This is a genomic window from Candidatus Culexmicrobium sp. (assembly GCF_058356305.1).
Genome location: NZ_JBTVBB010000016.1, coordinates 1 through 43,767, shown reverse-complemented (window position 1 = coordinate 43,767; position 43,767 = coordinate 1). Strand labels below are relative to the sequence as shown.

The following is a 43,767-nucleotide window of genomic DNA, read 5'->3' as shown; positions in this document are numbered from 1 at the left end:
GCTGATGATTTATTTGGTGTTGTTATGATTAGAATTGTTGAGGCTGTTTATGAGAATGGTGTTTTGAAGCTTTTAGAGAAGCTTGGTCTTAGGGAGGGTCAGAGGGTTAGGGTGAGGATTGAGGAGAGTATTGTTGATATTATACGTCGTTATCGTGATGAGTGTGGAGTGAAATTGTCCACAGAGGATATTGAATCATACTTGGCTGAGAGACGGTAGGCCTCATGATTGTAATTGACGTCTCCTTAAGGTTTGATTGGTAGGAGAAACGGGTTGAAATTGAAGTTGTTGTGGAACGTTTAAGTATTCTGTTTTATAGAGAGCTTTTTGATCTGTTATGAGGGTTGGGTTTGGAATGGTTTTGTGGGAATTTTTAAATATGTGGGAAATTTATTTTTAGTGGGTGTTTTTAATGGTGATAGTTAGAGTTGATGAGAAGGGTCGTATTCTTATTCCTAAAAAGATTAGAGAGATGGTTAATGTTAGAGAAGGGGATTATGTTTCTATTAGGGTTGAGGGGAGAAGTGTGATTATTCAACCCATAGAGTCTCTTGCTGAAAAATTTTTTGGAGCCTTTAAGATTGCTAGGTGGCCGGAGGATTTAGATGAATTTATGGTTAGGGTGATTAGGGAGTGGTGGATGTCAAAAGATATGTAGATGTCAATGTTTTTATTTACTGGTTAGGCAATCATCCAATCTATGGTGAAACAGCTTATAGGTGGATAAGTTTAATTGAAAGGAGTTCTCGAGGGAAATATGTAACTTCAAGTCTAACTCTATATGAGTTACTTGTAATCATGGCGGGTTTAACAGGTAGAAACTTAAGAGATGAAAAGTTTATTGAAAGTATTGTTGATGCAGTAACACATCTTAAGGGCTTAGTAATTGTTAAGCTGGAGGCTGAGGATTATCTTCGAGCTATTGAGTTGATGAAGAAATTTAATCTTGATTATGAAGACTCATTACATCTTTCAGTAGCTCTGAAGATTAATGCCAAGGAAGTAATAACAAATGACACTGACTTCGATAATACTCCTCTAAAGAGAGTCTTTGATAAGCCTTGACTTCCCTAATAACTCCATTACAAAAGCAACGCCATAAAGCTCCCTACTTTAGTGGGTAGTGTCAATGGTGCAATTATAGGTTTTCTTCTCCTTTATTTTCTAATTGTAGTTGTATTTCCATAGATGCGTATAATAGGGCTTTGGAGGAAGCTGAGTTAATAGTGAAGAGAAGAGATGAAATATAGGTTTATTATTAACTCCTCTCAATACTTTGAACTAGGTAGCATATGTGTTTTCTATTTGGATATACTTGATGTGTTCTAGTTTTCTTTAAAAATTTCCAGTCCATATTTTATTAGTCTTTGATAATGCTTTTTGTTTTTAGTCCATAGTGGCGCTTTTCTTGTAATGGCTGTGGCTGCTATTATTAGGTCTCTTGCTTCTATGGTTTTTCCTTTTCTCATTAGATCGGCTTCTATTTCTGCTGATTTATCAGCTATTTCTTTGGTTATTGGAATTACTTCTATGTATTCATCAATTAGGGTTTTTAATTCTATTCTTCCAATTCTATAGACTCCAACCATGAATTCGAAGTAGACGATGGCTGAGATTTTTAAGTCATGTTGCTCTAGGATTTCTATTATCTTGTTTATTGATTTCTTTTCTATTAAGTCGATGAGTGTATCGGTGTCTAAGTGAACTTCGCCCATTTTAGTTTTCTTACCTCCTCTATTTTTTCTCTCAACTCTTCAAATCCTCCTTTTCTTCGTATTTCCTTGATTTTTTCTGCGAAATCTAGAGCTTTCATTTTTCTATAGTGAAGTATGAGTTTGCTTATTGTTTCTCCTAGACCTTTAGCTTTAAGTTCTCTTTTTATTTTTTCAAGTTCTTCAACAATATTTTTACGTAGAGTTATTGTAGTGTATTTACTCATATAACAATTTATAAATTTATAAATATATAAATTTTAATTACTTCTAAAGTCTATTCGCTATATATTCATCTCAATCACCATATGTTAATTGTTAGGTTTTAATTTACATATAAGATGGCGAGGAGGGGAGGTGAAATATAGGATTATAATTTCAAGAACTTATGAGGGAGTTGAAGTGGGAATTTTTATTGATGATATTTAAAGTTTTGAGTTGGGTGGTGGATTAGTATGCTTCTCTAATATTTCTCTTGCTTTTTAATGGCTTCTATGTAGATTTCTTCTCTTAGTCTGAAGCCCTGTTTTGCTAGGTTGCTTAGTGCTTCTAGGAAGTTATTTAGATTTATTTCTCTTATTTCTAGGGCTTTTAGTAGTATGGCTATTTGACCTTTCCATTTACCTTTATGATGTATTCTTTACTTACATCTAAATTGTTCACCCTTTACGTTAAGAATAAATTGTTTGAGAGATGATTTCTTTAGGGTATTTTGAAGGTTTCCATGTTTCTTATTCTATTTTCTTAACTTTTCTTTTATTAGGATGCATCTTTATTGTTTGATTTAGTTTTCATGTAGATTCCTTGTAGGCAGTTGGTATTAAGTAATATGTTGTGTTGCTCATATTTTCTTAAATTGCTTTCTCTCCTTCATTCATTGAGATTATCTTTATGGTTTCTGTTAACGATTGTGATGGAATTTTAAATGTCTGTAGTTCACCTTTTATTCTTCCTGTTTAGTACTGTTTTAGATTTAGTAATATTTATATTACATTACCTGTAATACATTCTTGGTGTTTGAGTTGAGTGTTGTTGTTAGTTTTAGGATTGATAGGGAGTTAAAGCGTAGGATGGATGAGCTTAAGCATATTAATTGGAGTGAGGTTGTGAGGAGAGCTATTGCCGAGGTTGTTGCAAGGGAGATGGCTTGTAGGGGAGAGAAGGATTTCGTTAGGATTAGGAGAGCTGTGTTGCAGTCAAAAATTTTGTCGCGTAGGGTTGAGGGTTGGAGTAGTGTGGAGGAGATTAGGCGGTGGAGAGAGCGAAGATAGTTGCTGATGCATCTGTCATCTGTAAATGGTTTGTCGAGGAGGATTTTTCCAGGGAGGCTGGACTCCTCAGAGATGCCTATGCAAGCGGCTTAATTGACATAGTGGTTCCCAGCCTACTGTACTATGAAATTCTCAATGCTTTGAAGTATTCTGGTGAGTTTGGTGAGGATGAATTAAAGGAGATTGCCAAAGTATTGGAGGATTATCAGTTCACCGAGTTCAGCTTGAAGGGAAGTGTCGCCTTGACTGCCATTGAGATTGCTATGAAGAGGGGGTTAACCTTATATGATGCATCCTATGTTGCACTAGCCTACGAGCTAGATACTATACTATACACGGCTGATGATAAGTTAATTAGAAAAATTGGCGACACTGAAAGGGTTAAACATATTAGATACTTTGAAGTCTCCCATGATGCCTAGAAAACTGTTTCATTTTCAATAGTTTACATGAGGGCTTTTAGGGATAAGTTGATCACTTCAAGATTATTAGAGGTGAACATTACGTCAAATATGCTAAAGTTTCTTCTCGATGAGAATATTCCTAGACTGATTAAAATTTTCTAGAGTCAAAAAGCCATATAGCTGAATATTCGCCAAAGGATTTGAAGAATAGAAAATTAGCTCCCTTAACTATAAGTAAAGAGACGTGATAATAAACTTTTCATTAATTAAGTTTTAAGTTCAATTAATTATTAGTCTAACAACATACTCCTCTTTAATTATTTGATTATATTTAAATAATCTATTATAATGTGAAGGGATGCTGTTATAATTCGTTTATGCTGTGTGTTTCTATTATTTTTTCTGCTTTTCTACGTAGTTCTTCTTCAGTTATTAGTGGTTCTGTTATATTTTTCTTTGTTTATCTTGTGTTGGATTTTAATTTATTTGGGTGATTCTTTTTATTCCTTCTAGTTTATCGAAGTCTTTGTCGAAGGAGTATATTTCCCTTACCTTGTTTTCCAGCATCACTATGTATACTATTGCATCATTTAATCCTATTATCTTGTTTTTAGCTACTTTTAGGGCTTTTAAACAGTTTTTCTTTGTAACTTCATATATTTTTATGTTTGGAGCATATAGTAGGAATTCCTCAACTTGTAATGCATCTTCTAATGCCATGTAGTTTTCCAGTATATTTGAGATTTCAGCTAGCTGTATTACAGTTAAGCCAACTTTTTCGCCTTCATTTATTTTCTTCACTATTGCTTTGGCTGATTCTTTTATTTTTATTTCATGTGGTTTAAGTTTTCTTTTAGGTTTTATGAATGCATGGACAAAGACGCTTGTATCAACGAATTTCAAGTAGTTCCCTCCTCACAGACTTCCAGTCGGAGAGGTCTGATTTAATTTCAGTTTCAATTGAGTCGAAGAACTTGGTTAGGTCTGGGAGTTTAAGAGGTTCTATTATTATCTTTTCACCTTCTATTCTCAATATGATTCTTCTTTTCTTAGCATGTTTTTGTCTCCATTTTTTGGGTAATACCACTCTTCCTTGCTTGTCTATAATTTTAATTTCCATTTTAGATTTCATACCAATAAAGTTTAATTGGTAATATTTATTTCTTCCTATTTTAAATCACTATAATTTCTCTCCAGCTTTCAATGAACCACTCCTAGTTTATAGTAGGATGAGAATAGTTTTAATCATGAATTTAGCCATAATTCTCATCAGCCCAACCCTAACATAATTAATTCAGCCCCTAAAGTTAGTAGAGCTCCGTCACCAGTATGGATAGACGCAATAAGAATACCATTAACCTCACTCTAAATCCTATCATTTATTACATCTAGAGTTTAATGGAGGTGTTGTGACGAAAATTCACATACAGTTTTATATTTGAGAAATCGAAGCAAATTTTTAATTTCATTTCAGAAGTTTTTACTGTTTTTCTTTTTGAGACGAAATATTTGAATTCAAGTTATATGGATAGTTTTCTTTGGTTCATCGAGTAAGCTGTATTTTCTGTATACCATAAATTCCACCCTTTAATTGCTCATGGAGACTAAGAAATGCAGGGCCTCTTGAACTTAAGGAGAAGGTTAAGGATAAACCTGAACCAGAAGGTTTAGTTTCATTAGATGAGTCTGGATGGGAGTATGTGGGTAGAGGTTTAATGTCTAAGAGGTTTGCCGACAAGCTTAAGCGTTCATACTCTTGATAGTCTTGAAAAGCCCTATGAACTTAGAACAGCCGATAGGGAGGTAAGCTGAGGATCATAGAATATTGCAGAGTCAGCGTCTTCTTCTAAGGGAGAAGATGCAGGGTGGCGCTGTGTTTGAAGTAGCTGAAAACTTGAGAGGAGATATAGACTTGATTATAGGTAGATTTCCTATTGAGATTGAGTTGTAGATTTAGTATTGTTAATTGACTTAGGAGTGGTTTAGGAAGATTTATATGTGTGCGATGGATTCTATTGTGTACGGTATTTAAAATGCCTCTTAAATCGGTTACTGCCAGGTTACCAGTTGAAATGCTTAGGGAGATTGAAGAGATGGCGAAGAGAGAGAAGGTCGATCGCTCTGAGCTTATTAGACGATTATTGGCCTTTGCAATTCGACATAGGAGGATTGAGGAGGCTTTAAAGCTTTATCGTGAGGGTAGAGTAACTCTTTGGAGGGCTGCTGAGATGGCTGGTGTTTCTCTTCGAGAGATTATGGAGCTGGCTAGGGTGAAACGTATACCAGTACCATATACGTTAGAGGATCTTAGGCGTGATATAGCATATGTTAGACAGAAAACCAGTAATATGTAATAGTAGTCCATTAATTTGGTTGGCTAAAATTGGTAAGTTAAAGCTTTTAAGAGAGCTCTTTGGAGAAGTTATTATTCCAAGAAGGGTGTATGATGAAGCAGTCTTAGATAAGGGGTATGCTGATTCCATTTTAATTGAAAAAGCTGTTAAGGATGGATGGATTAAAGTTTTGGAGGTGGAAATTGAGGAGGCTAGGGTTCTCGCTAATAGATCTGGAGTACATGTAGGTGAGGCAGAAGCAATCCTCTTAGCCCAAAAAATGAATGCAGAGTTAATTATTGATGAAAGAGAGGGGTCGGCTACTGCTCAAATATTCGGCGTTAGACCTATAGGCACAGTAGCAGTACTACTTTTAGCCTTAAGTAGAGGGAATTTGACTTTTAAAGAGTTTAAGGAGTGTTTAGATAGCCTTGTAACCTCTGGCTTTTGGCTTTCCATAGATGTATATAATAGGGCTTTGGAGGAAGCTGAGTTAATAGCGAAGAAAAGAGGTGAAATATAGGATTACACTTATATTTATTTTGTTAGGTTGGCTTAGGGTTTTATCTGTGATGGAGGGTTTATTATTCCAATATGCTTCATCTAATCACCTTGGAGATTTCTAGGCTTAAGTCTAGTGCTGGTGCTGAATGGGTCATCCAGCCGCAGCTTATTATGTCAATGTCATATTTCAAGTATTTGTCAATGTTGTTTAATGTTATTCCTCCTGAGACTTCAATTAACACTTTTTCTCTTAAGCCTTTTTCTTTAAGTTTTTTGATGGTTTTTTCCACTTGGCTGGGTGTGAAGTTGTCGAGCATTATGATGTCTGCTCCAGCTTCAGCTGCTTTGATTGCATGGGTGACTGTGTTGACTTCTACTTCAATTTTTCTTGTGAAGCTTGTTTTTTCTTTAGCTATTTTAATGGCTTCCTCTATGTTTTCTATGATTTTTAAATGGTTGTCTTTTATTATGATCATGTCGCTTAGACTTAGTCTATGGGTGTCTCCTCCTCCAATACTTACAGCTTTTTTCGCGAAGCATCTTAAGCCTGGCATTGTTTTTCTAGTGGCTGCTATTTTTACTTTTGAGTTTATTTTTCTAGCTTTTTTTATTAGCTTGGCTGTTGCTGTAGCTATTCCACAGCAATACATTAATAGGTTGATGAGGGTTCTTTCAATGGCAAGTATTTTCTTTGCATTACCAGTAATTTTTATTAGCTTAGAGTTTGCCTTTATTTCTTCTCCATCTTTAATTAGGGCTTCAGCTTTTAAGCCTATTTCATTAATTATTTCTATAACATCGCTTATACATGCTGCAATACCTGGTTTTCTTGCAATTATATAGGCTTCTACTTTTAGGTTTTCAGGTATTAATATTCTACTTGTTTCATCCCAGAAGGGTATGTCTTCTTCTAGCCATTCAATAAATTTCTTGGCTAATATTTTCTCCATGGAATTTCAACTCCTAGGAGTTCAAGTGATTCTTCAAGTGTTTTAAGAACTTTTCTAGCTATTTTGTTGGGGACTTTTACTGGGTGGACCTTGTCTTTTAGGCTTCTATATATTTTTTCAATTGTTATTTTCTTCATGTCTATACATATGGCTGAATTATATGCTGGATAAACAGTTTTATTTGGATTTTCTCTTCTAATTCTATATAGTAGTCCTACTTCTGTTCCTATAATGAAGTATTTATCTCTACTTTCCTTTACATATTTTACCATTTGACTTGTACTTCCTATATGGTCGGCTAGTTCTCTAACATTTCTAGTACATTCAGGATGTACAGTGACTTTAGCTTTAGTTAATTTATTTTTTAGGTTGAGTATATGGCTTGGCTTTATTGAGACATGAACATAGCAGTGTCCATTTTCAGGGACTGGAATAACTTTTTTACCTGTTTTTTCAGCTACATATTCTGCTAAATGTCTGTCGGGGCCGAAAATTATTTCATCTGTCTTTAATTGTGAGATGAGCTTAACAGCACTTGAACTGGTAACTATGTAGTCGGCTTCAGCCTTTACTATGGCTGGTGAATTAACATATAGAATTACGGGGGCTTTGGGATGTTTTCTACGCTGCCTTCTAATATCATCAACACTTATCATTGCAGCCATGGGGCATTTAGCATTTTGATCTGGATGTAAGACATTTCTTTCACGTGCTAATATTGATGCTTGTTCAGCCATGAAATCAACACCTGCAAAGACAATATATTTAGCATTGCTTTTCATGGCTTTAATAGAGAGTTGTAGGCTATCTCCAATATAATCTGCAATGTCTTGAACTTCAGGAAGCTGATAGTTGTGTGCTAGGATTATTGCATTTCTTTCATGTTTAAGTTTAATTATTTTTTCATGTAGCCTTTTATAGGCTGTCATGTCTAATTCCATCCTACATGATTTAAATATTATATAACGTAATAAGCTGTCATGATTTTGACAAACTATGCAGTGGAGTGATATGGGTGGAGGCAAAAAATGCCTAAAGGTATAGGGAATGTCTTCCTCTATATTGGTAAGGGTGGCCCTCATTTAAAGGAGAAAATAGTTAATTCTCTTTTAGCTTTTAATATTGAGTTTATAGATAATTTAGATTTAGGGAGGATTCCTAATTTAGAGGGGTTTGAGGCTGTTATTATTGTTGGTAGTGATGGTGATGTTTTAAAGTTGCTTCAGCAAATGCCAATGAAGCCTATACCTGTATTTCCTATAAGTCCTCCAGGATATACAACTTTTTATTCCTCTATTACGTGGGATGATGTTGAAGTGGGTATTAGTAAGCTTTCAAGGGGTGATTATCAATTAAGCTTTTTTACGAGGATTAAGGCTCTAGTAGATAACTCAAAAACAATATATGCACTTAATGAAATAGCATTGTTTTCCTCTAAAAGTGCAACTCTAATTGAATATACACTAGGTGTAGATGATGAAATTATTTGGAGAGATATGGCTGATGGTGTAATAATTTCGACACCTACAGGTTCTACAGCTTATGCATTCTCTGCTGGAGGCCCCATAGTTATGAAGAATGCTGAAGTCATTATAGTTGTCCCTGTAAACTCTTTAAATCCCATGAGAAGAGCGTTAATTGTTCCTGATAAATCAAAAATATCATTAAAAGATATTAACAGTCTTTTCACATGTGAGGTTATTGCTGACGGTGTTATAAGGACAAAGGTGAGAAGAGAAGTAAATATAGTGAAGGCGGAGTATCCAGCTGTTTTTATTAAGTTAGCTATGAAGCTTAGTGAGGCTATAGAGAAGAAAATTAAGTTAGCTTCTGAAGCTCAAGATATACCGCCAAGTGCTAGATTTATTCTTAAAATGCTTGAAATATATGGTGAAGCAACAACAAAAAATTTAATTAAAATGACAGGGCTTCCTGAGCGAACTGTAAGACATGCTCTTTCAATACTCTTGAAGAAAGGGCTGGTTAGAAGGGTGGTTAATCTTAGGGATCCTCGACAAAGAGTATATAGAGTCTCTAAATAACTTATCAAGCTGTATTAGATTTGTAATAGAATGCTATAAATTTGTGTTTATTCTCCCTATTTTACTCTATAGTTTGACTGTAGGCTTTCTCAGCAATTTTCTGTAAAGTTAAATAGGCTGGCTATTGAATTATAGTTAGTGGTAATGAGTGTGATTATATATGTTTATTAGACGTGAAGCTGAGGAGTGGTGGAAAGAGTCTGGAAAGGATTTGGAGGTTGCAGAGAAATTACTTGAGCATGGATATTATAATTATACTGCATTTCTATCGCATCAAGCAGTTGAAAAGGCATTAAAGGCGTTAATAATTGAAAAACTTAGAGTATTACCCCCTAAGATACATAGTCTATTAGAATTAGCTTCAGCTCTTCATGAAGAGGGAATAAATATCAATGAAATTCTAGATGACTTAAAAGACTTAAATCTACACTATTTAACATCAAGATATCCTGATGCAGCAAATGGAATGCCAAGTGAGATATATTCAAAGAGGATGGCTGAGCAATGTTTAACTATGGCTAGAAGGGTGGTGAAATGGATAGAGAAGTTATTGAAAACTTGAAATATTATGCTAGGAGGCTTAGGGAAGCTGGTATTTCAGTTAAATCAATGGTATTATTTGGATCTAGGGCTAGGGGGAACTACTTAAAAAATAGTGACATAGACATATTAATCATACTTGAAAATATGGAACAAAACTTTCTAGAGCGAATATCAACACTCATGAAATACTGGAATATGTCTTATAGCCTTGAAATATTCCCATACACTATTAATGAGATAATAGATTTGATGAATAAGGGCTCAATAACTATATATGATTCATTTGAATATGGAGTAATAATAGTAGATGATGGAACATTCAAAAAATTAAAGGAAATATTCGATAATGCTCTGGCAAGGGAAATTCTTGGCAGAGATAGGAGGGGATGGTGGAAAATACCTATTGCTATTATATGTAAAAGTAATCGAGAATATTCCTAGTCTGAGGAGAGAATGAATAATATGGGGAGATGAAGGCTAGATACTAAATTATCCCACCTGTATTGTCTCTAATTCTTCGACTTCAGATATCTTGGCTAGCTTCTTGTCGCTAGTTAGGAATTTATGGGCGTTTATGCTTTTTGCAGATGCTACTTGTAATGCATCGGCAATGTATATATGATGTTTAAATACTAGTCTTATAGACTCTCTTATAATCTTTGGTGAAATACTAACTAGAATAGCGTTTCGCATTCTATAGAGCATTTTAAGTTCTCTAAGCATAACTTGGAATACTTTAACAGGGTTTACTCCTATTCTCTCACCATACTTGTTGAAGACTACAGCGGATTCACCAATATTCCAGTAAGAGAAGGCTATGACAATATCCCCTCTATGTGCTTTTTTGAATACCTCGTCAATAATAGGGCTTCCAGCTTCACTGAAATATCTCTTTACTAATACACTAGTATCCAGATAGTAGTACTCGCTCATAAAGACCTCTCACATGTCTCAGCTCTTTGATTCCTAATCTCCCTAACAGCCCTGGCTGCGTCAAATCCTTTAGGCCTAGATTTAGGAATCATTGATGGGTCGAAGGGGTCAAGATTGCTAATGCCTAGTAGGCCAGCTAGTTCATCGATCCACTTTGAAGCTGTTATAGATTCCAGAAACTCTTCAAACATATTGCTTAGACTCTTACCTTCACTCACTAAAATACTTCTAGCCTCTCTTAACAGTTTTTCATCGACGCTGAGAGTAAGTTTCTTCTTACCCATAATACATACACCCGTATATACGTGTATTGGTATTGAGATATAAATTTTCTTCGACCAAATAATGGAATGGGGATTTAGTTTCATCATGATAGTAGTAAAATAGTTTAGTTAATCATTAAAGACATTAGAGAAATAAAATGGGTTCTTAGGGAATTTGATATTATTTCCTTCATGACTAAAGCTTAGGAGACAGTGAATCAGGAACATGCATAAAATATATGCAATCAGCTATAAATTTTGTTAAGTGTATTATGTTAATTAAGGTTCTAAAGTACTTTAGTACTCTAGATAGAAATGAAAGAGAAGAAAGAGGTAATAAAGGTTGAAATTCCCAGGGAGCTTACAGAGAGATTTCGAAGATATGTTGCTGAGAAGTATGGATTTAGGCGAGGAGCTCTTTCTCGGGCAATTGCAGATCTTATTGAAAGGGAGCTTGGAGTTATTGGAAGCCCTCTACTACTATAGACTCTATAGTTGGCTTAGGTTTAAAGTCTGATTTCCAGTGGAGTGGAGAGGATTTAATTGAGGCTTTGAGGAAGAGGTTTCATGTATCTAATAGACGCTAATATAATTCTTGAAGTATTATATAAGAGGGATAGATGGAAGGAATGCTATGCATTCCTAGAGAAAGTTAAGAAAGGTGACATTAAAGCATATATACTTAAATTCACATTGAATGGAATTTCCATAGTTCTCGGTAAGCCTAGCCTTGTGTCGAGATTTCTAATAGAAGTATTGACATGGAGAGGTCTAAGCATAGTTAACATACCTATAAATGAGGAGGCTTATAGCAGCAGAGTTAGCTAAGAGAGTAGAGCTTGACTTTGACGATGGACTACAATACTATTATGCTAAGAGGATGAACTTGATGATAATCAGCTACGATAGAGACTTCGACAAGACAGATTTAAAAAGAGTGGAACCATCAAAACTATAAAATTTATTCTTTTATGTTGACTATTCATCAGTTTAGGGAATTGAATTGACCTAAAAATTTAAGTTGCTATGGCTCCTTAATGCTTCATGGTTTATAGGCTTAATAATTATTCCAGCCTCACTCCTCCTATACATCAAATTCAACATTTTAACTCGAAGCGACCTAACATGAAATTGTAGATGCATTATGGCTTAAATCAATAGCCGATAAAATTTATAATCGATTTAAAGATGTTATAAACAAGCTCTTCCAATAACTTTACTTATATTGCTCTCCCTTGTATGTATGTGCTGCTTATCATGAGTTTTCATGATTTATAAGTGGACTGGGGAGGTTTATTAGTTTTCATATACATTTTGTTTACGGTGGCATTATTTGAGTGTTGTTGTTAGTGTTCGTGTTCCCAGATGGGTTAAGGAGACTCTTGAAGAGTACGGTGTTAATATTTCTGAGTTTATTCGGAGAAAATTAATGGAAGAGGTGGAGAGACTTAGTGAGGAGAAGTTGAGGATGATGATTAGGGAGGTTGCTGAGATGTTGGAGAGTAAGATAGATCCATGTGAATGTGCTAGGATTATTGATGAAGACCGTAAGTCTAGGTGAAGTACTCTGCCATACATTATAGATGCCAGCGTTTACATATCTCTAATAATTGCATTTAAGGGCAAACTTATAGATTGTATGAGGAAGCATAAGCTCCATATACTCGACTTAACACTTTATGAAGTCTTTAATGGTTTATGGAGAGAATGCGTTAGACTCCATAGGATAAGTGTAGGTGAAATGAGGAAGACATGTAGGCTTATAGTTAAGTTGACTAGATACACGATTATGCATAGACTAATCGATCTAGATGTAGAGGATGTTGTTAATGTGGCTGTAGAAAACAACATTACCATATATGATTCATTGTGCATAGCTCTCGCTAAACAATTAAGAATACCTATAGTCAGCAACGATAGTGACATATTAAATTGCGCACCAAAATATGGCATAACCGTCTACGACTTAGACGGCTTTCTTAAAATAATCGCTCATAAACACTAGACAAATGCTACCTGAAAGAGTTAAGCATATTAGTTACTTTGAAGTTTCACATTGATATTTCATAGTTTTGCTATTTGTTTAGGAAATATTTCCTTCATATATTTTGGGGAAGTATGTTGGATTTATTTCCTCTTGGAAGCTTCTTTTAACGAGTTTTTCAGCTCTCTTTCTTCATGATATTTTATTTGGGCAGCTATAATGTTTCTATGATATATGCTGAGAATTCTGCTAACTTGCTAGTATTAGGTAGATTGCCCCTGTAAATTCTCTTGACCTTACACTTATGTTTCCTAGAATCTTAACTGGCTTTCATATAGCCCTGTTCTTGTTCTACTAGCTATTGATGTTGCCATTAATCTCTACTTTAACTCTATTTCTCCTCCTAATTCGTATGGCTTTCTCATATACCATATTGTTGGTTTTCCATTGCTGATTTGATAGGCTTCAACTGCTTTTCCAATTACTATGTAGTGGTCTCCAGCTTCAACTATATTCTCTACAGTGCATTCTATCACTATACTTGCGTCTAGGATTACTGGTGCCTTTATTTTCCTTCCCTTCTCAATCTTTACTCCGCTGACTTTAAATTTGTCGACTTCTCTTCCCGACATACTTCCGAAAATATTTACTGCTTGTTTAATCAATTTTCCCGGCACTATGTTTACTGCAAATTCTTTATATTCTTTGATTAGTTTCCAGGTAAACCTCTTAGGGCTTATGGAGACCATTACTAGTGGAGGATTCCATGAGACTCTTGAAATCCAGGCAACTGTCATTCCATTATACTTGCCATTAACTCCATACTCTCCAACAGTTACTATAACTATTGGGTGTGGGATTTGATTTAGAGCGTAAATTGGATCCAAATTCTCCATTTCAATCACCTTTCATAATTATATGTTGCCATATGCCCTTTAACCGCTTTGCATCCTAATGCTGGGAGTTATTGTAATGCAACCGTCTGGTATGTAATGTAACTTTGTTATTCTGTCTAGAATATCCCTGTGGGAATATTCTGGTGAGAATATGGATAAATTTGTTATTGAGTGATAGGAAGCCGAGTTTTGAGGAGGTGTTACTCGATATTGCATGGTGAGGAGGATATCGACGTCCTCTTACTGGATTGTAGAGGTAGAGCGATTGACGGATTTGAAGTTAAAATTGTCGCCCTAAGTAGTAGTGAAGTTAGAAGAGTTGCTGAGAGGACTAGAAGTTTAGGTATTTCATGTGTAGGGGTTATCAGCTTAGTTGAGAAGCTACCTATACTTCATGGAGTGGACGGGGTTTTGGGCTCGACGAGTTAATAAGGAAAGTTGAGATACTTAGGAGAAAGGAGTGGTTTGGATATGTTTGATTACATTTATAATTTTATGTACTTTGAACATTTTGGATTCTGAAGTTATTCTTTAATGTTCACGTTAATTGGTGTTGAGTTTAGGATAAATTCATAAATGTTATTGTAATAATCTTCAGACAAGAGTCTTCAACTATGTTAGTGATATTGTTGAAGATTAGTAGAGGCTATTGGGGTGATATGCATTTTTATAGATTGACGTATTTTTATTTTCTCTTCTATTTGTTGATTAGTTTGCTGATGTTTCCATTAGTAGTGCTTCTATTGGTTTTAATTTTTTATGTATTGGGTCTGGTGTTAGGCTTAGTTGCTCCATTGTAACTGCCCCTAGTAGATAGATGTCTTCTTCTCCAAATATTACTGGTGTTGCTGTGGCTTTACAGCCTTGAATTTCAATTCCAATTTCACCTAAAGATTTAACTAAGACTCTATTATCTACAAGTTTAACTTTAATTTTTCTAATTGATTTTACACCTAGCTTTTCAAGTAGCTTGGATGGTAGAACTGTATAGGTTGAACCTGTATCGACTAATAGGTTTACTTCAAATTTATTTTCTGGATTTTCTGGATTCCAAATTCTAGCCTTAACCTTAAAGACACCCACTTTTCCAGCACCATTAATAGTAAAACTATCTGAAGATAAAAATCCTGCCCATTAACTATTTATTAACTCTAGCTTCTTTTATAAAGGGGATTGATGAGTCTGGAGGAGATCTATTTAAATTGCTAATTGCTAAACTATATGTTTAATGTGACTTATTTTTCCTAAAGATTTTTAATCCATATTCTGTTACTTTTCGATAATGCCTCTTATTTTTGGTCCATGGTGGCGCTTTCCTTTAATGGCTGTGGTTACTATTATTATTAGATCTCTCGCCTCTATGGTTTCTCTTTTTCTCATGTGATCTGCCTCTATTTCTGCTAATTTGTCAGCTATTTCATTTTCCTGAAATAGTGGGGGTAATGGATTTAGAGGGTTTATGATTACCTTTAATTTGAGATAATTGTTGAATGGTCATTTATTGTAGTATAGTGTTGGTGTTGACTGTTGATTTAGCTGTCTGTCTTGTTAATAAAGTTTATATTTAATGTATTACCGTATTTAATGTATGACTGTAATTACTGTTAGGATTGATGATGAGACGAAGAGGATGATGGAGAAGATTAAGATTAATTGGAGTGAATTCATTAGGAATGCCATTAAAAGTAAAGTGAAGGAGGAGGAAAGGAAGAATTTAGCTAAGGCTGTTCTAATTAATGAAAGATTGAGGAGAAAGAGTGTAGGTGAGGCTAAAGCTGAGGAGATTATAAGAAAGTTTAGGGATGAGCGGTATGGAAGTGGTGGTTGACGCATGCATAGTGGTTAAATGGTTTGTAGATGAGGAGGCTTCAGATAAAGCTCTAAAGTTAAGGGACAAGTATGTTTATGGGGAGATAAGTATTAATGCCCCTGAACTCATATTCTTCGAGGTTTTAAATGCATTATACTATAAGAGGTTGATTTCAGAGGATGAGTTAAAAGAGATCTCAGAGGCATTAGAGGCATATTCTTTCACTCTATATCCCCTTAGAGGAGAGTATGCTGAAAAGAGCTCCTCCTAAAGTGTATCTTTCGATACACTTTAGGGTTCATTACTCCTACATATCCTCCACCCCCGACTGCGGGAGCCAGTCATCCATCCTGACTCCCCTCATCGAAGATAGGTTCATTAGGACTCATAGCCCTCAGGATCTCATCAGGCTCAGTATATACCACTAGTCTTATATACAGAAAGTTATATAAGTTTTTGCTGAGGAGGTGCACGTGGTCAAGAAGACCGTTGTAATTCCCGACGACCTGTGGGAGGAGTTCATGCTTAGAGCAGTTAAGAAGTTCGGCTATTATGGTGCTATAAAAAAGGCAATTAGGGAGGCCATAGAGCTATGGTTGGAAAGGGAGAGGAAGTTAGGACAACAGTAATTGGTAAACTTATCGTAGAAAAGCTGGAGGATAGGGCTTGGCTACTACTACTCATGAGGAAGTTCAGGGAAGCTATCGAAATGGCACACTACCTAATGAAATGTGGGAGAGACGTTAATGAAATTCACAGAAGACTAACTAGATTTCTAAGTAATGGACACTATGCACACTCTGCATACTTAAGAGCACGCCTCTATAAAGAGCAGAAGTACCTTAAACTGAGAAAGCCTCAACTATTCAGTACAGGTAGAGCGTGTGAAAGAGGTAATAGGAATATTAGGTTAATATCGACAGATAGAGTTTTGATAAAAATACCACACTCTAATGGAAAACACAGTTGGTTGGAAGCAGAGACTAGATTCGGGAAGAAATATCTACCACTACTACAGGAGTTGATAGAGAGGAGCAGTAGGGGAGAGATGTCGTACGGTGCTAGTATAGTTTTAAGGGAGAGGAACCGTTTCTACATCCACCTCCACATACCCTTAGAGTCGTACGTGAAACACTTCTCCAAGAGGGTAGAGAATGTAGTAGTCGATCACATCGCATCCTTCGACTTCAATCCTGACAGGGTATGTATGGTCATAGTGGATAAGGATGGTGTACTACTAGATGTTAAAAATGAACACTTCCCTGAAGTCACCTCTCATGGATTCCCTAAAGAAAGAGCAGGACATATAAGAAGAGAGAAACTTGCGAAACTGGTGAAGTATGCTTCAGAGCATGGAGTAAGGCATTTCGTGATAGAGAAACTATCTAAACCCAAGAACAAGGGAAGGAGTAGGAGTACTAGGAGAAAGATATCTAAGTTTACAGTAAGGGAGTACACTAAACAGATGGAGGTACTAGTACATAAGGCAGGAGGAGTACTCTATAGAGTGCATCCAGCTTGGACATCCGTCGATGCCATACCTCTAAGCAGGAAGATCGGTTTAGATGTCCATACTACTTCAGCATATCTACTAGCACTAAGATACATAAGCACTAGAAGATACTAAAGACATTAAAACTCACCAACTGTTGATAAGACTATGGAGGTTGCATTTGAGAATAACATAACAGTTTATGATGCATCCTATATAGCCCTAGCTATAATTAAGGGCACATGCATGTATACTGCAGATGAAGGGCTTATAAAAAGATTGAAGAAAGAATATTTAAAATATGTTAAAAGCATAAGAGACATTTAACAAATAAAAATTCAATATAGGATTAATAAAGACTTAAACCTAAACGGCCTCGTATTTTGCTGTTGGCTTGATGTTAATCTTCCAAGTTAAATGTTAATGTTTATGTATGCTTTCGACTTTTAATTTTAATAGCTTCCTATGTTTTTGGATTTTTGATTTGTATTGACGTAGATTTATGATATTAAATTTCAGATTGCTAATGTATGATTCGTCTATATGTATCGTGAATTAGGTTTTAAAAGCATGACGAATTAGTTTGTATAGGTGATATTATGGAGAAGAAGTATATTGTATTTTCAGCATTAATTGCACTGGTGTGTCTAGTTTTATTTACAGTACCCTATGGTGTAGCCTTCAAATCAACTAATAATAGTGAGGAGTTAAAGGGTAAACTTGAAGTTAAAATTTTCAAGGGAACTATAACTTCTATAACGAATACCAGTATAATTGTTATGGGAGATGAGTTTAACGGTGAACTTATAGCTAGAGGAGTCTGGATATACATTAATGATTCACATGTAGGGCGGGGATGCTGGGTTAAAGTTATGGGTAAAATTGAGGAGAATACTGCATTAATTGCCATGGCTTCCATAGAGAAGAATGGAGAAACATTAAATGTGCTACTTGGTTTAGAACAGGATGGCTTAACACTATTTAGACCTAGACTTTTCAAGAGATTTCACACTAAGAATTACTTTGGAATCTATGGAAAAATAATGTCAAAGGGTAGTAATTACATGTTAATTGAGAATCGTGGTCGTAGAGTTGTAGTCGTTTTAAATCCTGATAGTAAATGGTACAAGGCTGGAGAGGGTGTTGTAACATGGAGTGAAGTGAGCAGTGAATTTAAGCAGGAAGATGTTATAAGAGTATTCTATCATAACATTCTAGTTTTAAGGAAAGTTTTCAGAGATGAGTTCAGTATAAATGCAATAATATGGGGTTATAGTGGAGCGATTATAGATCTAACAACAGGTATATCTATAGTCAGATATTTGGGCGAGTAACTTCATTGACACGTCATTGTGCCATTAACTTCATAATTATTTTTTGTTGAAAGTATTGGTATAGAATGATATTGATGTTACGATGAACATTATTTTATGTCTATTTTTTAAAGTGGATTTTAGTAATTTAATCCTCAAAATTCTTTCTTGAATAGTTAACATTGTATCTATACATCATGAGGCTTTGGAAAATATTTAATTTAATGTTTTTTATTTATCTGTGGGGTTGCTATTGAGTGATGCTGTTTTAAAGTATAGGAAAAGGCTTGGTAGGATGCGTAGGGGTAAGAGATTAGGATTTATTATCCCAGTGAAGGGTGAGAAGTTTGCCAGTAAGAGTAAAAGTGAGACTAGAGAGTCTAAGGAACAATAAAATAGTCATTGTCCCAGCACTACTTAATACAGGATTTACATCTGACGAGCTAGATATACATGTACCTAAGGATTTAGCTGAGAAACTTAGTCTTTGGCCTCCGCCTGAAAATTCCTCACTAGAAGTCCTAGATACTGCTGGAGGTGAAGTTTTAAGCTACTTTATACCTAATTCAATAAAACTTACAGTAATAGAGGAGGATAGAACTTCGATAACTATAACATGAACATGTAATGTAATAGTTTCTCTTTATGAAAGTGAAATACTGTTGTCAGATGCTGTAATTGAGGAATTAGAAATAGAAATAGAAATATTGTCGCCAAAATCAGGATTATGGAAATTTAAGGGAGAGGGGAGAATAAGAAAAAGCGTTTAAGTCTAGCTTTGTTTTGAGTTCTTGCTATTGACTAGTAAAATATAATAAATATAATATTGCTTCTTTTGCGATTTATTTCCTATTCTACCATAAAACAGCAAATATAAGAGAATGTATTCAAGAGCTTATGTGATTATGATAAATGAATCTTAAGGGTTTAGTTATAGTTGAATTAAAATTGATGATTTCATTCAAGCTACTAAATTGATGGAGAAGTATGATCTTGACTTTAAAGATTTACTGCGGCTAGCCACAACTTAAAGGTTGACGTAAAGGAAATTATAGCGAGTAATGTTGATTTCACTTGATCTCCCCTTTATGTTGTTATAATTTTATTTCATTTAGGAAGATTATATCATATCTTTTCAGTATTTCTATATGTTTTTCCATTTCCTTTTCTGGTTTTAGGAAGAGGGCTTTTCCCTTAATTTTACTGGCTGCTGCTATTACATAGCAGTCTGTTAATGCTATTTTTAGTTTCTTTTTTAATTCTCCAGCTTGAATGGTGAGGTCATTTATATTTAGAATTTTTAGTTTACTTTTTATCCATTCAATGTATTCTTGGGCTGTTTTATTTGGATTTTGTATTCCGGCGATCTCATATATTCTTGAGACTATATAGAGTGTCTCAGATAGAACTTGTGGAACTGTATAGAGGTTTAATTTCATTTTCAAAAGTTTATCGATTTTATCTAGATGAGGACTTGTCTCGATAATGTATTCAACTAGAATTCCTGTGTCAATAGTTATTCTTAAGTCTCTTGATATGAGAGACAAGTTCCTCTTCCTCCAACTTAAACTCTTCTTTCAATATTTCTTCGACAATTTTTGGATCGATTTTTACTCGAACTGGCTGGAAGGGTTTTAATATGAGGCTTCTGCCTTGGATTTCTACGAGCATTTCATCTCCTTCCTTAACACCTAAGGCTTCCCTCAATTTTTTCGGTAATATTATAATGCCTTTTCTCCTAATTTTAAGTATAACTTTACTCATGGGTTTCACAAAAATGTATAGTTTGATTTAATATTTAAGTTTAACTAATGATGTTGGTTTAACAATTGTTATTTTGATTTTGAAGATGTTCCCTATTAGGTGTAATGGTAGATTTGTGCATTGGTTATTTTTGCTATTAATTCTATGTATGAGGGAGCTAGTTGAATTGTGGTTGGTGGTTTTGTGTCGTGGATTTCTAGTTTTAACTTGTTTTTGGCTAGTGTGTAGGATAGTTTTTGGATGTCGCTTTTAATTGTGGTGTAGAGTGGGACGTTTGCTTTTCCATCTGTTATGAGTATGCCTTGGATCATGGCGTTTGTATTTTTCATTTTAAATGTTTTTGCTAGGTGTATTAGGGTTTGGAGGGCTGAGGGTAGTGGTGTTCTTCCTCCTGTTGGTAGTTTTTCTATTGCTTCTAGAATGTTTTTATAGTTTCTTGTTGGTGGAATTGTGATTTCAGCTTTTCTTCCTCTGAAGGTTATGAGTGCTACATAATCCCTGTTTATATATGATTTTTCTATTAGTTTTTGTGCAATTCCCTTTGCTATACTCATTCTCTTCTGTATACCCATGCTGCCACTTGAGTCTAAAATTATGACTGATAGTTTAGGTGTTCTCTGCTTTCTTATTCGCACTCTTATATCATCCTCTTCTATTTTGAGTGGTAGGGATTTTCTTTTCATTGCTGCTGCATTTATGGTTGCAATTATATCTATGTCTTGTAGTTGTTCATCTCTTGATGGTAGTGTATATGATGTGTGGTAGCCGTGGGGGTAGCCTATAACTGTTGTTCTATAGTTTCTTGATCCATGCTTCAAGGTGTAGCTTGATAATTCTCCTCTAACTTTACTTGGTTTAAATTCTAGGTTTACTTCTGACGCCTTGAATGTTTCCTCTCTATTGCCTGGGGCTTGAATATTGAAATTTGACTCTAAATTGTCTTGGTGATTTTTTCTACTAGTTTGGGATTTACTTGAATTGTGGGTGTGGTTTTCATGGTGGCTGGATGGTGGAGGTGGAATTTGTGGTGGTTTTAGGGGTTCTGATTTTAATCTGTGTGGTAGTGCTAGCTCCATTGCCTTTTTCAAGTCTTCATATGTAACCTTTCTTCTTCCATTTAATGCTGCTATTGCCTTTGCAGTTTTCACTGTTGTTATTTCAGCTCTATGTGTTTTGATGTTTAGTTTGATTATTGTTTCTATTAGGAGTTTTAGTAGCTCATCATCTATGATTGTGCTTTTAATTATCTCTCTTGCCTTTATAATGGAGTTTCTAAGCTGCTTCTCCTTTTCCTCATACTTCCTGTAGAATGATATTGTATTTGAATGGAATTCTTCTACTCTCCTTACTATTTCAGCTCTTTCTTCAGGATTGTTTAATGCTTCAATTTTTACATAGAGGCCGAATCTGTCGAGGAGTTGGGGTCTTAGTTCTCCTTCCTCTGGATTCATACTTCCCACTAGGATGAATCTTGCTGGATGTCTGAATGATATTCCTTCTCGCTCAATAATATTCCATCCCATTGCTGCTGCATCTAGTAGTACATCTGCAACATAGTCGTCTAGTAGGTTTACTTCGTCGATGTAGAGGATGTTTCTATTGGCTTCAGCTAGTAGTCCTGGTTGGAGGGCTCTCACACCTTCTCTTAATGCTCTTTTTATATCTATGGTTCCAACTAGCCTATCAACTGTTATGCTTAATGGTAGGTCTATAACTCTCATTTTTCTCTTAGCTATCTTCAGTTTACCTCCACTTGTTAGTTTGTCATAGCATGTATCACACATTTCTAGTGGATTATGTGGATTACAGTTGAATGGACATCCATCTACAACTTCGATTTCAGGCAGTACTTGGGATAGGGCTCTTACTAGTGTTGATTTACCTGTTCCCTTTTCACCGCTTAAAAGTACTCCTCCTATTGTTGGGTCTATTGCACAGCAGAGTAGGGCTAACTTAGCTTTCTCTTGTCCAACAATTGCTGTGAATGGGAGAACTAGCTTTCTTTCATGTCTACTCATAATTCAATCCTCCCCCTTTGACTGTTTTGCGTATTTTTTAGTCAATTTTTCCCATGCATCACTAATTTCTATCATTTTACTTTTCCAATTCTCAATTTCCTCTGGGGTATACCATGTGATGCTACTTCCCTGAATGAATCCTTCACTAGTTATGTTTTCTTCAAGTATTCCTTCAACTTCAGCATATGTTTCTCTGAGTTTTTCTAGGATTTCCTTTGGAGGTTTCCATAGATTTCTTTCTGCTGCTTCTATTAGTCTTCTCAGGATTTCTTCAAGTGCCCATACATTGTTTTCTTCAAACCATTTCTTCATTTCTTCATTTAAAATGTATGTTTCAGCGATTTCATTGAAGATCCAGTTGCTGACTTGCTTGGTGGTTGCCGACCACCCGTATAAGTGGAGTATTTTTCTTGAAAATTCATTTGCCCCTCTATAGCCATGTTTCTTCATCTCGGAAATCCATAGGGGGTTGAGGAGTTTTGCTCTAACAATTCTTTCAACTTCATTTTTAATGCTTCTAACTCCTGTTAGACTTACATCTCTAGTATCTACTATTACTGCTTCAATGTCGCTTCTCCCTGTTATACTTTTTATTGTATTATAGAATCCTCCTTGATAGGAGAAGTAGCAGCAGCAGTTGAGTAGGTCGTGTTCATCGCTTGCATGATTTCTAGTTACTAGGTCTACGTTGCTTAGGTTTAGGATGAAGGCTTCTGGACTTGGCTTTCCAAAGCTGTTTTTAGTGTACATGTAACATCCCCATTGAATCCATGTTTTCGCTAGGTCTTCATCCTTTTTCCATGCTGAGGCTTCAATTGCATAGTTGACTCCAGCGCCATATGTTCCAGGTGGGCTACACCAAACTCTACATTTTGCTTCTTCAATATCGTCTTTACCCATTTGCTTCAACTTTTCCAGATAGTCTAGATAATGTTTTTTAACATAGTTTAACTCTATTGGCTCGTCTAGCATTATGACTTTTGTAACAGCCTTATCTATTAGGTATATGTAGTTTGGAAGTGTGTCTCTAACTATTCCACTTATCCTAACTACTACATCTATTCTAGGTCTTTTAAGTTCATTTAAAGGTATTACTTCAACATCCTTAATGGAGCCATTTACTCCCCATACAGGTTTAGTTCCAAGTAGATATAGTATTTGGGCAAGTTGTTCTCCATCAGCCTTATATGCGTCGAGACTCCAAAGCCAGTGGCCAATGCTCTCTGGATGTCTACCATACTTTTCAAGATAATAGTTAATCAGCTTATTTGCGGTTTCAACTCCAATTTTCCATGCTGCTGGTGTAGGTATGATTGTTGGGTCAACTGCATAGAAGTTTCTACCAGTGGGTAAAATGTCTATTTTTCCTCTAGTAATTGCTCCTGATGCTCCTGGCTCAATATAGCCTGCTTCTAATCCTATTAGAAAGCCATCATATTCACGGCTACATTTCTCTATTCTCTCAGCTAACTCTAGTGCCCTTCTAAAGACATTTACTAATTTTTCAATTTTCTTCATTTTAACCTCTAGAATATTTAACACCTCCAGTTAAATCCTTTAATTCTTTATTAAGAGTTTTAATTAGTAGTTGGATGTCAAGCTTATTGGAAGTAACTCCTAATTCTAGGAGTTTAGAAATAATTTTGACAGCTAATTTATGTAGGAGGTTTAGGGTTTCAGAATTAGTTAAACCTAGTCTATTAAGTTTGTTTGGCTTCGATCTTAACTCATCATAATCTAAATCTAAGTATTCAGCTAAGGCTCTCCTTATTGATGGGAGTTCATGTGAATCATATGCCATTGCAGTTGCAACATATTCAGCTATCCTAGTTTTATTTTTTGGTGGTTTCCCAAATACATGTAGTCCAGCTTCTATTTGAGTATTCCTAACAGTACTTACATATCTGTGAATTTCCTCTACTACTCTTTCTTCATCTTCACTTTTAATTGGAATGTTATGTTTCTCAGCTTTCTCCACTAGCTCATCATAGATTATTTTAGCTCTCGTAAAGTCTCCTAACTGTTTTGCATGGGAATATTGTGCTAATAGTAGGTTTATTTCATCTAGTACATCTGCCATCATCATTGACGGATACATATGGTCAACAATTGTTGCATAGCTTCTTCTCTTAGCTATGACTCCCTCCATTGGATTAGATACCACATAGACATATAGGTGTGGAGTGTCATCTATGGAGATTTCAGGCCAGCATGATGGTGATAATCCTACACTTTTGCCTGGTCTAAACTCTAGGGTTCCATGGGTTCCAAAGTGAATTATTACATCGGCTTTAAAGACTCTTGTAATCCATCTGTAAACTGCTAGCCATTGATGGGGAGGTGTAACTGTTGGATCGTGAAGTATTCTACATGCTTTTCCATCGCATATTGGACCTGCACATCCAAATTTAGGTTGAGTTGTAATGAAGATGTTGCCAAGTAATATTCCTGGAATGACAAACTTCCCATTATAGATCATGCCTACTAGTTCCCTTGAAATTCTTTCTTCCAATACATCTATTGGATGTCCCCAATCATTAATCATCTTTTCTCTAATGTTTGATGGGAGCTCATTAAACCACTCCATATACTTGTTGGCGTCGACAAAGTCTACTGCGCCTCCACTCTTAACAATGTCTTCAATTGAAGTCCATCTAAACTCGCTTATTGCCTTCCTTTCTAGGAACATTTTAATTAGCTCGCTTCCTGTTTGAGGTAGTGTTTTACCTACATTGTATCCATAATCCTTTAATTTGTGTAGAAGCTTAACAATGCTTTCAGGGACATCTAAGCCGAATCCAACAGCTATGTTTGCCTCTAAATTTTTACATGGAGGATTGATTAGGATGAATGCAATTTTGCGTTTGCTTGGAGGCTTTTTCTTCAGTTTAATCCAATTCTTAACTCTTCTAGCAATATATTTGGTGTGGGGTATGTATGCTTCATATGACTTAACGCCACTTGAATCCATTTTAGATCCAGCGATAAATATTGGTTCAATTAAGCCGTCAACTTCAGGCATGATGACTCTATAAACTTGAGATAGATAGTCAACTCCTTTTTCATCTTTAAGCCATTCCTCTATGCTCTGGGATAGTGAGGTTACAGTGCTAATTATTGGTACATTTAACTTTTTAAGTAATTCAATTCCTGAAACAAGTTTAAATCTTTGACGTTTATTTTTACTCCATCTTCCATGATCTAATAGGAAGAATGATGTTAAATTAACAATGCCTTCCACAATTGGATTATTCTTGATGAAGAAGAATTTTCGAATACTATCTTCAGTGGTTGGAGTATTTAGAAGCACATCTTTAAATCCATAGGTGAAAACTGGGATTACTCCCATACCTTCAGATTCTAAGGCGTCAATAACTTTTTCAATGTGATTGAGACGTTCATAGATTGCATAACTCCTATAAAATAGGAGTCCAACTAAGGGCTTCGAGGCATATGGATATTTTTCCAAGTATTTTTCTGTGGATTTGAACAGTCCAATTTTCGGGTGAAGTATTCCATGCCATGGAACTTCCTCTAGTCTGCCTACTTTGACGTTGAAGCCTATTGCCTTGAGGATTAAGTGAACTAGGTTTCTCAAGTTATTCTTGCCACCTGTCTTATAGTATGCTGCTGCCTTGGAGATGATTTGAAGGTTAGTGGAGGATAAATGTTCATATGTGTCTGATAGAGATATTATTACTTTCGCTTTTCCATTCTTAACTGCTTCTTCCACATCTTCTGGAAGCCTGCTGGAGTAGATTAGGATTGCATCTGCTTTTCTTATGAATTCTACGTGCATTGAGGATAGGATGTCACGGATGGCGATATATTTAAAGTTATGTTCTTTAGCTTCTTCAGCAAGTACCTTTGATAGTGCTGGTAGTGCTATTGCTCCATAGCCAATTATGAATGCAAGCCTAGTCATGTTGTCATCCTCAGGGGTATTATGAATGGGTGTGGGATTTCTAAGACTTTTACTTCGACTCCATAGACTTCCTTAATGTTTTCAGGTGTTAGAACTTTGCTAGGTGTTCCAGCGGCGAATATCTTTCCATTCTTTAGCATGACAATATAGTTGGAGAATCTTGAGGCTAAGTTTAAGTCGTGCATTGCCATTACAACTGTTAGAGTATAGTTTTCAGCTAGATTCTTTATGAGTCCGAGAATTTCCAGTTGATGCTTTAAATCTAAATTGCTTGTAGGCTCATCTAGTAGTAGTACTTCGGGTTCTTGAGCTAGAGCCCTTGCTATGAGGACTTTCTGTCTTTCCCCTCCACTCAACTCGTCGAAGAACCTGTTAGCTAAATGTTTTGCTCCAACCTTTTCGAGGGAAGACCATGCAATCTTCAAGTCACGCTTACTTAAACTCCAATTTACATATGGGCGTCTACCAAGTAAAACTACTTCAAATACTCTTAATGGAATGTGGGGTGGATAGATCTGAGGTAGATATCCTATTTTCCTGGCAATTTCCTTTAAGTTGAGCCTACTTATTTCACTTCCATCTAGAATTACTGTCCCAATTTTAGGTTTCAAAATATTACCTATACATCTAAGCATGGTTGTTTTTCCAGCTCCATTTGGACCTATAATTGAGGTTACCTTTCCCTCCATAAACTCTATGGTAACATTGCTTAATGCTTCAATTCCATCATATGTAATTGTAACTCCTTTAACCATAATTTTTACCGCCATATCTCCCTCCTCGCCTTGAGTAGTAGGTAGATGAATAGTGGTACTCCGAGGAAGGCAGTTACAACTCCAACTGGAAGTTCTATTGGAGCTAAGATGACCCTTGCAATTGTATCAGCTGATAGGAGGATTATTGCCCCTAGTAAGAGGGAGCAAATTATTGAAAATCTATAGTCTACTCCGATAATGAGTCGAGCAATATGGGGTGCAACTAAGCCGATGAATCCAATTGGACCAGTTGTACAGATTACAATTGCAACTGCTAGGGCAGATAGAATTGAGCAAGCAAGTCTAGTGTGCTCTGGATTTGTTCCTAGACTTCTAGCTACTTCTTCGCCCATTGTAAGTGAGTTTAAGTCCCATGCATACTTGAATAGGGTTATGCAAATTAATATTGATGGAGTAACCAGGTGGAGTCTACTCCAATTAGCTAGGGCGAGGTCGCCCATCATCCAGTGGATGAGCATCTTCAACTGCCATTCTTGAGCTATATACTGGAGGAGTGTGATTAGAGCTGAGAAAATATAGGTCATGGCAATGCCAGATAATATGACTGATTCTGAAGTCATACCCTTAATTTTAGCTATAAAGAGGGCTATTAAACATGAAATTAATGCGAATAGGAATGCATTGGCCATTATAATATATGGGCCAAATCCAATTAAGCTTACACCCAGAACTATAGCTAGTGCAGCTCCAAATGAGGCTCCCAAGCTAACACCTATAGTGAAGGGGCTTACAAGAGGATTTCTCAATACGCCTTGTAGAGTAATTCCTGAGGTAGCGAGTGTTGCCCCTGCAATTAAAGCCATTAAGGCTCTTGGAACCCTAATATTCCAGATAATTGTCCAAGAAATAGGATTTAAATTAGCGTTAGGAGTGAATATTAGAGTTAAAATTTCAATTGGACTAATATATACTACGCCAATACTTACTGATACTAAAAAAAATATTGGAATAGCTAGAGTTAGCAGTGCTAATATGATGACCTTCCTACTAGCCCATTGGGTATATCCAGATTCCATCATACTTGACACCTAGTAATTCTTCTAGAAATTGTTTATGGAAAGCGACTGGATCTAAGTCATTGAAGACTTCTGGATATAATATTTTTGCAATATAAGCTAATTCAGCTACTAGGCCAAATGTGTCATGAAGCATATCACTACATATTAGGTAGACTTTGCCGTCTCTTACAGCTTTAATTTCACTCCAGCCAGCTCTCTCCATAATTTCAGTTCTAATTGCTACTAGTGGAGATGGATCAACTGCTCCATATGGTTGAAATTTGCTAGCTGATATAGCCTTGATTATTATGTCTGGATTTTTCTCGATAACTGCTTCAGAACTTATCTTTGGATATGTTACTGGCGAGTCTGCAAAGACATTTATTCCACCAGCAAGTTTCAGTAGTTCATCCCATCCGCTTCCAGGTCCAGCTGCAACATAGTCTCTATAACCTTCAATGTAAACTCGAACTCTCTCTTCAGCTGGAATATCCTTCACGCGGCTCTTAATAGTCTCAACAATGCCTTTCCAATAACTCACAAGCTCTTCAGCTCTATCAGTCTTATTAACTAGCAGTCCAAGAAGCTTAACTTCAGTGAAAAGTGTATCAATTTTGTAGAAGTCAAGTCTTATAACCTTAATACCTACTGGTTCAAGTTTTTCTTCCAATTCCTCTGGCTTAGGCCATCTAACGTAGCTTATAACAACGTCAGGTTTAGTTGCTATTATGGCTTCAATATTGGGTTTAAATGAAGTACCAATCACAGTTACATTTGGAGCCCAGGGATCACCTACAGCATACTTAGTTATGCCGACAATAGCATCCTTCATTCCAAGTGCAATTAAGACTTGAGCACTATCTGAAGTTAATGTGGCAATCTTCTCTAGTGGCCATGGAACCGTAACGTATCTTCCTGCACTATCGACAATAGTGATGCTTTTTCGCTTTTCTTCGATTGGTGATGGTGTAGGTGTTTGTCTACCTAGCCAAGCATATCCAGCGGCACATGATACTATTACGAGTGTGATTATTAATGCTATCTCTAATCTTGTAACGCCCTTTCTATGTTTATATTTTAAGCGCCCCATCATTCTGGTAACACCTTTTGCAAGAAAGGTAACACTTCTGAAAATATTTAAACATTACCATATGGTCAATAAATTTAGAAATAGATTGGTTGACAACTTGATTGATGTCAGATATTTCCTATTTAGTTGCATAGTCTTGTGAGTCAACTTTAAACAGTTAAGATCTAAAACTTAGGCTTATTGTTACTTTTCTTTAACAAGTAGTTGAAGGTGGCGATTATAATCGTTATATGTAGTTAAGTTGTTTATCTCCTTGTTCTTTTTAATATTTTAATTTTTACTGGTTTTCTATGCATAGGATTGTGTCTTTTACTCTTCTTATGAATCTTGGGCATTTACTGCATTCTGATGGGAGTATTACGTTTCCATCTTCTGGGCATGCTAGTACTTCTATTGAGGCTATTCTATATCTTGGTGGCTGTGGCTTTTTGTTGAATATTTTTTGGAAGTCTTTTAGTGTTAGGATTGGAGTTAGGAAGTCTTCTATGTCTATGACTAACTGGATTTTTCTAATTTTTGTATATCTTATTGGTTTACTTTCCAGTTTCTTTTCCTCCTCTTCCCCTCAAAATTTCTAGCCATGGATTGTCTTGCATGTATGATGGTAATCCTGGAAGTTTAACTTTGGTTTTTACTGGTTTTTCTATTATTATTGGTTTTATTGGCTTTGCTTCACCTATGTTTTTGATTATTTGGTTGAGTTGACCTTCTATTTTTTGGATTTGGTTTTCTATTTTTCTTAGTCTTCTTGATATCTGTTTTATTTCTTCTGCTAGGTTTGCTTCTAAAATTATTTTTGGTTTATGTTTCTTTGCTGGTAGTACTTCTCTTAGTTTTTCGCCTGTCGATATTATTAGTCCTATTCCCATTTCCCTTAATATTTCACTGTCTATTATTGTTGCTATTAGGCTTGGAATTACAATGTATATCATGTTGCATTGTTCTTTTAGTGCTGATGTTTCCATCATGAATTTTATTAGTTGACTACTATTTCTAACCGCCTTGGCTGGTAGGATGTTTATGAATATCTTTTCTTTTCCATTGGTGAAGGCTAGTGTTGGCTTTATTTCTAGATGTCTAATTTCATCTTCATCTAGTTGGATGAGGTTTTTGCTTTGGAAGTATTGCTTAATTTTTTCTATTTCCATTTTATTCACGTATTTTTAGCCATCCTTCCATTCTTTCCCATTTCCATTCATATTTTTCTGGTACTGCATATCCGTAGACTATGCACCCTCTCCATACACTGTATTTTGGTTCTTCTGTTATTTCGACGTTTACATTTTCTATTCCCTTTTCTTTTAGTAGGATTTCTATTTTTGTTACTGAGTTTATTGCTGTTGGCTTGAATTCCTGTGGTGCTTTCCATTGGAAGTTTCCTCCTGATAGTAGTATATGTCTATATAGGTGTGGTTGTAGTTCTACTGGGCATCTTTCAGCTGCCTCTATTATTGCTTCTCCAAAGTCTATCATTCCTCTAAAGTATATGTCTCCAATTTTCACGTCTTTTGGTTTTGGCATTCCTCTTCTAAAGTAGCTTTGATATATTTCATGGTTTGGATTGAATACGTATTCTCCTATTAGAAATCTAGTCCAGCTTTCCATACCTAGATCTATGATTATCCTTGTATTTGGCACTCTGATTTTCGCTCTATATTTTTCTGGATTTTCCTTTGCTTCTCTAATTGCTTCATTTAGATTTCTTGGTATTAATCCAATTTTCTCTTTAACCATTGTTACTAATGCTTCTTCTCTTGCTAGGTCTCCATAGCCTGCATCCTTTAAAATTTCACTTGTTAATGTGTTTGCATCGCTTCCTCCTCTATTAAGTGCAACTATGGCTGCACGTATTGGGTAGCGGGATATTGGGCATATTTGAGTGTTTCCATGTCCGCTTTCTAGTACTATGCATGTTGGCACTTTATGGGCTATTGCTACTGCTAGTGGTTGGGGTATTATTGTTACTGCCTTTACTAGTTTTTCTTCTTCATCTATTTTTCTATGGATTTCAAATAGTTTTTCATACATGTATCTTGGCGCTACTGATGATAGTGATGCTACTACATAGAAGCCCTCAAAGTCTGGTTCTGGTGGCTTGAATTGCTTTAAGCCATACTTTGTTAACTCGTATACTACTCTCCATGCCTTTTCATCATCTCTTGCAATTACCCCATTTCTCATTGGGTAGATTAGTCTTGTTGATAGGTCTTCTGTTGCTTCTAGGTATAGTGGTATGTCTTTTCCAACTATTACGTCGCTTGGTACTGCCATTATTTGATACATGATTGATGTTGTGTCTGGGAAGTATCCTCTATTTTCAACTATTTCTGGTGTTTCCCCTAGAGTTATTGGCCCATACTTATAGTAGCTTGTCCCATAGTCTTCTGCGAAGGTATATTTTCTCTTATATTCTTCACTCAATTCTAGTCAACTCCTCAATATCCTTTTTATATATTTTAATCAAATATTTCTTTAAGGCTTCTCTAATTAGCTCTGAGGTTGTTAAACCTAGTCTTCTAGCGTTTTGAATGTAGGAGTGTTTTATTGAGCTTGGAACTCTTACTGATAGAACTTTTAATGTTTCACCTTCACATAATATTCTTATGATTTCACTTGGCTTTAATCCATTTCCCCTAAATTTTCCTCTAATATTGAATATTTTCTTCTTATTATATGCTGTGAGCCATATTATTTGTCCTCCAAAATCTATTATTGCTGAGAAGGATTCCTCACTTTCTCCAAGCCATTTTAAATTATAGCTTTTAATCCAGTTCTTCAATCTATTAAAGTCTATTTTGCCCTTAACTGATATTGACAAGATACATTTTGAATTAAATTTTAATGCTGTTTGGAATAATTTGTCTATGAATTCTAGGTTCTTGGTTTTTGAGATTCTCCATATCATTGATATAGTTTTATTTGATTTTTGTGGGTATTGGAAAACACTTATAGATCCACTTTTAAATATGTGTGATCCACCCTTAAAACCTACATATTCCTCAATATTCCTTAATTTTTCCAAGTATTCATATAGATAGTCTTGTAATTCGAAGTTTCCTGTTTGTTTGAAGTATACTTTTATTCTTCCTGTAACTTCAATCATTTTATTTCACCATTAAACTTGTTTATTGCTTAGTTTGGTGATTTAGAAGTTATATGGCTTCATTCTCTTTGACTTATGGTATAATTCATGTTCCTCTATTAAGTGTCTTAAGACATTGCTTAGGCTCCTTGCCTTCAATTTATTCTTTAGCTTTAACAATTGAATAAACACGTCTTTTTTTATCTTGATTGTTATTTGGTTTGACATTAAATCACCATGCGTATACGAATTAAATTATTATTTAAAAAATAGATGTCCACTTGGGGGGAGGGGGTAGGTGAAATCTCTCAAGTCTATTAAAGTTTTGGTGATATGCTAGATTATAGGATAAATTTAATGTAAACTACTTAATGGTTTAATGAATTTTTGTGGATGTGGTGTGTTGAGTTTTCATTCGTTAACCTTAATTTTAATATGTTACTATTTCTAGTTCTGTTATGTTTTCGTAGTGTTTCCTGTTTCTAGTCACTAGTTTTAGTCTATGTGTTATGGCTGTGACTGCTATTATAAGGTCTGCTAATCCTATTGGTTTTCCAATTTTTATTAGGTGTGCTAGTTTTTCAGCTGTTTTTCTTGCTATTCTTTCCGTGTAGGGTATTATGTCGAAGCGCTTTAATTCTTGCTCGGCGATTTTTAGTTTTTCTTTTAATTTGGCTTTGTTCCTCCAGTGTGATAGATATACACCAAGCATATATTCATGGAAAGTTATAGTTGAAATTGCCACATATGCTTTTTCTTCATCTATCTTTCTGGCAAGTTTTACTGCTTCTGTCTTTCCTCTTATAAGGTCTATTAAATAACTGGTGTCTAGTAAATACATTTTTTCACTTCTTTTTGATCAGCTCTCTAATTCTCTTTAAGTCTGCTATTAATGTTGCTTCTCTGATTTTCTCTATCAGTTCTGCTCCTTCCTCTGTTATTGTTTTTGATCCAGCTATTTCAAGTAAGCTTCCCCTTCTTGAGGATAGAAGCTTTTTTATTACATCGCTAAAGCTTTCCCCTGGACCTTTTAGCTTTTTTAGTTCTTCATAGACTTCATCTGATATCATTATTGTTTTCGCCATAAAATCACCATGCATATGTATATACATATACATATTTATGCCTTTTATTGTTATTTTATTAAGTTTGTCGATATCACCGCCTATATTTCTGATATTGTTTTTACGAATTCTGTTACTAGTTTTATTGTGTTTTTTAGGTCTTCTATGTGGGTTATTGCTACTGGCCCATGTATGTATCTGCATGGTACTGCTACTGTTCCACTTGGTATTCCTGCTTTTGTTAGATGTATTGCTCCTGCATCTGTTCCTCCTGCTGGTATCTTTTTGAATTGGAATGGAATGTTCTTCTTTTTTGCTACGCTGACTAGTGTTTTTAGGATTTTTGGATGTGTTATGGTTGTTCTGTCTACTATGGTTATTACTGGTCCGCCTCTGAGTTTGGCTGATATTCTATCTCTCCTTACACCTGGTATGTCGTTGGCGAATGTTCCTTCTAGAGCTAAGGCATAGTCGGGATAGATTTGCCATGCTGCTGTGCGTGCTCCTCTTAATCCTACTTCCTCTTGTACTGTTCCTACTGCAGTTAGATTGAATGGTGTGTTCTTTAATGCCTTGAATACTTGTATTAGTACTGTGCATCCAGCTCTGTCGTCGAAGGCTTTTCCCATTAAGTACCCCCCGTCTAGCTCTATGAATTTGATATCGAATACACCTGTTGTTCCAATGGTTACTCCTTTTTCTTCAACTTCCTCTTTACTGCTTGCTCCAATGTCTATGAATAGATCCTCTATGGGTATTACCTTCTCTCTTTCCTCTGGCTTCATTATGTGTGGTGGCTTTGTTCCAATAACTCCTTTTACATATCCTTTCTCACCTTTTAGTAGTATTCTCTGTCCTGGCATTACTCTATTTACTATTCCTCCTAATGTGTGGAAGCGTAGGAATCCATTTTCAGTTATATTTGTTATTAGGAAGGCTACTTCATCCATGTGGGCTGTAATCATTATTTTTGGATACTTGTCTCTTCCATGGTGATGGAAGAATATGTTTCCAAGCTTGTCAACTTTAACTTCATCTGCAACTTCTTCAAGTTCTTTTCTTAATATTTCACGTACTTCATCTTCACTTCCAGGCGGTCCAAAGGCATTTGAAAGTGAAGCTAAAAGTCTTACTTCATCCTCCAATTTTAACACCATTCTTCACTTAACTTCTCTCTTGTAGTTAAGCCTTATGTGTTAACAAGGCTTAAGGGTATCAGGCCGCTATACTATATTCAGCTTATAGGGATTATACTTGTTTCAATTTATGTTGCATTTAGCCTTGAGGATATACGTTTCACTGCCGAGATGGTAAATGGACTGGTGTTATAAGTCTAATTCAAAACTCAACTAGAGTTTCAGCGATGCTTATTGGAGGATACTTGTATCAAAATGTGAATCCAGAATTTGTCTTTATAATTCCATAATAATTGACTTGTTTATTAGGATGCCTATATTGAAAACTGTTCCTGAAACACTTAGAGAGAAGCTTTAGATGTATTTCAAGAGTTTTCTGTTAATTTATCTAGGTATTTTATTGTTGATGTTCTAGGTTTGCATGAAATTTACTTTATGAATTATAAGTTATTATCACCTTTTCTTAGGGGTTTCTTAGGGTTGATGTTGACATATTTGTCGCACTTTATTGTTAGTAGGGAGTTAGATTTTAAATATCTGCTACACTTTAATTTTCATGGTGATTTATTGAGTATAAGTTCTGATCTTTATGAGTTTATTGTTAAGGTTGTGGAGGATAAAATTAGGGATTTAAAGGTGAGGAGAGAGGATTTTGAGAAGCTAGTTAAAGCTGTCAATAGGCTTTCTAATACTCAAGTCAAATTTGAAGAGAGATTAAATGAATTAGTTAAGAGGATTAATGAATTGACCTTGGCTCAAGCTAAAACTGAGGAGAGATTGAATGAGTTAATTTCAGTTCAGACTAGAACTGAAGAGATGATTAATCGTTTGGCTTTAATGGTTGATAAGCTTGTCTCTGGAATAAATTCTTTAAGAGTTGAGGTTGGTAGGTTAAGTGAAACTATTGGATTCGGACTTGAGGATATTGCGAGAACTGTTCTTCCAGGCTGGTTGCATAAACATTTAAATATTGATATTGAGGGTTTGAGTAGAAGGTTTTTCATTGTGGATGGAGAGGAGATTGAGGCTAATCTTTATGGAGTTGGTAGGCGCGGAGACATTAGAGTAGTAGTTTTAGGGGAGGTTAAGTCTAGAATTTATGAGAGGGATGTTGATGCCTTTCATTTTAAGCTAGAAAAATTGAGGAGAGTTGTTGAAGGAGAGATTATTCCTGTTATGTTTGGTTATTTGATTCATCCTTCAGCTGAGGTTAAGGCTAAGGGGCTTGGAATATTTCTTGTGGCATCTTATATGAAGTGATTTAGATTTACTTGATTACTTTAACTGTTATGCTTAGTAGTTTCCTAATTCTTTCTTGTATGTTTCATATAGTTTTATTCCCCATTCTTCAATGTCTCTTAGTCTTCCTAGGAAGAATCTTAGTACTGGTGGTTCATAGATCCATTCTAGTCCCTTCATTAATTCTTTATGCTCATATAGCCATAATATTCTGTCCACAGCGTAGTCTACATGTGATTTTAAATATACTCTTCTTGGGAAGGCTATTCTTACTAGTTCTAAGTCTGAGAATACTTCTCTTCCCTCTTCATCTCTTTCCATTGACATTGTCCCTCTTTCCATTGCTCTTATTCCTGATGCTATGTATAGGGCTGCTGCTAGTGTTCCTGCTGGATACTTATCTTGTGTTAGGTGTGGTAGGAATCCCATTGCATCTAGGTGGACTCCTAGTCCTCCAGGTGGCATAACAACTGGTATTCCCTCTTTGTCTAGTTTTTCTGCAAAGTATTTGATTAATTCTACTTCTGCTCCTATTATGGCTTCATTAATCATTTCTCTTAATCCCACTGTCATTGCCGCTAGTTCCCTCATTGACATTCCACCATAGGTGAAGAAGCCTTCATATACTGGTAGCCATTCCCTCATTTTAGTGGCGTATTCTTCATTATTTGTTGCTATGAACCCTCCTCTTACACATGTAATTTTTCTTGTGCTTGCATAGAATATATCTGCATAGCTGCACATTTCCTTCACTATTTCAGCTATACTCTTATTCTTATAGCCTGTTTCACGTTGCTTTATTAAATATGCATTCCAGTCCATCATGCTTCCATCTAAAACTAGCTTTATGTCATTTTCACTGCATATTTCTCTTACTTCTCTTAGGTTTTCCATTGAGAATGGTTGACCTCCAATTAGATTTGTTGCGGCCTCCATTCTTACGAATGCTATATTTTCTTTCCCATACTTCTTTATTACTTCCCTTAACTTCTCAGTATCCATATTTCCTTTGAAGGGATGTGTACTCTTAATTTTTAATGCCTCATCGGTATATAGTTCTAAAATTTTTCCTCCTGCAAGTTCGAAGTGTACCTTGGTTGTTGTGAAGTGATAATTCATTGGTATTACTTGTCCTGGTTTAATGAAGGTTTTCGCTATTATGTGTTCTGCTCCTCTTCCTTGATGGGTTGGTAGTACATAGTTGAAGCCTAAAATCTCCTTTACTGCATCTGTGAATTCATAGAAGTTTTTGCTTCCAGCATATGAGTCTTGGGTTGAAATCATGGCTGCTAGCTGGTCTATACTCATGGCATTTACGCCGCTATCTGTTAGCATGTCTAGGAAGATATGCTCGTTTTTTAGTAGAAAGGTGTTCCATCCTGCTTCTCTAATATATTTTAATCTTTCATCTATTGATGGTAGGCTTAGTTTCTCTATGTATCTTACTCTATATCCATCTACGTATAGTTCTCCACCTCTAAATGACTTTACAATTATCATTTTTTCACCAGTAAAATTTTAGGTTTGTATGAGTATAAGAACGTTGTAGTTAAAGTTTATCTTTTAGTTAAAAGTTAATGATTGTCTAGCTTTAATAATTAGCTTTAATTTAATTGGCTACTATATACTGTTTAGTGGTGTTTCATGAGGTTTAAATGTGGATTATATGGTAGGCCTATGGTTGAATTGGTTGGAGAGGCCTATAGGCTTGGTTTCGATGCAGTCTTCACTTCTCCTTCAAGGGAGGTTGCATTGAAGGCTAGAGAGCTTGGACTACTTTACGCTCCACTTGTTTGGATTCCTAAGACTGTTGATTTAAGTTTAGGTGTTGTTGATGCTTGGGGTAGGGGCGGTCTTTTCGCATTTAATAATTCTGGATGTATATTGAATTCATCTTTAATGGAGAATATTCTTTTTAGGATTGAGAGGATTGTTGATGAAACTGAAGCTGATGTAATTATTCTTGATGCATTGAGATTTCCAAGTCCTCATGACATGGAATTGTTTTTCTCATGTTTTTGTGGGTATTGTAGAGATTTCATGGAGTCTTTAAATATTAATCCTATAGAGTTGGCTGGAAATATTAGGAGGGCTGTTAGAAATTTACACTTATATCCGCATTTAAGTCCACTTGAACTTCATTCTCTACATATACTCTTCTATGTAAGGCAGAGGGCTGTTGAAAATGTATTGATTAATATTGATGATTTAGCTAGAAGTCTTGGTGTAGAGCTTTGGGGTGCATTTTTCCCGCCTAGTTTAGCTTGGATGGTTGGTCAGAACTATGCTGTATTAAAGAGGTTTATGGGTCAAATTCATGTAATGCTATATCACTCTGGTAGAGGTGCTGCATGTTTAAATCATGAGTTAGCTTCCTTGACTAGATTGATTTCAAATTTTTCTGGAGTTAGCTTGGAGGATGCATTAAATGTTTCATCATATTTAACTGGTGTTAAGGTTGATTTTCCATTTAATATGTTGGAGGAAGAATTACCATTAAATATTATTTGTGGTGAGTATTTGAGGGCTAGGCAGCTTGTAGATGATGCTATTCCAATATTCTGGTTTGATGAGCATTTTAATTCAATTTTAAGGGAAATGAAGGGTCTTTTTGATGTAATGGCTGTTTTTAGGCTGTTTCAGTTTATTCGATAAATTTAAATATTTTTGTATACTTTTAAATACTTGATAGATAATGGAGAAGCTGTATAAGCTTAGTGAGTTCGCTAGAATGCTAGGTGTTGCTCGTATCACGGTTGTTAAGTGGATTAAAAGTGGTAAAATTAGAGCGGTAAATATTCATGGTAGATGGTATATTCCAGAATCAGAGCTCGAGAGATTAACCGGGGGGTTATATGCTGAAGTAAAGAGGATAGCAATCTATGCTCGTGTAAGCGGTAATACTCAGAAAGACGACCTAGAGAGACAGATAGCTTCACTAGAGGACTATGTTAAGAAACATTTCCCGAAGTCAGAACATATTGTTGTAAAGGATATTGCTAGTGGATTAAATGAGGATAGAAGAGGACTAAGAAAACTCATTGAGATGTCTAGGAAGAGACAGATAGATGCCGTAATAGTAGCTTACAAGGATAGATTAACTAGGTTCGGGTTTACACATCTTGAAGAATTGTTTAAAGCGTATGGTGTTAGAGTTATTGTAGCATTCCATGAAGAGCCGAAAGACTACTATCAAGAGCTTGTTGAGGACCTTATCGCTATTGTTACCAGTTTTGCTGGTAGAATCTATGGTAAACGTAGTAGGAAGTATAAGAAGGTGGTGAAAGCAGTTGAACAAGCAGTTAAAGACCCTTAAGAGAGTCGTTGTCTTAGAGGGATGGACTAATAAGTATGGTAGGCAAGCTTTACGGGAGATCGATGAAGCTTATAGAAGCATGCTCCAAGAAATGGTAGAATACGCTGTAGAGCACAGAGCATCACAATCAACACTACATAAAGTCTTCTACCATAAATTTAGAGAAAAGTACCCATGGTTACCAACAAGAATTATCAAGGGATGCTATAGGGACGCTACTAGGAGAGCTAAATCGTTTAGAGAGCTTAAGAAGAAGGGTATTGCCAAAACCGAGAAGCCAACAGTTAAAAGGCTCACTGTAACGTACTCGGATTCTCAAGACTGGAGACTAGAGGATGGTGTAATCAAGGTAAAGACTCATAGAGGATGGGTGGAGATACACTATAGGAGCCATAAGCAGTTACATAGATACTTCTATAATGGATGGAAGGTTTCCAACGAGTTAAGGTTGAAACTAAATGGATGGAAGGTTACCGTGTACCTAACATTTACGAAGAACTTTGAAGTCATATATAGTCCCAGTAATGTTATAGCTGTTGATGTTAATGAGAATAATGTTACGATAGCTATGTTTAAGGATAGAAAGCTATGTGAAATATACAGAGTTGAAACTGGCCTCGGTAGACTGATTATAGCATACTCTGAGAGGAGAAAGAGGATAACAAGAGGCAAGTCAACGAAAACTAGAAGTGTAAGGAAAGTTCTTAGGAAGCTTAGGGAGAAAGAGAGGAAACAGGACGTAATCTACAAGACGGTGAGGATTATTGAGCAAATAGCAATTCAGAATAACGCTATAGTCGTTATTGGAAATGTACATAAAGGTAAGAAGGAAATGATAGAGAGGGCTGGAAAAAGCACTTTAAGACATAGAGTTCATCAATGGAGTGTATCAGCTCTTATAGAGGTACTAAACAATAAGCCATTATACGTAGTTGAAGTATCTGAATCATATACCTCATCTATTAATCCATTTACTGGTGAACGAATCCACAAGTTCTCTCCCTCGATGACCCGCTTTGCGGTGAGAGGGAGAAAGAAGACAAAAGTAATCAGGATTCAGCTAAGACTGGCTAAGCTAGGTAACGGATTAGTTCTAGATAGGGATGTTATTGGAGCAATTAATATTGGGTTAAAATATCTCTCTTCAGATGGGAGCCCCGTGGCGTTGGGCTCGACTGAGCCCCATGAGGTGCGGGTGAGGCTGGTGAGCCCGCACCAAGGGCTAACCCCGCCCATGGAATTAAAAATATTGAAAACTAATTAAGAATATCGTGAGCGAGGAAACGCCTGGTGGATTATAGGTTTTTATGGTTAAAATCTGAAATGTCTAGTTTTGATTGATGATGGTGTATTTTAATATTAGAATCATTTTATATGGTATGTTTTTCTTGTTCCCATTTTCTAAGTATTTATTGGCTACGTATTTTTATTTTGTTTATCATGTATTCCATTCCTATTTTTATTCTTGTTTTAATTGGTGATAGTTTTCCATGTATTTCTATTTTATTTTTCTTTATGGCTTCTAGTATTTCATCTATTTTCAAGCTGTTTACATTTATGGTTGTATATGCATTGGCTATGTCTTGTGGGTGATGGGCGTCGCTTCCAGCTGTTACTGGTAATTTTAGTTTTTCTGCTAATTTTAGCCCCCTCTTTATTAGTATGGATGTTGGATATTGTGAGTTTATTACTTCTATTGCATTTGGCTTATTTCTAATCCATTTATTCATTTTGAATCTTCCTATGGCTGGATGTGCTATTATGGTTATGGCATTATTCTCTCTTGCCCATTCAATTGCTTCTTCATATTCTATTTTCCCAGTTGTTTTTGGCTTCTCTTCTATTCCTAGGATTATTAGGTGTCCTGCATTGGTTTCCACTTCTATTCCTGGTATTACTATGAAGTTTTTGTCTTTGTTTAATTTCTTTGCTTTTATATATCCTTTAATTGTGTTGTGATCTGTTATGGCTATTCCATTTAACCCCTTTTTCTTTGCTATTTTTAATATCTCCTTTATTTCTCCATGTCCGTCTGAATAGATTGTATGTATGTGGAGGTCTATTTTTATAGGCATTTTCCTCAGCTTCTACTATAATTCATTTAAAATTATTTTACTATTCTTTGAATATTAGGTTAATAATATTTTTATTGATGCTTGAGTATTTGTTAGTAGATGTGACGTTATGAGGAGTAAATTTACTTTTCTCTTAATAGTGCTACTTTTACTTCCATTGCCTCTATTAACTGTAACTATTGGCGTTGCTTCTAGTAGACGTGTTCCAGTTATAATTATGTTTAAGGATGAATGTGACGTCGACCTAATTAAACGTCTAGGGGGACATGTAAAGGTTTCATATAAGTTTAAGCCTGCTGTAGCTGCAGTTATACCTGAAGTTGCTATTGAAGTTTTAAGGAGAAATCCGAGGGTTAAATTTGTTGTCTATGATCTCCCTATTAAACCTGTCGGACAAGTTGTTCCATGGGGTGTTGAGAGGATAGGTGCTCTAACTGTTCATGCCTCTGGGAATATGGGTGCCGGCGTTAATGTAGCTGTTCTTGATACTGGTATTGATAAGGATCACCCTGACCTTTCATATGTTTTTGAGTATGATTTTTCAGGTGATAATGACCCAGATGCACAGGATTATGATGGGCATGGAACTCATGTAGCTGGAATAATAGCTGCTTTAGATAATGATATTGGAGTTATCGGCGTAGCTCCAGAGGTAAACTTGTATATTCTCAAGATTTTTACTGATGATGGTAGTGGCAGTTATAGTGATGCAGTTGAAGCTTTGGAGTGGTGTATAAATACTTATTATGATGATGTTGAAGGAAATGAAATACATGTCATTTCAATGAGTTGGGGTTCAAGTGCTAATCTCGGCGACCCTGGAATTGAGTCTTGGATAAATGAAGCCTATAGTCTTGGGATAGTTCTTGTGGCTGCAGCTGGAAATGAGGGTAATCCTCCAGGTAGAGGTGATAATGTAATTTATCCTGCCAGATATGAAAATGTTATTGCAGTTGCCGCTACTGATGAAAATGATGAACGTGCTAGGTGGTCTAGTACTGGTCCAGCTGTTGAACTTTCAGCTCCAGGGGTAAATATTCTATCCACCTACCTAGATGGATATGCATATGCTAGTGGAACTTCAATGGCATGTCCACATGTAACTGGAACAGTCGCACTTCTCCTAAACACTCCGGTTGATGTAGATTATGACTTTGATGGTGATGGTGTATGGGATCCAGACGAAGTTAGAAAGAAGCTCCAGGATACTGCTGATGATCTTGGCCCTGAGGGTTGGGATGAAAAATATGGTTATGGACTTGTTGATGCAGATGAAGCCTGTGGATTAGAGGCGCCTCCACCATCTGAAGGAACAATGTATGTTCAGGATATTTCAATGTGGTATGTTAGACGGGGAATAAACTATATTATCTATACACAGGTTACAATTTATGACACTAATGGCTCTCCAGTCTCAGATGCAACTGTCTATCTTGAAACTCAGCTTCCGGATGGAACGGTAATGAGCTTTTCTGATTTAACTGATAGTGATGGAGTAGTAGTGTTTAGTTTGCGGTCAAGACTTGAGGGAACCTATACTTCAACAGTGATTGATGTAGTGAAGTCTGGTTGGACTTATGATTCAAGTTTAAATGTGGAGTCCTCTGAAACATTGACTGTTCCCTAATCTTCCTCCTTTTAACTTATTTTTCTGGTAGCTGGTCTTTCTCATGGGTGAATACGTAGGCTATGTTTGCTCCTGTCTGTACTGCTTGTAGGCTTCCAGATGTTCCTAACATTTGTCCACATGGATATGCCCATGTATATCCATCTACTGGCATAAATACTTCTTCTATTACTTCTCCATATAAATTGTAGATTTCAGCCACCTTCTCCCCTTTCCTAATGAATTCCCCTGGCTTCTTAAAGTATCTTATTAATCCACCCCTATTTGCACGTAGGATGCCATAGAATCTATTTGTTCCTGGTATGATTTTTATTCCTGTTTGGGGTTCTATTTCTCCTTCAATCATTTTGAATTCCTTCATTATGTTTAGTATTGCTCTAACTCCAACTGTTGTTGAGGGCTCTGATATCCATCTTCCATCTATTAATTCAAATAATAGTACTGGTATTCCATTTCTATCAGCTAAGTTGTCTAGAGTTGGAGGTGCATCTTCACCTATTGGCTCCTCTGAGACTATGGTTGTTACTCCAGCTGCCCTTGCCATTCTCAATAATTTTTCTCTAGTCTTTGGATTTGCAATATTTATCCATTGATATATTAGTGAGTCTGGCCTTGTGTTGCAGTGTATGTTCACTATTAAGTCTGATTTACTCCATGCTTCACTCCATAGGGCATAGGCTAGTCTTTCAGTTGTATTTCCATTCGACCTATCTGCTCTTACTTTTCCTACATCTAGATTATCTATCCATGAAAGATATAGGTGGTGCATGAAGGCTAATGGATTCCCAACTGGAATTCCTATTATTGCTCCTTTAAGCTGATTTGGCTTTACTTCTCTTAGCATTACTCTATGGATTACTTCTATTCCTTGAATTTCTATTCCATGTTGTGTTGACATTAAGAGTAGGGTTGGTCCATCTTCAATTCCATTCATTACTAGAATTGGAATATCGATGCTGACATTATTTATTAATTCAACTCCTCTTATTACTCCCTTTTTAAGCTCTCCTTTTTTAGCGATAACATTACCTATGCTAATTTCATTTGGCATTTAAATTCCCCCAAATAATACAGTTTGTTTATGGGATAAAAGCACTTTGATTAATTCAATTCTACTTGATTTGAGGGTAATAATCTGCCTAGTATTTGTACTTCGCTTTCAACAACTTTTTCCCATTTCTCAAATTTTTCTAAGAATTTTTCCGGC

The 43,767-nt window shown here is 35.8% G+C and carries 58 protein-coding genes; 30 read left to right on the top strand and 28 right to left on the bottom strand.

The features are described from left to right. From ACW8TM_RS05010 to ACW8TM_RS05000, 3 genes are all read left to right on the top strand, one after another. Positions 1–219: antitoxin family protein (locus tag ACW8TM_RS05010; protein WP_491532186.1), on the top strand; the 219-nt coding region annotated here is incomplete at its 5' end. A 193-nt stretch (positions 220–412) separates the two neighbouring features. Further along, the gene (locus tag ACW8TM_RS05005; RefSeq protein WP_491532185.1) at positions 413–658 is read left to right on the top strand and encodes an AbrB/MazE/SpoVT family DNA-binding domain-containing protein; all 246 of its coding nucleotides are present in this window, start codon (positions 413–415) and stop codon (positions 656–658) included. Next, complete coding sequence (locus ACW8TM_RS05000; protein ID WP_491532184.1) at positions 634–1,065, top strand: type II toxin-antitoxin system VapC family toxin; 432 nt, start codon at positions 634–636, stop codon at positions 1,063–1,065. Before ACW8TM_RS05005 ends, ACW8TM_RS05000 begins: the two co-directional genes overlap by 25 nt. Positions 1,066–1,325: 260 nt before the next feature. Here the strand turns inward: ACW8TM_RS05000 and ACW8TM_RS04995 are convergent, their stop codons facing one another. Then, positions 1,326–1,715, bottom strand: a complete 390-nt coding sequence (locus tag ACW8TM_RS04995; RefSeq protein ID WP_491532183.1) for a type II toxin-antitoxin system VapC family toxin — start codon at positions 1,713–1,715, stop codon at positions 1,326–1,328. Further along, a complete protein-coding gene (locus ACW8TM_RS04990) occupies positions 1,697–1,939 on the bottom strand; it encodes a hypothetical protein (RefSeq protein ID WP_491532182.1) in 243 nt (80 codons plus the stop codon). Before ACW8TM_RS04990 ends, ACW8TM_RS04995 begins: the two co-directional genes overlap by 19 nt. Before the next feature lie 795 nt (positions 1,940–2,734). On the opposite strand from ACW8TM_RS04990, the gene ACW8TM_RS04985 reads away from it, so the two are divergent. Together ACW8TM_RS04985 and ACW8TM_RS04980 are read left to right on the top strand one after the other, a co-directional pair. Next, complete coding sequence (locus ACW8TM_RS04985; protein WP_491532181.1) at positions 2,735–2,983, top strand: hypothetical protein; 249 nt, start codon at positions 2,735–2,737, stop codon at positions 2,981–2,983. Next, entirely contained in the window at positions 2,965–3,405 is a 441-nt protein-coding gene (locus ACW8TM_RS04980) for a type II toxin-antitoxin system VapC family toxin (protein ID WP_491532180.1), read from the top strand. The genes ACW8TM_RS04985 and ACW8TM_RS04980 overlap by 19 nt, the downstream gene beginning before the upstream one ends. A gap of 459 nt (positions 3,406–3,864) precedes the next feature. On the opposite strand, the gene ACW8TM_RS04975 is transcribed toward ACW8TM_RS04980, so the two are convergent. Both ACW8TM_RS04975 and ACW8TM_RS04970 read right to left on the bottom strand, forming a co-directional pair. Continuing rightward, on the bottom strand, positions 3,865–4,290 hold the full coding sequence (locus ACW8TM_RS04975; protein WP_491532179.1) for a type II toxin-antitoxin system VapC family toxin: 426 nt from the start codon (positions 4,288–4,290) through the stop codon (positions 3,865–3,867). After that, positions 4,277–4,507 carry an AbrB/MazE/SpoVT family DNA-binding domain-containing protein gene (locus ACW8TM_RS04970; RefSeq protein WP_491532178.1) on the bottom strand — a complete coding sequence of 77 codons (231 nt, stop codon included), beginning with the start codon at positions 4,505–4,507 and terminating at the stop codon, positions 4,277–4,279. The genes ACW8TM_RS04975 and ACW8TM_RS04970 overlap by 14 nt, the downstream gene beginning before the upstream one ends. A 705-nt stretch (positions 4,508–5,212) precedes the next feature. Between ACW8TM_RS04970 and ACW8TM_RS04965 the strand changes: the two genes are divergently transcribed. The 3 genes from ACW8TM_RS04965 (at position 5,213) to ACW8TM_RS04955 (ending at position 6,243) form a co-directional block, all read left to right on the top strand. Then, positions 5,213–5,338, top strand: a complete 126-nt coding sequence (locus tag ACW8TM_RS04965) for a hypothetical protein (protein WP_491532177.1) — start codon at positions 5,213–5,215, stop codon at positions 5,336–5,338. An 82-nt stretch (positions 5,339–5,420) separates the two neighbouring features. Then, on the top strand, positions 5,421–5,741 hold the full coding sequence (locus tag ACW8TM_RS04960; RefSeq protein WP_491532176.1) for a UPF0175 family protein: 321 nt from the start codon (positions 5,421–5,423) through the stop codon (positions 5,739–5,741). Further along, the gene (locus ACW8TM_RS04955) at positions 5,713–6,243 is read left to right on the top strand and encodes a PIN domain-containing protein (RefSeq protein WP_491532175.1); all 531 of its coding nucleotides are present in this window, start codon (positions 5,713–5,715) and stop codon (positions 6,241–6,243) included. Before ACW8TM_RS04960 ends, ACW8TM_RS04955 begins: the two co-directional genes overlap by 29 nt. A gap of 76 nt (positions 6,244–6,319) precedes the next feature. On the opposite strand, the gene nadC is transcribed toward ACW8TM_RS04955, so the two are convergent. Together nadC and nadA are read right to left on the bottom strand one after the other, a co-directional pair. Then, positions 6,320–7,174 carry a carboxylating nicotinate-nucleotide diphosphorylase gene (gene nadC / locus ACW8TM_RS04950; protein ID WP_491532174.1) on the bottom strand — a complete coding sequence of 285 codons (855 nt, stop codon included), beginning with the start codon at positions 7,172–7,174 and terminating at the stop codon, positions 6,320–6,322. Beyond that, positions 7,159–8,103: a quinolinate synthase NadA gene (gene nadA / locus ACW8TM_RS04945; protein ID WP_491532173.1), complete on the bottom strand. Its 945-nt coding sequence runs from the start codon at positions 8,101–8,103 to the stop codon at positions 7,159–7,161. The genes nadC and nadA overlap by 16 nt, the downstream gene beginning before the upstream one ends. A gap of 99 nt (positions 8,104–8,202) precedes the next feature. On the opposite strand from nadA, the gene ACW8TM_RS04940 reads away from it, so the two are divergent. From ACW8TM_RS04940 to ACW8TM_RS04930, 3 genes are all read left to right on the top strand, one after another. Beyond that, positions 8,203–9,216, top strand: coding sequence for an N-acetylmuramoyl-L-alanine amidase (locus ACW8TM_RS04940; RefSeq protein WP_491532172.1), 1,014 nt, complete (start codon positions 8,203–8,205; stop codon positions 9,214–9,216). Positions 9,217–9,376: 160 nt separating this feature from the next. Beyond that, on the top strand, positions 9,377–9,778 hold the full coding sequence (locus tag ACW8TM_RS04935; protein ID WP_491532171.1) for a HEPN domain-containing protein: 402 nt from the start codon (positions 9,377–9,379) through the stop codon (positions 9,776–9,778). Further along, a complete protein-coding gene (locus ACW8TM_RS04930; RefSeq protein ID WP_491532170.1) occupies positions 9,751–10,200 on the top strand; it encodes a nucleotidyltransferase domain-containing protein in 450 nt (149 codons plus the stop codon). The genes ACW8TM_RS04935 and ACW8TM_RS04930 overlap by 28 nt, the downstream gene beginning before the upstream one ends. Before the next feature lie 48 nt (positions 10,201–10,248). Here ACW8TM_RS04930 and ACW8TM_RS04925 read toward each other — a convergent pair whose 3' ends face one another. Together ACW8TM_RS04925 and ACW8TM_RS04920 are read right to left on the bottom strand one after the other, a co-directional pair. Next, positions 10,249–10,692: a type II toxin-antitoxin system VapC family toxin gene (locus ACW8TM_RS04925; RefSeq protein WP_491532169.1), complete on the bottom strand. Its 444-nt coding sequence runs from the start codon at positions 10,690–10,692 to the stop codon at positions 10,249–10,251. Beyond that, positions 10,689–10,976 carry a DUF6364 family protein gene (locus ACW8TM_RS04920; protein WP_491532168.1) on the bottom strand — a complete coding sequence of 96 codons (288 nt, stop codon included), beginning with the start codon at positions 10,974–10,976 and terminating at the stop codon, positions 10,689–10,691. Before ACW8TM_RS04920 ends, ACW8TM_RS04925 begins: the two co-directional genes overlap by 4 nt. A gap of 294 nt (positions 10,977–11,270) precedes the next feature. On the opposite strand from ACW8TM_RS04920, the gene ACW8TM_RS04915 reads away from it, so the two are divergent. From ACW8TM_RS04915 to ACW8TM_RS04895, 5 genes are all read left to right on the top strand, one after another. Beyond that, positions 11,271–11,441 carry a hypothetical protein gene (locus tag ACW8TM_RS04915; RefSeq protein ID WP_491532167.1) on the top strand — a complete coding sequence of 57 codons (171 nt, stop codon included), beginning with the start codon at positions 11,271–11,273 and terminating at the stop codon, positions 11,439–11,441. An 81-nt stretch (positions 11,442–11,522) separates the two neighbouring features. Beyond that, positions 11,523–11,783, top strand: coding sequence for a hypothetical protein (locus ACW8TM_RS04910; RefSeq protein ID WP_491532166.1), 261 nt, complete (start codon positions 11,523–11,525; stop codon positions 11,781–11,783). Then, positions 11,752–11,913, top strand: a complete 162-nt coding sequence (locus ACW8TM_RS04905) for a PIN domain-containing protein (protein ID WP_491532165.1) — start codon at positions 11,752–11,754, stop codon at positions 11,911–11,913. The genes ACW8TM_RS04910 and ACW8TM_RS04905 overlap by 32 nt, the downstream gene beginning before the upstream one ends. Before the next feature lie 375 nt (positions 11,914–12,288). Beyond that, a complete protein-coding gene (locus tag ACW8TM_RS04900; protein ID WP_491532164.1) occupies positions 12,289–12,516 on the top strand; it encodes a hypothetical protein in 228 nt (75 codons plus the stop codon). Between the two features lie 6 nt (positions 12,517–12,522). Beyond that, a complete protein-coding gene (locus ACW8TM_RS04895) occupies positions 12,523–12,960 on the top strand; it encodes a type II toxin-antitoxin system VapC family toxin (RefSeq protein ID WP_491532187.1) in 438 nt (145 codons plus the stop codon). A gap of 359 nt (positions 12,961–13,319) precedes the next feature. Here the strand turns inward: ACW8TM_RS04895 and ACW8TM_RS04890 are convergent, their stop codons facing one another. Beyond that, positions 13,320–13,835, bottom strand: coding sequence for a flavin reductase family protein (locus ACW8TM_RS04890; protein ID WP_491532163.1), 516 nt, complete (start codon positions 13,833–13,835; stop codon positions 13,320–13,322). A 210-nt stretch (positions 13,836–14,045) separates the two neighbouring features. Between ACW8TM_RS04890 and ACW8TM_RS04885 the strand changes: the two genes are divergently transcribed. Beyond that, the gene (locus tag ACW8TM_RS04885; RefSeq protein ID WP_491532162.1) at positions 14,046–14,264 is read left to right on the top strand and encodes a hypothetical protein; all 219 of its coding nucleotides are present in this window, start codon (positions 14,046–14,048) and stop codon (positions 14,262–14,264) included. A gap of 279 nt (positions 14,265–14,543) precedes the next feature. Here ACW8TM_RS04885 and ACW8TM_RS04880 read toward each other — a convergent pair whose 3' ends face one another. Beyond that, positions 14,544–14,918 (bottom strand): aspartyl protease family protein, encoded by a 375-nt coding sequence (locus ACW8TM_RS04880; protein WP_491532161.1) that lies wholly within the window; start codon positions 14,916–14,918, stop codon positions 14,544–14,546. Positions 14,919–15,423: 505 nt separating this feature from the next. Between ACW8TM_RS04880 and ACW8TM_RS04875 the strand changes: the two genes are divergently transcribed. The 8 genes from ACW8TM_RS04875 to ACW8TM_RS04840 all read left to right on the top strand — a co-directional run bounded on the left by ACW8TM_RS04875 (position 15,424) and on the right by ACW8TM_RS04840 (position 19,070). After that, entirely contained in the window at positions 15,424–15,663 is a 240-nt protein-coding gene (locus ACW8TM_RS04875) for a type II toxin-antitoxin system VapB family antitoxin (RefSeq protein WP_491532160.1), read from the top strand. Beyond that, a complete protein-coding gene (locus ACW8TM_RS04870; RefSeq protein WP_491532159.1) occupies positions 15,647–15,916 on the top strand; it encodes a type II toxin-antitoxin system VapC family toxin in 270 nt (89 codons plus the stop codon). Before ACW8TM_RS04875 ends, ACW8TM_RS04870 begins: the two co-directional genes overlap by 17 nt. A gap of 202 nt (positions 15,917–16,118) precedes the next feature. Beyond that, a complete protein-coding gene (locus ACW8TM_RS04865) occupies positions 16,119–16,274 on the top strand; it encodes a hypothetical protein (protein ID WP_491532158.1) in 156 nt (51 codons plus the stop codon). Next, positions 16,238–17,272, top strand: coding sequence for a transposase family protein (locus ACW8TM_RS04860; protein WP_491532157.1), 1,035 nt, complete (start codon positions 16,238–16,240; stop codon positions 17,270–17,272). The genes ACW8TM_RS04865 and ACW8TM_RS04860 overlap by 37 nt, the downstream gene beginning before the upstream one ends. Positions 17,273–17,305: 33 nt before the next feature. Continuing rightward, on the top strand, positions 17,306–17,464 hold the full coding sequence (locus ACW8TM_RS04855) for a type II toxin-antitoxin system VapC family toxin (RefSeq protein ID WP_491532156.1): 159 nt from the start codon (positions 17,306–17,308) through the stop codon (positions 17,462–17,464). A gap of 272 nt (positions 17,465–17,736) precedes the next feature. Further along, on the top strand, positions 17,737–18,471 hold the full coding sequence (locus ACW8TM_RS04850; protein ID WP_491532155.1) for a hypothetical protein: 735 nt from the start codon (positions 17,737–17,739) through the stop codon (positions 18,469–18,471). A 232-nt stretch (positions 18,472–18,703) separates the two neighbouring features. Further along, on the top strand, positions 18,704–18,844 hold the full coding sequence (locus ACW8TM_RS04845; protein WP_491532154.1) for a hypothetical protein: 141 nt from the start codon (positions 18,704–18,706) through the stop codon (positions 18,842–18,844). Beyond that, entirely contained in the window at positions 18,798–19,070 is a 273-nt protein-coding gene (locus ACW8TM_RS04840) for a hypothetical protein (RefSeq protein WP_491532153.1), read from the top strand. Before ACW8TM_RS04845 ends, ACW8TM_RS04840 begins: the two co-directional genes overlap by 47 nt. Positions 19,071–19,544: 474 nt before the next feature. Here the strand turns inward: ACW8TM_RS04840 and ACW8TM_RS04835 are convergent, their stop codons facing one another. The 15 genes from ACW8TM_RS04835 to ACW8TM_RS04765 form a co-directional block, all read right to left on the bottom strand. Continuing rightward, the gene (locus ACW8TM_RS04835; RefSeq protein WP_491532152.1) at positions 19,545–19,997 is read right to left on the bottom strand and encodes a type II toxin-antitoxin system VapC family toxin; all 453 of its coding nucleotides are present in this window, start codon (positions 19,995–19,997) and stop codon (positions 19,545–19,547) included. Further along, positions 19,960–20,214, bottom strand: a complete 255-nt coding sequence (locus ACW8TM_RS04830; protein ID WP_491532151.1) for an AbrB/MazE/SpoVT family DNA-binding domain-containing protein — start codon at positions 20,212–20,214, stop codon at positions 19,960–19,962. Before ACW8TM_RS04830 ends, ACW8TM_RS04835 begins: the two co-directional genes overlap by 38 nt. 95 nt (positions 20,215–20,309) lie before the next feature. After that, a complete protein-coding gene (locus ACW8TM_RS04825; protein WP_491532150.1) occupies positions 20,310–22,232 on the bottom strand; it encodes a VWA domain-containing protein in 1,923 nt (640 codons plus the stop codon). Between the two features lie 3 nt (positions 22,233–22,235). Then, positions 22,236–23,750 carry a cobaltochelatase subunit CobN gene (locus ACW8TM_RS04820; RefSeq protein WP_491532149.1) on the bottom strand — a complete coding sequence of 505 codons (1,515 nt, stop codon included), beginning with the start codon at positions 23,748–23,750 and terminating at the stop codon, positions 22,236–22,238. Between the two features lies 1 nt (position 23,751). Further along, positions 23,752–26,157: a cobaltochelatase subunit CobN gene (locus tag ACW8TM_RS04815; protein WP_491532148.1), complete on the bottom strand. Its 2,406-nt coding sequence runs from the start codon at positions 26,155–26,157 to the stop codon at positions 23,752–23,754. Next, a complete protein-coding gene (locus ACW8TM_RS04810; protein WP_491532147.1) occupies positions 26,154–26,927 on the bottom strand; it encodes an ABC transporter ATP-binding protein in 774 nt (257 codons plus the stop codon). Before ACW8TM_RS04810 ends, ACW8TM_RS04815 begins: the two co-directional genes overlap by 4 nt. Beyond that, positions 26,918–27,952, bottom strand: coding sequence for a FecCD family ABC transporter permease (locus ACW8TM_RS04805; RefSeq protein WP_491532146.1), 1,035 nt, complete (start codon positions 27,950–27,952; stop codon positions 26,918–26,920). Before ACW8TM_RS04805 ends, ACW8TM_RS04810 begins: the two co-directional genes overlap by 10 nt. Then, positions 27,921–29,024 (bottom strand): ABC transporter substrate-binding protein, encoded by a 1,104-nt coding sequence (locus ACW8TM_RS04800; RefSeq protein WP_491532145.1) that lies wholly within the window; start codon positions 29,022–29,024, stop codon positions 27,921–27,923. The genes ACW8TM_RS04805 and ACW8TM_RS04800 overlap by 32 nt, the downstream gene beginning before the upstream one ends. Positions 29,025–29,554: 530 nt before the next feature. Next, entirely contained in the window at positions 29,555–30,169 is a 615-nt protein-coding gene (locus ACW8TM_RS04795; RefSeq protein WP_491532144.1) for a hypothetical protein, read from the bottom strand. A 1-nt stretch (position 30,170) separates the two neighbouring features. Then, positions 30,171–31,442 (bottom strand): hypothetical protein, encoded by a 1,272-nt coding sequence (locus tag ACW8TM_RS04790; RefSeq protein WP_491532143.1) that lies wholly within the window; start codon positions 31,440–31,442, stop codon positions 30,171–30,173. Next, positions 31,435–32,124, bottom strand: a complete 690-nt coding sequence (locus tag ACW8TM_RS04785) for a ribbon-helix-helix protein, CopG family (protein ID WP_491532142.1) — start codon at positions 32,122–32,124, stop codon at positions 31,435–31,437. Before ACW8TM_RS04785 ends, ACW8TM_RS04790 begins: the two co-directional genes overlap by 8 nt. 42 nt (positions 32,125–32,166) lie before the next feature. Then, positions 32,167–32,331 (bottom strand): hypothetical protein, encoded by a 165-nt coding sequence (locus ACW8TM_RS04780; RefSeq protein ID WP_491532141.1) that lies wholly within the window; start codon positions 32,329–32,331, stop codon positions 32,167–32,169. Between the two features lie 202 nt (positions 32,332–32,533). Next, positions 32,534–32,944, bottom strand: a complete 411-nt coding sequence (locus ACW8TM_RS04775) for a type II toxin-antitoxin system VapC family toxin (RefSeq protein ID WP_491532140.1) — start codon at positions 32,942–32,944, stop codon at positions 32,534–32,536. Between the two features lie 4 nt (positions 32,945–32,948). Beyond that, positions 32,949–33,188 (bottom strand): antitoxin VapB family protein, encoded by a 240-nt coding sequence (locus ACW8TM_RS04770; RefSeq protein WP_491532139.1) that lies wholly within the window; start codon positions 33,186–33,188, stop codon positions 32,949–32,951. An 80-nt stretch (positions 33,189–33,268) separates the two neighbouring features. Beyond that, on the bottom strand, positions 33,269–34,312 hold the full coding sequence (locus ACW8TM_RS04765; protein ID WP_491532138.1) for a M42 family metallopeptidase: 1,044 nt from the start codon (positions 34,310–34,312) through the stop codon (positions 33,269–33,271). A gap of 558 nt (positions 34,313–34,870) precedes the next feature. Here ACW8TM_RS04765 and ACW8TM_RS04760 point away from each other — a divergent pair. Next, positions 34,871–35,563: a DUF8196 domain-containing protein gene (locus tag ACW8TM_RS04760; protein WP_491532137.1), complete on the top strand. Its 693-nt coding sequence runs from the start codon at positions 34,871–34,873 to the stop codon at positions 35,561–35,563. A gap of 33 nt (positions 35,564–35,596) precedes the next feature. On the opposite strand, the gene ACW8TM_RS04755 is transcribed toward ACW8TM_RS04760, so the two are convergent. Continuing rightward, on the bottom strand, positions 35,597–37,042 hold the full coding sequence (locus ACW8TM_RS04755) for a tryptophanase (protein WP_491532136.1): 1,446 nt from the start codon (positions 37,040–37,042) through the stop codon (positions 35,597–35,599). 144 nt (positions 37,043–37,186) lie between these two features. On the opposite strand from ACW8TM_RS04755, the gene ACW8TM_RS04750 reads away from it, so the two are divergent. From ACW8TM_RS04750 to ACW8TM_RS04740, 3 genes are read left to right on the top strand one after another with little or no spacing between them, the layout of a single operon-like run. Continuing rightward, complete coding sequence (locus ACW8TM_RS04750) at positions 37,187–38,197, top strand: hypothetical protein (protein ID WP_491532135.1); 1,011 nt, start codon at positions 37,187–37,189, stop codon at positions 38,195–38,197. A gap of 40 nt (positions 38,198–38,237) precedes the next feature. Beyond that, the gene (locus tag ACW8TM_RS04745) at positions 38,238–38,858 is read left to right on the top strand and encodes an IS607 family transposase (protein ID WP_491532134.1); all 621 of its coding nucleotides are present in this window, start codon (positions 38,238–38,240) and stop codon (positions 38,856–38,858) included. Further along, entirely contained in the window at positions 38,833–40,122 is a 1,290-nt protein-coding gene (locus ACW8TM_RS04740; protein WP_491532133.1) for an IS200/IS605 family accessory protein TnpB-related protein, read from the top strand. The genes ACW8TM_RS04745 and ACW8TM_RS04740 overlap by 26 nt, the downstream gene beginning before the upstream one ends. Positions 40,123–40,267: 145 nt before the next feature. Here the strand turns inward: ACW8TM_RS04740 and ACW8TM_RS04735 are convergent, their stop codons facing one another. After that, on the bottom strand, positions 40,268–40,933 hold the full coding sequence (locus tag ACW8TM_RS04735; protein ID WP_491532132.1) for a CehA/McbA family metallohydrolase: 666 nt from the start codon (positions 40,931–40,933) through the stop codon (positions 40,268–40,270). A gap of 109 nt (positions 40,934–41,042) precedes the next feature. Here ACW8TM_RS04735 and ACW8TM_RS04730 point away from each other — a divergent pair, with 109 nt between their 5' ends. After that, positions 41,043–42,560, top strand: a complete 1,518-nt coding sequence (locus ACW8TM_RS04730) for a S8 family serine peptidase (protein WP_491532131.1) — start codon at positions 41,043–41,045, stop codon at positions 42,558–42,560. A 16-nt stretch (positions 42,561–42,576) separates the two neighbouring features. On the opposite strand, the gene ACW8TM_RS04725 is transcribed toward ACW8TM_RS04730, so the two are convergent. Further along, the gene (locus ACW8TM_RS04725) at positions 42,577–43,611 is read right to left on the bottom strand and encodes a succinylglutamate desuccinylase/aspartoacylase family protein (protein ID WP_491532130.1); all 1,035 of its coding nucleotides are present in this window, start codon (positions 43,609–43,611) and stop codon (positions 42,577–42,579) included. Positions 43,612–43,767: the final 156 nt, after the last annotated feature.

Coding starts and splice junctions, on each gene's coding strand:
- ACW8TM_RS04860 (WP_491532157.1), top strand. CDS start 16,238: ATGGTTGGAAAGGGAGAGGAAGTTAGGACAACAGTAATTGGTAAACTT.
- ACW8TM_RS04745 (WP_491532134.1), top strand. CDS start 38,238: ATGGAGAAGCTGTATAAGCTTAGTGAGTTCGCTAGAATGCTAGGTGTT.
- ACW8TM_RS04805 (WP_491532146.1), bottom strand. CDS start 27,952: ATGATGGAATCTGGATATACCCAATGGGCTAGTAGGAAGGTCATCATA.
- ACW8TM_RS04960 (WP_491532176.1), top strand. CDS start 5,421: ATGCCTCTTAAATCGGTTACTGCCAGGTTACCAGTTGAAATGCTTAGG.
- ACW8TM_RS04825 (WP_491532150.1), bottom strand. CDS start 22,232: ATGAGTAGACATGAAAGAAAGCTAGTTCTCCCATTCACAGCAATTGTT.
- ACW8TM_RS04830 (WP_491532151.1), bottom strand. CDS start 20,214: ATGAGTAAAGTTATACTTAAAATTAGGAGAAAAGGCATTATAATATTA.
- ACW8TM_RS04875 (WP_491532160.1), top strand. CDS start 15,424: ATGACTGTAATTACTGTTAGGATTGATGATGAGACGAAGAGGATGATG.
- ACW8TM_RS04725 (WP_491532130.1), bottom strand. CDS start 43,611: ATGCCAAATGAAATTAGCATAGGTAATGTTATCGCTAAAAAAGGAGAG.
- ACW8TM_RS04730 (WP_491532131.1), top strand. CDS start 41,043: ATGAGGAGTAAATTTACTTTTCTCTTAATAGTGCTACTTTTACTTCCA.
- ACW8TM_RS04995 (WP_491532183.1), bottom strand. CDS start 1,715: ATGGGCGAAGTTCACTTAGACACCGATACACTCATCGACTTAATAGAA.
- ACW8TM_RS04855 (WP_491532156.1), top strand. CDS start 17,306: ATGGAGGTTGCATTTGAGAATAACATAACAGTTTATGATGCATCCTAT.
- ACW8TM_RS04850 (WP_491532155.1), top strand. CDS start 17,737: ATGGAGAAGAAGTATATTGTATTTTCAGCATTAATTGCACTGGTGTGT.
- ACW8TM_RS04755 (WP_491532136.1), bottom strand. CDS start 37,042: ATGATAATTGTAAAGTCATTTAGAGGTGGAGAACTATACGTAGATGGA.
- ACW8TM_RS04955 (WP_491532175.1), top strand. CDS start 5,713: ATGTTAGACAGAAAACCAGTAATATGTAATAGTAGTCCATTAATTTGG.
- ACW8TM_RS04800 (WP_491532145.1), bottom strand. CDS start 29,024: ATGATGGGGCGCTTAAAATATAAACATAGAAAGGGCGTTACAAGATTA.
- ACW8TM_RS04920 (WP_491532168.1), bottom strand. CDS start 10,976: ATGGGTAAGAAGAAACTTACTCTCAGCGTCGATGAAAAACTGTTAAGA.
- ACW8TM_RS05005 (WP_491532185.1), top strand. CDS start 413: ATGGTGATAGTTAGAGTTGATGAGAAGGGTCGTATTCTTATTCCTAAA.
- ACW8TM_RS04890 (WP_491532163.1), bottom strand. CDS start 13,835: ATGGAGAATTTGGATCCAATTTACGCTCTAAATCAAATCCCACACCCA.
- ACW8TM_RS04870 (WP_491532159.1), top strand. CDS start 15,647: ATGGAAGTGGTGGTTGACGCATGCATAGTGGTTAAATGGTTTGTAGAT.
- ACW8TM_RS04915 (WP_491532167.1), top strand. CDS start 11,271: ATGAAAGAGAAGAAAGAGGTAATAAAGGTTGAAATTCCCAGGGAGCTT.
- ACW8TM_RS04785 (WP_491532142.1), bottom strand. CDS start 32,124: ATGATTGAAGTTACAGGAAGAATAAAAGTATACTTCAAACAAACAGGA.
- ACW8TM_RS04820 (WP_491532149.1), bottom strand. CDS start 23,750: ATGAAGAAAATTGAAAAATTAGTAAATGTCTTTAGAAGGGCACTAGAG.
- nadC (WP_491532174.1), bottom strand. CDS start 7,174: ATGGAGAAAATATTAGCCAAGAAATTTATTGAATGGCTAGAAGAAGAC.
- ACW8TM_RS04930 (WP_491532170.1), top strand. CDS start 9,751: ATGGATAGAGAAGTTATTGAAAACTTGAAATATTATGCTAGGAGGCTT.
- ACW8TM_RS04735 (WP_491532132.1), bottom strand. CDS start 40,933: ATGCCTATAAAAATAGACCTCCACATACATACAATCTATTCAGACGGA.
- ACW8TM_RS04925 (WP_491532169.1), bottom strand. CDS start 10,692: ATGAGCGAGTACTACTATCTGGATACTAGTGTATTAGTAAAGAGATAT.
- ACW8TM_RS04810 (WP_491532147.1), bottom strand. CDS start 26,927: ATGGCGGTAAAAATTATGGTTAAAGGAGTTACAATTACATATGATGGA.
- ACW8TM_RS04750 (WP_491532135.1), top strand. CDS start 37,187: ATGAGGTTTAAATGTGGATTATATGGTAGGCCTATGGTTGAATTGGTT.
- ACW8TM_RS04910 (WP_491532166.1), top strand. CDS start 11,523: ATGTATCTAATAGACGCTAATATAATTCTTGAAGTATTATATAAGAGG.
- ACW8TM_RS04780 (WP_491532141.1), bottom strand. CDS start 32,331: ATGTCAAACCAAATAACAATCAAGATAAAAAAAGACGTGTTTATTCAA.
- nadA (WP_491532173.1), bottom strand. CDS start 8,103: ATGACAGCCTATAAAAGGCTACATGAAAAAATAATTAAACTTAAACAT.
- ACW8TM_RS04940 (WP_491532172.1), top strand. CDS start 8,203: ATGCCTAAAGGTATAGGGAATGTCTTCCTCTATATTGGTAAGGGTGGC.
- ACW8TM_RS04935 (WP_491532171.1), top strand. CDS start 9,377: ATGTTTATTAGACGTGAAGCTGAGGAGTGGTGGAAAGAGTCTGGAAAG.
- ACW8TM_RS04905 (WP_491532165.1), top strand. CDS start 11,752: ATGAGGAGGCTTATAGCAGCAGAGTTAGCTAAGAGAGTAGAGCTTGAC.
- ACW8TM_RS04990 (WP_491532182.1), bottom strand. CDS start 1,939: ATGAGTAAATACACTACAATAACTCTACGTAAAAATATTGTTGAAGAA.
- ACW8TM_RS04775 (WP_491532140.1), bottom strand. CDS start 32,944: ATGTATTTACTAGACACCAGTTATTTAATAGACCTTATAAGAGGAAAG.
- ACW8TM_RS04770 (WP_491532139.1), bottom strand. CDS start 33,188: ATGGCGAAAACAATAATGATATCAGATGAAGTCTATGAAGAACTAAAA.
- ACW8TM_RS04970 (WP_491532178.1), bottom strand. CDS start 4,507: ATGGAAATTAAAATTATAGACAAGCAAGGAAGAGTGGTATTACCCAAA.
- ACW8TM_RS04815 (WP_491532148.1), bottom strand. CDS start 26,157: ATGACTAGGCTTGCATTCATAATTGGCTATGGAGCAATAGCACTACCA.
- ACW8TM_RS04795 (WP_491532144.1), bottom strand. CDS start 30,169: ATGGAAATAGAAAAAATTAAGCAATACTTCCAAAGCAAAAACCTCATC.